The following is a 46,864-nucleotide window of genomic DNA, read 5'->3' as shown; positions in this document are numbered from 1 at the left end:
ACATAGAAAAAAACATGGAATTAGATATGGGATTTGCAAGAGAAAAAGAGAATCCCTTTGAGGTGGGTTATTATTCATCAGTTGCTATAGCTATATAGATGAAGAAAAAGAAATGATTGAATTTCACGATATTCCAATTTAGAAATGTGAAAGAATCTTTTTAGGAATGCCAATTCAATTAAACATTTTGGGTAGTAAGAAAGTAGGGGAACTCGCTGATGAATCTTGTTATGAGATTGAGGAAGAGTTAAAAGAGCAATTAAAAGAATACTTGGAGTGATAATTCTCAAGATAAGATCTATAAAGAGGGAACGGAATAAAAAAGACGCTAACAATTGTATGTTAGCGTCTTTCTTTCATTATGAAGCAATTTCACCAGTTTTTGTATCGTCTTGATTGTACGTATCTTGATCTAATTCACCAAGCCATTTACTTGAAATAAGACCTGCTGTCATAGAACCACTTACGTTAAGAGCTGTACGACCCATATCGATTAATGGCTCAACTGAGATAACTAGAGCAACAATACCGATTGGTAAGTTCATTGTAGATAGTACGATTAAAGCTGCGAATGTTGCACCGCCACCAACTCCGGCAACACCGAATGAGCTAATAGCAACAACAGCGATTAAAGTTAAAATAAATTGTGGTTGTAATGGATCAATTCCTACAGTTGGAGCGACCATCATTGCAAGCATTGCTGGATAAATACCTGCGCAACCGTTTTGTCCGATAGATACCCCAAATGAAGCTGCGAAGTTTGCAATTCCTTCGGAGATACCAAGCTTTTCTTTTTGAGCTTCAATATTTAATGGCATCGCACCAGCACTAGAGCGAGATGTGAATGCAAAAGTTAGTACAGGGAACACTTTTTTCAAATATTGAATTGGATTTAAACCAGACAATGCAATTAATAATAAGTGAATGATAAACATTACGATAAGTGCTACATAAGAGGCTAACACGAAGTTACCAAGCTTTAAAATAGCATTTATATCGCTACCAGCAACTGTTTTTGCCATAAGAGCTAATACGCCGTATGGAGTAAGGCGTAAAATTAATGTTACCATACGCATTACGATTGCATATACAGCATCAAGCATTTTCTTAAATAGCTCTGCTTGTTCTGGATATTTTCGTTTTACACCTATAAAGGCAATGCCGATAAAGGCTGCAAATATTACGACAGAAATTGTTGATGTTGGACGAGCGCCTGTTAAATCAAGAAACGGATTTGTAGGCAATAGCTCTAATAATTTATCTGGAATTGTTGTCTTTTCAATAGAAGTAAATCTTTCTTCAACTAGTTTCAGACGAGCAGATTCTGCATCACCTTGTTGCAAGCCTGTTGCAGATACATCAAATCCTGCACTTGCAGCGATACCGACAGCTGCAGCGATTCCTGTAGTAAGAATTAAAATTCCGATAATAAGACCACTAATTTTACCAAGGTTTTTCGTTAACTGTAATTTTGTAAATGCTGAAATAATAGATACTAAAATAAGTGGCATAACGATCATTTGAAGTAATTTCACATAACCGTTACCAATTAAGCCAAACCAAGTATTTGATTCAATAATTACTTTAGAAGTTGGCTCATAAATGAATTGTAATATAAGACCGAATAAAATTCCGACTCCTAAAGCGGTAAATACACGTTTATTAAAAGATACATGCTTACGTTGCATATAATATAATACGCCAACTAAGATGAGCATGACTGCAACGTTAATTCCGACAAGCAGTGTATTCATGTTGATTCCCCCTAATTCCAATCTGTTATATAGAATATAAGGTAATAAAACCTATAAGTCAACTAGGAAATTCCGGGATTAAAAAAAAGATGGCAAAATGCCATCTTTTAATGTCCAGCCCCAGGGACAAGTAAAAATGTCGTGTAGTATGTAAATCCTATGAAGAAAACAGTTAAATATGCCCCGAATACGTATATATACATACGCTCTGTTAATTTTAAATAGCTTAAAAGTACGAAGAAACCTGTTTGTCCTAAAAATAGTAGTGCAGCCTGTTGCATATCTCCTACGTAAAACATAACCGAGAAAATTCCAGTCCAAAAGCCGAGAACGCGAAACATGCGATCCATGCTATTTCCCTCCTTTTCTAGAAAAAGTAAAACCTCTTTTCATTATAGTTTATTTTTCTTACTATTGTAAATATTCATTCATATAAAAAGAAGCCAATTATTATTGGCTTCTTTTTATATGAGAAATTAAATTGTTAGTTTATAATTACAAGATTTACATCCATCTAATAGACTATCATTTCGAGTTAATTCCATGTTAGGGAATAGGATTTCAAAAATTCCTTTCATCATATCTCCGTGCATGTTACAAATTTCAGTTGGATGATGAACAGCCACTTCTTTAAATGGACAATTGTGTACATCATAGAAAATTTTTGTTCCATCTGCACTTAATTCAAATGCAGGTGATAAGCCGGCTGTTGAGAAAGCTTCTTTTGCAATTTGAACTTTTTGTTCTACTGTTAAAGCACCTTCACTCACATTTAAACGTTGCATATGTTGTTGCATTAATTCGGCCCCGAATTGTTTTCCTGTTTCGTATAGCGCTTTCTCACCAGCAGCGCCAAGGCTAAGTAAAGAATTAAATGCTATTCTTGCTAACAATTGATAATCACGGAATGGAAATTGCAATTGAATAACATCTTCAGATAAGACATATAATCTGCTTGGTCTTCCGCCTTTTCCAGTTTTCTTTGTTTCCGATTTAAGCATATGAACATCTTCTAATTTAGATAAATGTAAACGTGCTACGTTTGGATGAATATCGAATTCATCTGCAATTTCTTGTACAGTTACGTAACTATGTTTTTGCGAAATATATTTATAAATGTAATAACGAGTTGGGTCAGCTAAAACACCTGTAATTTTTAAAGCTTGTTCCATGAGGATCTCCACCTTTATCACTTTATCCAAGATAATAACATTATAATACAGATAAACATGAGTATAGGTAATTTCAGACAATAATTCGGAAATTGTTCATAATTTCACAAACATATTTTTCCTTTTTCCTCTATTGAAAATACAAAAATCCAAATTTTTATTGTGCATGTTTTCATGCTATATACATAGTGAGGAGGGAAAAGTGATGAATGGGATTGAAATTTTTGCGAATACAATTTTAAAAGAAGCGTGTAGGGTACAAGCGTCAGATTTACATATTGTGCCCCGGCAGAAGGATGTAGCGGTGCAACTACGTATAGGAAAAGATTTAATGACGAGACAATGTATTGAAAAGGAGTTTGGAGAAAAACTTGTCTCACATTTTAAATTTTTAGCATCTATGGATATAGGAGAGAAACGGAAGCCACAGAATGGTTCGTTGTATTTGCAAATTGATGGACAAGAAGTGTATTTACGCCTTTCAACACTTCCAACAGTATATCAAGAAAGTCTCGTTATTCGCCTTCATTTACAAGCATCTGTTCAGCCCTTATCACATCTTTCGTTATTTCCAAGTACGGCAGCAAAACTACTCTCGTTTTTACGCTATTCACAGGGGCTACTCGTGTTTACTGGACCGACTGGTTCTGGGAAGACAACGACAATGTATGCATTATTAGAGGTAATTAGAAAAAAGAAAACACGTCGTATCATTACACTTGAAGATCCGGTTGAAAAAAGAAGTGACGATGTATTACAAATTCAAATAAATGAAAAAGCGGGTCTTACATATGAAACAGGATTAAAGGCTATTTTACGTCATGATCCAGATATTATTTTAGTCGGTGAAATCCGTGATGAAGAAACAGCAAAAATAGCTATAAGAGCAAGTTTGACAGGACATTTAGTAATGACAACGCTGCATACGAATGATGCGAAAGGAGCAATCATTCGTTTCATGGATTATGGTATAACGAGGCAAGAGATTGAACAGTCTTTATTGGCTGTAGCTGCACAGCGACTTGTCGAATTGAAATGTCCGTTTTGCAGAGGGAAGTGCTCAACTTTATGTAAATCAATGAGGCAAGTAAGGCAAGCAAGCATTTATGAGCTGCTATATGGGTATGAGTTAAAACAAGCGCTTAAAGAAGCGAATGGAGAATGTGTTACTTACAAACATGAGACTTTAGAATCGTCAATACGAAAAGGATATGCTTTAGGGTTTTTAGAAGATGATGTTTATGTTTAAGAAAACTTGGAGTTTAAGTAATCAAGTAGTATTGTTGAAACGTTTAGGAGAATTATTAGAAAAAGGCTACTCTCTTTTACAAGCATTAGAATTTTTACAGTTTCAATTACCTGTAGAAAAGAAAGTACAATTGCAACGCATGGTTGAGGGATTAAAAGATGGGAAAAGTCTACACGATTCTTTTCATCAGTTAAGGTTTCATCAGGACATGTTAAGTTATTTATTTTATGCCGAGCAACATGGTGATATTTCTTTCGCTTTGCAACAAGGAAGTGCACTTCTTTATAAGAAAGATAAGTATAGGAGAGACATGATGAAAATAATGCAGTATCCTATGTTTTTGGTGTTTTTTCTACTAATCATGCTTTTTATTTTCAACCTCATCTTATTACCTCAGGTTGAAATGGTTTATAGTTCGTTCGGTTCTAATACACCACTACTTACAGAACAAATTTTAAGTGCAATAAAAATGCTACCTTACATTATTTTAACCGCTATTGTAACTGTTATTATTGGATGTAGTTTATATATGTTGTATTTTAGGAAACTTCCACATATTAGACAGGTAAAAATCATGCATCGTATTCCCTTCATCAAAACATTTCTTATTTTAAAGCATTCACATTATTTTGCTACTCAGTTGAGTGGTTTATTAAATGGTGGACTATCAGTATGCGAAGCTTTAACAATAATGATGGAGCAAAGATATCATCCGTTCTTTCAATATGAAGCGAGCCGAATTGAAAGACAATTAATTGGAGGAGAACAGTTACAATCTATCATTGCTAAAAGTGGGTATTACGAGAAAGAACTTTCTTATGTTATTACGCATGGACAAGCAAACGGTAATTTAGCGATTGAATTAGGTGACTATAGCGATCTTATTATGGAAAAGATGGAACGGAAAATTAAACATATGGTAGTTATCATTCAGCCTATTTTATTTACATATATTGGAGGAATCGTTGTCCTTATGTATTTAGCGATGATTATGCCGATGTTTCAAATGATGAATTCTATTTAGGAGGCATTTGTATGCAGAATGAGGAAGGATTTACTCTGTTAGAGATGCTATTAGTAATGGTTGTCATAACTATATTATTACTATTAATTATTCCGAATGTAGTTACACAGCGCTCATCGATCCAAGGAAAAGGGTGTGCAGCTTACGTGAAATCTATAGAAGCGCAAATACAAGTATATCAATTACAACATAATAAAATTCCATCGTTAAAAGAACTGATAGATGAAAAGTATATTACAATTGATAAGTGTCCGAATGGCGAATCTATTCATATTTCAGATGATGGCACAGTATCAATTAGGACATTGTGAAACAACAGGGGTTTACTTTTTTAGAGATGTTACTCGTTTTATTTGCTATTTCTGTATTGAGTATAGTTACGTATTTTAGTGTTCATTCCTTATACGAGCGACAAAAAGTTGAACAATTTTTGAGACAGTTTTCAAATGATGTTTTGTATATGCAGCAATTAGCGATAAACCGTCAAAAGCACTATACATTACGTTGGTATAAAGATAGAAATTTGTATGCTATAAAAGAGTTAGGTACAAAGTATTATATCGTCAAGCGGGAGTATGAAGAAGATATACAAATTGATTTGCATACGTTTCCAAACCCGATGACATATAATCCAAGTGGAAATATTAATAGAGGTGGTACGATTATAATTTCGTATCGAAATTATAAATATGAAATTGTATTTCAGCTTGGAAGAGGGAGATTTACGTATCGTGAAATGTCAAAAAGGGTCCATAATGGCTGAAATGATTGTGTCGTTAAGTGTTTTAATGATGGCTGTATCGTTACTACTACCGCAAACAGTATTAGTTATGCAAGAAAGAAAAAATATACAAATTCGTTATAAGGCATCTGGGTTATTAAAAAAAGAAGCAGCTATATATATGTATGGAAATGAAGAAAAGCGAATAATAGAAAAGAATATGAATGGAATTGTGTATTACACATATTGGGGAGGCAATGAAGTTTGTACCATGTGGAGAGATGTGAAAGAAAGAATGGTGGAACAATGCTTTTATGTAGGAGAAAAAGTAAATTAGAATTTGGTTTTTCATTAATAGAAATGATTGTATGTCTGTTTCTATTATCAATATTTTTTTTGCTCTTTCCCCGCCTACATTTCATTGAAATGGAAAATAAACAGTCAAAAGGATTAAATGATTGGGAGTGGGATGTGTTTTTAGGTCAAACGCAATTGGAGTTTCGTGAAGTATCATCTGGAGAACAGCTAGCATTTGAAAATGGAGAAAGTATTTTAAGATTCCGATCGCGTAATGGGAGTGAAGTATCATATGAAAAAGAGAATAGTCGTCTTATAAGAAAGGTAAATAGGCGTGGGAGAGAAGTTGTTTTACAAAATATTGGAACGGTTTCTTACAAACTAACACCTCATGTACTCATTATAAATGTGAAAGATACTAGTGGGAAAATATATGAAGGGGTAGTTATGCGATATAGTGAAATGGAAATGAATGTATGAGAGGGCAAAATGGGTTTACAATGCCTGGAACGATCATCTTTCTTATTTTATTAACTTCTTTTTTTATATACGAAACCAATATGCTGCTTACAGATAAAAATTTTTATATGGAAATAGAACAAAAGTTTTTACTGGATGAACTACTTAACCGATCTATTACAGATATAAAAAAAGACTTACAGCAAAAAGAAAAAGAAGGTGCATTTTTCTTTCAGTATGAAAAGGGAGAAGCGAGTGGGAATTATGTTTTTGAAAATGATTCAATTTTCGTTGCGTTGCAGTGCAAACTCAAACAGGAAGCTTTCTATACGGTGAGCTTTCGGTATAGAAAAAAGGATGGAAAAATAGTCGATTGGATAGAAGGATAATATGTGAAATATATGGAGATAAACCAGGGGTTTCTATTATAAATTGAATTGACTTTTTAGAAGAAATGGATAAATATAATGATTAAAAGTTTAAATTTTCTCAAAAAAGAGAAAGGTAGAAAGAATATGATATATTCATGCTATCCAATCATTATTTTTAGGGAGAATAGGGAAATGACAAATAACAATCAAATAGGTGAAAATAAGGAACAAACTATTTTTGATCATAAAGGAAATACGATTATGACAGAAGATAGAGAAATACACATTATTTCAAAATTCGAAGAACCTCTTATTGTCGTATTAGCAAATGTACTAAGTGATGAAGAGTGTGATGAATTGATTGAAATGTCTAAAAATAAAATGAAGCGTTCTAAAGTTGGTTCATCACGTGATGTAAATAATATTCGAACAAGTAGCGGTGCATTTTTGGAAGACAATGAACTTACTTCAAAGATTGAAAAACGAATTTCATCTATCATGAATGTTCCTGCGTCGCATGGAGAAGGGTTGCACATTTTAAATTATGAAGTGGATCAACAATATAAAGCACACTATGATTATTTTGCGGAACATAGTAGATCAGCTGTTAACAATCGTATTAGTACGCTTGTAATGTATTTAAATGATGTAGAAGAAGGCGGGGAAACGTACTTCCCGAAATTAAATCTTTCTGTACATCCTAGAAAGGGAATGGCAGTATACTTTGAGTATTTTTATCAAGATCAATCACTAAATGAGCTTACGTTACATGGAGGGGCACCTGTAACGAAAGGCGAGAAATGGATTGCAACGCAGTGGGTGAGAAGAGGTACTTATAAGTAAAAGCGAGTGTTACGTTTTGTTCTTCATAGTATAAGAACAAAACGTTTTTTTATTAAACAAAGTAGCATCTTTCGTTATAATAACAATTAATAAATGACGATTGAGAGGACAGAAAATGAAATCTATATACATAACCGGCTATATGGGAGCAGGGAAAACAACAATTGGAAAAGCATTAAGTCAAGAACTTCAAATGGATGTTGTAGATACTGATCAAAAAATCGAAGAGAAGCAAAAGAAGGCAATTCGTGATATTTTTGCCGAAGAAGGCGAAATGACTTTTCGGGAATATGAAAGCGAAATGTTACGTTCGCTACCAGTCCATAATGTCATTATTACAACTGGTGGGGGAATTATTGAACGAGCGGAAAATCGCAAGTGGATGAAAGAGAACGGAACTGTCGTGTATTTATATTGTGATCCAAATGTAATTGCAGAAAGGCTTCGTGAAGATACGACACGTCCACTATTTCAAAAGAAAGATATAGATGCATTCGTAAAGAAATTTGAATCACGCCGAGCTTATTATGAAGAGGCTCATATTCATATCGATACGACAAATAAGTCTGTAAAGCAAATTATGAATGAATTAAAGGAAAAGATTAATGTATAAAAAAGTGGACATACTAATCAAGTAGAGGTGATGATAATATGTCTACTAATGATTATGTTCGCTTTGTGACGCAGCAGTTTGTGTCGTATATGGATGCTCCAAAAGAAGATCGAAAACAAAAGAAAGAACAACGCCGTGCTGAAAAAGAGCCATTTATGAATAAGTGGTTTGGTGTTATGCCGCTGAGTGCTGCTTTGTTTTATCGAAATGTAAAAAGTAAAAGAAAAAAATCAAGTTAAATTTTAGTCATATGTCTAGCAAAACAAAGATCCCCTAGTGTCGTAATACACTAGGGGATCTTTGTTTACTGCACGGATTCTTGTTCTTCCGTAACGGCATGTATTTTATTGTTCACCCATACGAACCCTATTCCGATACAAATAGAAATGCCCCAGCCGACAGCGGTCATAATCGCTCTCATTTCACCGTAGCCATCTACACCAAAAACAGAGATGAAATAAATTTTTAAAAAGCTTTTTAATATAAATTGTAGCCCGAAAAATAACGTTAAATATTGCAGTGCTGGATATATACGACTATCACGATAAAGCTCACGACTTTTATCGCGGTCATGGCCTTGCAGCGCTGCAATATCTGCTGCGAAATATAACATAAGTGGTTTTTTTATAAAAATTGTACATATGACGATAATACCGAGTACGATGTGATAATACGCATCGTTCCATAACATTCGTTCAGCTGACCCAGATAATAGATCTACCGTTGTATTAGAAATGAGTGTAATTAAAATAAAGAATCCTGTCACGTTAAACTGTTTTTCTTTTTTAAAGGTATACAGTGTATAAATAATCCCCGGAACAGAGGAAAGTAACATCGCGTAATAAGGATCGATATAAGGTTTTGCAAATTTCCAAATGAGGAATGGGATTACGAGATAAAAGACAAGATCTAATATAGCTTTTTTATTTTGATTCATACAAAGCCTCCTTAAGTCATACATATATTTTATAATATAATTTCTGAAAATTGTATAAGGTTTAATGGGAAAAGAAAAAATATATCAATTTTTGAGGGATTAGTAGATTGAAAAAAATTGCCCCTAGCGTAGTAAGTTTTTTTAGTATATAATAAAGGAAACGCTTTCATTTTTAGTTTGTTCACAAAATGGACGGAAAATCACATATTTACTATCGATATGTTGCTTTATAATGAAACTAATTAAATATACATGCATACAATATTGTGAAATAAATAACATAAATAATCTATATAAATGTAAACGTTATCAAAAGAGAGAGGTGGAGACAATGAGTAAATTTTTCTTCAATCATAATCCAGCAACAGTAGAGGATGGAAGGCTTGTTAAATATGCTGAAATTATTTATGGAGAAGGTGGCCGTTCTGTATTAGAAAATTTAATGGTGAAGGCATCTATCAGATTGCGTGATCGTTATCCGAATAAATCTGACGAGCAGATCTCGAACCTAGTAAATAAAGGCATCCATGATATGTTTCAAAAATATGTGAGCGAGTAAGAGTAGCCAATGGCTGCTCTTATTTTTTTGTATAAGGATTGAAACTCTAGCTGAAAATAAACATGTATTTTGAAAAACGCAAAAAGGAGTGGGAAAGATGAGCAATGGAATTGGACGTTCGAAAGAAAATCTTCCAACTGATGCAAATCATGTGAGCGCAAAGGATCGTGCACAGCAGAAACGTATGGCACAGAAAAAACAGCAAGAGCGTAGTGGCGATAGCGAGTAGGGTAGAAAATAGCTCAAAAGAGGCTCCTTCTAAAGCAGAAGGAGCTTCTTCAAGATAGAAAATGATTCGCGGTAACATAAAAAAGGCCACCGTTAATAATTTGCACTGTAATACGTGGTTCATACTGTTCTTGCAGAGCTTGTTTTTCAATTTCATAGCTCTCAGGAAGTTCGTCACTTTCTTCATAAAAACGGTTTAAAAGGTCTAGATCATGATTCCAACGCACTCTTGCTTCTTTTGCCCACGTATGGTCATCTTCTGCAATTATATTTTTTAAAGCGTCTTCTATGCGTTGTAAACCACTTTGAGGTTTAATGATGGGCGAGAGCGTAAAACAAAAATCAGGTATTTTTGGTGTAAGTTTAATGTTTGTTAATGTTTCATGAAAGTTTGCCATCATTGTTCCAGAAATGAGATGAATGCCAATCGAGTGAAGGATGTCTTTTTTTCGATCACATTGATAGGAAACTTTTATATTAATACCGAGCCAAGGGTGGAGCGGTGTATGTGTTGCCCCATTATGTCTTACATCCTCATATAAACGTATGTAAGAGCCTAATTCTTTTGTCGTTTGGAAAATTTGATGTAGACGTGGTGAACCGTAGTGAATAAGCTCACCATCATTTTCTTCATTTTCTTCATTTTCTGGATTTGTAATAAGAGTAAGGCGCATCGGATTCGGTACGCCTCCTGTTTTCTCAAGATAGTGCCAATAAAAAGGGCGATTCATTAATAATTTATCCATCTCAATTGTTAACTGTACATCTAATAAATGAGGAGAACGTTCTAAAATTTCACAGTTATTCGCCTCAAAGAAATTGTATAAGTAATTATGAATTTCATGTTGCTGCATAGCCTTGCACCTCAGCTTCATTTCGTTTCGCAAAGTCGATAATAGATGTTAAGTTTTCCATCTTAATTCTAATTTCACCTTCGCTTTTTGATTGCGCGAAAATTTCTTGAATGTGCGCGTCGATGTTTTTCATATTAATTCTCGTTAAAATTTCATCGAGTTCACCGATAACACGCTCGAATAAGTTGATTTTTTCATATAACAGTTTCAAAATATGTTCTTCAACAGTATGCTTTGTAGCTAAGTTATAAATATGAACATCATTCTTTTGACCGAGACGGTGAATACGTCCGATTCTTTGCTCAAGACGCATTGGATTCCATGGCAAATCATAATTGATCATATGGCTACAAAACTGTAAGTTAATGCCTTCTCCGCCAGCTTCCGTTGCAATTAACACTTGGGCACGATTTTGGAAAAGTTCCTTCATCCAATCTTTCTTCCCGCGTTTAAATCCGCCGCGGAATGGGACAGAAGAAATACCGTGTTGTTGTAAAAACCATTGTAAGTACATCTGTGATGCTCGGTATTCCGTGAAAATGACGACTTTATCGTCAATTTCTTTTATAAGCTCTAGAGCTTTAGTTGCTTTCGAGTTGAAAGGAATATGATTAATTTTGTCCATTAGCACATCGATATGTGGATCTTTTATATAATGTTCATTTTCTTTCTGTCTTTTTTCTACATGCTTTTTCAATGAATAGTAAACAGCCTCACGACTACTACACGCTTCCCGTTTTAAAGTTAACGATGAGAAAGCAGATGTGAAGGCGTCTTGTCCTCGCCAATTTTCGATATCATTATATAGAGCTTGTTCTTGTTCATTAAACTCAACAAAAATTGTACGTACATGTCTCTTCGGCCAATCGATACCGGTATTATGTCGTCTATTTCGCACCATTACTTTGTTAATGAGAGCTTTTAAGTCTTCATCTGATTCGGCTGAGCGATTTTTGGAAGCGTAATATTCTTCAAAGTTGGATTGATTGCCTAAATGTCCTGGCTTTAATAAAGAAACAAGGTTAAAAATTTCATCAATCTTATTTTGAACAGGAGTAGCGGTTAGTAATAAACAAAACTTCTTTTTTAATCGTTGTGCAAATTCATAGTTTTTTGTTTTATTATTTTTCAGTTTATGTGCTTCATCGATAATAATAAGGTCATATTCTAAGTTCAACACGATATCGCGATGTGGTGAACGTTTCGCAGTATCAATTGATGATACGATTACGTCAGCTTGTTCCCACGAGTAGCTTTTCTTTTGTGCTACAGCGGGAATGAAAAACTTTGTATTCAGCTCGTATGCCCATTGTGATACGAGAGAGGCTGGGACAAGTATAAGTACCTTTTTCACAAGCCCGCGGACCATGTATTCTTTCAAAATAAGTCCAGCTTCGATTGTTTTTCCAAGACCTACTTCATCTGCTAGAATCGCTTTACCATTCATTTGTTCAATCACATTTTGAGCGACTTCTAATTGATGCGGAAGCGGCGTGAAATGGGATAAATGTTTCGGTGCTTGTAGTCCATCAAAAGTAGGAACAAGTAACGATTTTTCTGTTTCATAAGCTAAGTGATATAAATCCCAGTTTGTCCAAGGACCATCTTCATCAATTCTATTTAAAAAATTGTTTTGCCACGTCCGATCTACGGAAATATCGACATTCATTACGACTCTCCCACCTTTTATAAACTAAAGTAATTATTTTTTAATGTATGATGATTTGCCTCAAAAGAAGGCATAATTATCGTTATTAAAGGCTATATGATAGACAATAATAAAGTATTAAATCTCAAAAGCTGTATTTATTGTGTTTTAACATAAAAAATTCTAAATTATTTTTTATGCTAGAATATTGATGAAATATAGCGAATGATGTTAGGATAATGGTGTGAAATGTGTGGAATCTTTCGTATTTTATCCAAGAAAGTGATTTTTTATTTACGCTTTCATAAAAAAATATAATGAGATTCCGTATATCCTATCTTTTCAGAATGAAAATGTTTAGAAAAAGGAAGCAACTTTTATTGATTTGTCAAAGCATAAGGGGGAGAGAGCATGATTACATTACAACGTACACCGTTATTTGATGTATACGCGAAGTATGGTGGGAAAACAATCGACTTCGGTGGTTGGGAATTACCAGTTCAATTTTCAAGCATTAAAGAAGAACACGAAGCTGTACGTACAGCTGCAGGTTTGTTCGACGTGTCTCATATGGGAGAAGTTGAAGTAAAAGGTGTAGATAGTTTAGCATTTTTACAACGTGTTGTTACAAATGACGTATCTACCTTAAAGGTAGGGGGCGCACAATATACAGCTATGTGCTACGAAAATGGTGGTACAGTAGATGATTTATTAATCTACAAACGTGGTGAAGAAGACTATTTATTAGTAATCAATGCATCAAATATAGAGAAAGATTACGAATGGTTAGCAAGTCATGTAATTGGCGATGCGACAGTAGTCAATGTTTCTAGTGAAGTTGCACAGCTTGCAATTCAAGGACCAAAAGCAGAAGGCATTTTACAAAAAGTTGTGTCAGAAGATTTGAAAGAAATTAAGTTCTTTAAATTTAAAAACAATATTCTTGTAGATGGAATTCCAGCACTTGTATCTCGTACAGGTTACACAGGTGAAGATGGATTCGAAATTTACTGTAAGAGTGAAGATGCTGCAAAACTTTGGGAGAAACTTCTTGAAGTTGGAGCAGAAGAGGGCTTAAAAGCATGTGGTTTAGGTGCTCGTGATACACTGCGATTCGAAGCAACATTACCACTTTATGGACAAGAATTATCAAAAGATATTACACCGATTGAGGCTGGAATTGGCTTTGCGGTAAAAACAAATAAAGAAGCAGACTTCTTTGGAAAAGCAACGTTAAAAGAGCAAAAAGAAAACGGTGCGCCTCGTAAATTAGTCGGCATCGAAGTAATCGAACGTGGAATTCCTCGTACGCATTACCCTGTATTTATTGGTGAAGAAAAAATTGGGGAAGTAACGAGTGGTACACAATCTCCAACGTTAAAGAAAAGCATTGGTTTAGCACTAATTGATGTAAAATACGCAGCAGTTGATACAGAAGTAGAAATTGAAATTCGTAATAAACGCGTCAAAGCAGTAGTTGTTCCAACACCATTTTACAAACGTTCAAAGTAACGGGGAGAGGGGTAGATTTCATGTTGCATCGTTATCTTCCAATGACAGAAGAAGACAAAAAAGAAATGTTACAAACGATCGGCGTTCAAACGATCGATGAATTATTCTCTGATATTCCAGAGAGTGTTCGTTTTAAAGGGGATTTAAAAATTAAAGAAGCAAAATCAGAGCCAGAGCTTTTAAAAGAGCTATCTCAAATGGCTAGTAAAAATGCTAACTTAAAAGAATACGCTTCTTTCTTAGGAGCAGGCGTATACGATCATTATGCTCCAGTAATTGTAGATCATGTTATTTCTCGCTCAGAATTTTATACAGCTTACACACCATACCAACCGGAAATTTCACAAGGGGAATTACAAGCAATCTTTGAATTCCAAACAATGATTTGTGAATTAACAGGAATGGATGTAGCAAACTCTTCTATGTATGACGGGGGTACAGCTTTAGCTGAAGCGGCAATGTTAGCAGCTGGCCATACTCGCAAAAAGAAAATTCTTGTATCTAGCGCGGTTCATCCAGAATCAAGAGCAGTACTTGAAACGTATGCAAAAGGTCAAAATCTTGAAGTTGTTGAAATTAATCATAAAGATGGTGTAACAGATTTAGACGTATTAAAAAGTGAAGTAGATGATACAGTTGCTTGTGTAATCGTTCAATATCCAAACTTCTTTGGACAAGTTGAAAAATTAGCTGATATTGAAAAAATCGTTCATCAACAAAAATCATTATTTATCGTTTCTTCAAATCCATTATCATTAGGCGCATTAACACCACCAGGGAAATTTGGTGCTGATATTGTAATCGGTGATGCACAACCATTTGGTATCCCAACGCAGTTTGGTGGACCGCATTGTGGTTACTTTGCAACAACGAAAGCATTTATGCGTAAAATTCCAGGACGTCTTGTTGGACAAACTGTAGATTCAGATGGTAAACGTGGATTTGTATTAACGTTACAAGCACGTGAACAGCATATTCGCCGTGATAAAGCGACATCTAACATTTGTTCAAACCAAGCGTTAAATGCATTAGCAGCTTCTGTTGCAATGACGGCACTTGGCAAACAAGGTGTGAAAGAAATGGCACGTCAAAACATTTCTAAAGCACAATATGCAAAACGTCAATTTGAAGCGAAAGGCTTTACTGTAACATTTGCTGGACCATTCTTCAATGAGTTTGTTGTAGATTGCAAACGTCCAGTGAAAGAAGTAAACGATGCATTATTACAAAAGAATATTATCGGCGGTTACGATCTAGGCCGTGATTATAAAGAGCATGAAAACCATATGCTTGTAGCGGTAACTGAGCTTCGTACGAAAGAGGAAATTGACACACTTGTAAACGAAATGGGGGCTATCCAATGAAGAACCAAGACCAAGCACTTATCTTTGAAGTGACTAAAGAAGGACGCGTAGGATATAGCTTACCCAAATTAGATGTAGAAGAAGTGAAACTAGAAGATGTGTTTGAGAGCGATTATATTCGAGTAGAAGATGCAGAGCTACCAGAAGTATCTGAACTTGATATTATGCGCCACTATACAGCACTTTCAAACCGTAACCACGGTGTTGATTCTGGATTCTATCCACTTGGATCTTGTACGATGAAATATAATCCGAAAATTAATGAGAGTGTAGCTCGTTTCGCAGGATTTGCAAATATTCATCCACTGCAAGATGAAAAGACAGTACAAGGTGCAATGGAATTAATGTACGACTTACAAGAGCATTTAATCGAAATTACAGGTATGGATACTGTTACTTTACAACCAGCAGCTGGTGCACACGGAGAATGGACAGGTTTAATGTTAATTCGTGCATACCATGAAGCAAATGGTGATTTTAACCGTACGAAAGTAATTGTGCCTGACTCTGCTCACGGAACGAATCCAGCATCTGCAACTGTAGCTGGTTTTGAAACAATTACAGTAAAATCAAATGAAAATGGCCTTGTTGATTTAGAAGACTTAAAACGTGTTGTCAATGAAGAAACAGCAGCACTTATGTTAACAAATCCTAATACATTAGGTCTATTTGAAGAAAATATTTTAGAAATGGCAGAAATTGTCCATAATGCAGGCGGTAAATTATACTATGATGGTGCAAACTTAAATGCGGTATTAAGCCAAGCGCGCCCAGGAGATATGGGATTTGACGTTGTGCATTTAAACCTTCATAAAACATTTACAGGTCCTCACGGCGGTGGTGGCCCAGGTTCTGGTCCAGTAGGTGTGAAAGCTGATTTAATTCCGTACTTACCAAAACCGATTTTAGAAAAAACGGAAAATGGTTATCACTTCAACTACGACCGTCCAGAAGCAATTGGTCGTGTGAAGCCATTCTATGGTAACTTCGGAATTAACGTTCGTGCATACACGTATATTCGCTCTATGGGTCCAGATGGCTTGCGTGCAGTAACTGAGTATGCTGTATTAAATGCGAACTATATGATGAGAAGATTAGCGCCATTCTACGATCTTCCATTCGATAGACATTGTAAGCATGAATTTGTATTATCAGGTCGTCGTCAAAAGAAACTTGGCGTACGTACATTAGATATTGCAAAACGTCTGCTTGATTTCGGTTACCATCCACCAACAATTTACTTCCCATTAAATGTGGAAGAATGTATTATGATTGAGCCGACAGAAACAGAATCAAAAGAAACATTAGATGGTTTCATTGATAAGATGATTCAAATCGCTAAAGAAGTAGAAGAAAATCCAGAAGTTGTACAAGAAGCACCGCATACGACAGTCATTAAACGTTTAGACGAAACGATGGCTGCACGTAAACCAGTTTTACGTTATGCAAAGCCAGCTCCTGTACAAGTTTGATTAGAATAACAAAAAAAGAACTCGCTGCGGCGGGTTCTTTTTTTGTATGGAGAATTTGTGCAGAAATAGTGAAGAAAATGTTAAAAAATTATATTTTTTGTTTCCTAATGGTGTAAAGGTGTAGTTTTATAGGTAGTTTTGTTGAAAAAGTCGGTTTGATAAAAGTATTTATTTTTGTTAGAATTTTATTGAAATTAAGAAGATGTGATGAGGCAAAAATTACTCATTTTTATGTATATGTGAAAAAACGAGCAAGACGGGGGTGAAAGTGTGGGATATCGATGTTATAGAATGGTATACCATTTAGAAAATGGAGAAACAATTAAAGATGTAAAAGAATTTTGCTATCGAGACCAAGGGAAAGTGTTAGAAAGAGTAGCAAATCGTGTAATGGATAATAGAGAAGTGACGGCAATTGATAAACAAGGAACAATCATTTCAATAGCATGTGAGGACATTGTAAAGGTGGAACTTGATTACATAACAGAAAGTTAACCTTGAGTCATATCGAATTATTCGATAAAATAAACTGTTGAATGGTGAAGTGAGAAGAGAGGAGTTTATCATGGGTAGTACAAGACACTTTTATATGTTTATCTTAGCGTTTGTTCTTGTTGTGGCATTAACGATTTACTTAATCGTTGACAGCAGCTGGTACAACACAGTTCATCCGGCATTTCTTCTGTTTATGTATATAGGAATTGCAGTAGTAAGTTTCGGAATGAGAGACGAGATGTTAGATCGCTTTGAAAAGTGATACATATACGAAAGACCAACAGGGAAATGTTGGTCTTTTTTTCTTGCCAAAAATAGGATGGTGTGTATATACTGTGTATATAAGATATATACAGTATATACACAAACTGGAGGAAAACATGAATATTATTATTTCGAATTCTTCCCAAGACCCTATTTATGTGCAAATAAGAAAACAATTAAGCCAGCTTATTTTAAATGGTGGTTTAAAGGGTGGAGACCAATTACCGTCTATTCGTAGCTTAGCGAAGGAATTGCAAATTAGTGTAATTACAACGAAGCGTGCGTACGAGGAGCTTGAAAAAGAAGGATATATAGAAACTGTTGCTGGGAAGGGGACTTATGTTTCATGTAAAAATAATGAACTACTAAAAGAACAGCGGCTACGTCTATTGGAAAGTAAGGCTGAAGAAATCGTAAAAGAAAGTAAAGTGTTGCAGCTTTCACTTGAAGAACTGCAGCAGATGATTGCGTGTTTATATAAGGGGGAATAAGAGATGTTAGAGCTAAAAAATGTTTGTAAAAGTTATGAAGATTTCGCAGTGAAAAATATAAGTTTTACATTACCACGAGGATATATTATGGGGTTTGTCGGACCGAATGGTGCTGGGAAAAGTACAACGATCAAAATGATTATGAATTTAATTAGAAAAGATAGCGGCAATATAAAAATTTTTGGCAAAGACAATAAGAAAGCCGAAAAGGACATAAAACAAAATATTGGTTTTGTATATGATGAAAACTATTACTACGAAGATTTAACGTGTGAACAAATGAAACGTATTATTGCACCGTTATATAAAAAGTGGGACGAAAATCAATACCAATCGTATATGCACAGATTGCAAGTTCCAAAGTATAAAAAAATTAAAGAGCTATCTAAAGGGATGAAAATGAAGTTTGCGATTGCAATCGCACTTTCACATCATGCCGAATTCATTATTATGGATGAACCGACAGCAGGATTAGATCCAGTTGTTCGGAGCGAATTACTTGATATGTTGCAAGAAATTGTAATGGAAGATGAAGTATCTGTATTATTCTCAACCCACATTACAACGGATTTAGAACGTATTGCAGATTATATTACGTTTATCAATGACGGAGAAATTATATTTACTGGTGAGAAAGATGAATTGATGGAGAACTACGTAAGCGTAAAGGGAAGTAATGATTTATTGGATCGAGAAGGAAAAGAGCTATTTGTTGGATTACGAAAAAACAAATTTGGTTTTGAAGGTTTAGCGAAGGATAAACAAGCAATTATCGATTGGTTTGGAAATGAGGTTGTAATAGAAAAGCCTACATTAGACGATATCATCGTTTACACTGCGAAAGGGAGAGGTGCTTATGCGTCAGCTCATCTATAAAGATTTGTTCTTTTTTCGGGTTACGTGGTTAGTCTATTTTATTATGCCCCTTGTTTTCTTTGGATTAGAGCCAGATGGTGAATTGTTATTTCCGATGAGTTGCTTACTCATAACGATATCATCTTCTATGATACTAATAGCGATGGATGAAAAAAATAAAAGTGATGTTATTATAAATAGTTTACCTGTTGGACGAAAGGATATCATTATTGCTAGATATATTTCGGGTGTAATATTCATTGTAGGTGGCATGATTTCTACTATGCTAGTTGTTTTTCTTATAAGAGGTATCGCTGTCATTGGTGATATTGGAGCTTATCATCCTAATTTGTATATTGAAATTCCTTGGTATGTAGTAGTCAGAGGTGCTGTATATTCTTTAGTTTATATTACAGCATTATTCCCGAGTTATTATGGAACAAAATCAAAAATAGTACGTGGAATATTTACAGGTGGAGCCGCTGGAATAGGTGTTATTGTTGGAATGTTTATTGGTGACGGAGAAAGCGCTACGGCATCATTCATTGATTGGATTGTGAATCCATTACATCTTGGTGTATTTATAGTTGGATTCATTACATTATTTAGTATTTATATCGCTTCTATGTTTCTTACAATTAAAATTTATGAAACGCGTGATTTATAGAGAGGAGAATTTATATGCAGCAATTGATTTTGAAGGAGTTTTTCTTGCAGAAGAAGATGTTTCCTTTATATTTTTTAATACCTATTTTCTCTGTTTTTAGGAATCTAGTCCAACCAATGGGGATTGCAATAGGGTTATTTATAACATGTAGTACGATTATATCTATTTCTTTTTATTATGAAGAGAAAAGTAAAACAGAAAAAATATTAGTGAGTTTGCCTATAACGAGAACAGAGATAGTTATAGCTAAATATATTGCAAGTTCATTATTTATTATGGCTGGTTTGAGTACAACTTTTATAGTCATAATATTAGGGAATATTCTATTGAACAGAGATATAGTTATGCCTGGATATGCAGTATTTTCAGCAATAGTAGCAACTTTGATTTATTGTGCAGTAACGATACCGACTAATTACATTGGGGGATATAAAGTTATTACTGTCTTGAATTTGATTATGCTTTTTCCTTTAATGGGTATGATTGGTCTTATGTGCAATATTTTTGGTGATAAAACAATTATGTTAAAAGTACTTCACTCTCAAGAGGCTACACAAGCAATGGGTGTTCTTGGTATCGGAGTATTAGTGAGTATATTCGTATCAATGTTCCTCTCAATGAAAATGTTTCAGGAGGCAGAGTTATAGAAGGGACATTTTCATATTAGGAGGTATAATACATGATCAAGCAACTAATTTTAAAAGATTTCATCATTCAATGGAAATTTTTAATTTGGTACATACTGTATCCTGTTTTCTTTTATATAGCCTTAACAGATACGGAAAATCTGTTCATCATTATGTCAGTAATTATTACAATTGGGGCAACAGTAAAAACATTTGAAGCAGATAGTAAAAATGAGAGTGAAGTTATAGTAAATAGTTTACCAATATTGAGAAAACAAATTGTGTATGCGAAATATATAGTAGCAATTATTATTCTTTTTATAAGTGTAACGGTCGGTTGTTTCACGATGGGAATGAAGAGAGGGGTTAACTTATTTGAATTTATTGAAACGACAATAGTTGCTAGTATTAGCTTTATTTTAGTGTATTTAAGCTTTGTATTACCAATATCCTTTTGGCTAGGGTATAAGAAAACTATTTTTATTACGATAGTAATATTCATGGCACCGATAGTTGTTTTAGAAGTTTTGTTTCAAATCAACTTGGAACAAATTCAATTATATAATACCTTGTTATTCATTGGTTCAATATGCATGTTCATAGCATCTATCTTTGTTTCAGTAAAAATATATGAAAAAAAGAGAATTTTAAAAGGTGCCTTAAAAAAGGCACCTTCTTCAATAACGACAATACGAGAGCAGTAGTTTATAAAAAGAAACGCTATTTGGCACATCTTTTGGAGTATGTAATATAAAGCTGAAAACGATGATGAGAATAAGAAATAGGAAAAATAAAAATAGGATTTGTTTATGTATAGAATTTGGCATATTATTCACTCCTTTTTTAGGTAGTCTGTCCAAAAGAAAGGAGTGTATGAAAAATTTTAGGAGGGGAGAATGATGAACAAAAGAAAATGGTTATATAGAATAGGGGTACTTTTCGTTTCAATCGGTCTCATATTAGCAAATTTTTATTCAGACATACCATCACCGTTTCCTAATTTGCATAAAGGGATTGGTATAAGTATTGTCATAGTTGGTCTGTTTTGTCTTATTGCATCTAACTTTTATAGAAAATCTGAATGAATACAAAAAAGGACAGTTACTCTTTTTTAGAAGTACTGTCCTTTTTAAATAACTTATTCCATAGCTTGGCGATACTCCATATAATGACGATTGCAATGGAGGCGATAATGGACCAAACAATCGATATAATTTCAAGTGTCATGTTAGGAAGGAATGTGAGAATGGATAATACTTTATGAAACAATGATTCTATTATATGAAAACTTATTTGTAATAGAATGACAATCCCGAGTGTAATCCATGCTAACAGTTGATTCCCTTTTTCTTTCCACATGACATTCACCTCACGTTAGCTTAATAGTTTTAAGCCAACAGCGCCGCATAAAATGCAGCTTAAGAAAGCAAGACGACGCCAATCCGCTGATTCTCGGAAAATGAGAATGCCTAGAAGTGCACTTCCAGCAGTTCCGATTCCAGTCCAAATCGCGTAAGCAGTTCCCATCGGTAACGTGTTCATCGCAAGAGATAAGAAGAAGAAGCTTACGCCGAAGTTAGCGATTAAAATAACTTTTGGTGCCCAGCCTTTCTTTTCAGTGGCTACTTTCATAAAGAGTACACCAATAATTTCACAAATACCAGCTAGAATTAAAAATACCCAAGCCATTTTATGCAGCCTCCTGCGTTTCTTTTTCTTCTGTTACTCGTTTTAGACCAATTACTCCGAAGAAGATTAAACCGATTAATAAAACTTTTACAATAGAGAAAGGTTCTCCGAAGATGAAAATCTCTGTAAGAACGATTCCGCCAGCTCCGATTCCTGTGAAGACTGCATATACAGTGCCGACAGGTAAATCTTTATAAGCTCTAAATAATAAGACGAAACTAATTGTAATTAATAGAGCAACACCAGCCCACTCAAGTGGTGCCTCCGCTTTTTTTAGTCCAATCACCCAAAAGATTTCAATAATACCAGCGATGATTACATAAATCCATGCCATATGTCATTTCTCCTTCCTACCAGTCGTTAGGTAAAGTGCTTAAAAACGACGCATTGCAAAGGAGCAATCCGTCAGTTTGAAAGTCCACGCCAAAATACTTTCCAAGAAGCGTCTAAACGTGTCTCAAAACGATTTAAACCTGCGTATAATAGTTCAACCATAAGACCATCGAGTAAGCATAGAAAAGCCTCTAAGGCGTCTTTTACTTCAATGTTATGCAGCTCATCTTGTTCGCTTGCTCTTTTAAATACAGGGAATAAAAGTTTTCCGACGTTTTCAATGTGTACATTTGCTTTATCAATAATTTGTTCGCGAAATGCATCAGGCGGAAAATAAGAAGTTCGTAACCAAAACATTGATTCTTCACTTTCACCAAATCGTTTTGCATAGCCTTTTAATAATTTTAAAAGCAATTCTTCAGTGGACGAATTGGAAAAGCTTTCGATATCGCCTGTGAAGCTCTGCAAATCTTTTTGAAGAGCAGATTCTAAGCATATGAAATATAGCTCTTCTTTTCCTTTAAAGTGTGCGTAAATCGATGGTTTTTTAATCCCAACTTCTTGAGCAATATTTGCCAATGAAGTTCCTTCATAGCCGTAGCGTGCAAAATGAGAAAGTGCTACAGCTTTAATGCGGTTTGCTGTCATTTTCATCCCCTACCTACCGTTCGTTAGGTTAATTATATGAGATGAAAAATATAATGTCAATAGGTGAAGAGCTGAAAAAGAGCATTATAGGTAACGCTCTTTTTAGACAGTCTCTCGCTTAATTAAATGGAATGAAAGCTCTTTTGCACTGCCGACAATTTGCTCGCTTTGAATCTGCTTATGGAATAAAGAAAAAGCATGTGAGCCCATTGCGAGACCGGGATGTTCAATTGTGGAAATTTCTAATGCCTTTGAAATTTCATGATTATCAAATCCAAGGATAGCAAGGTCTTCAGGTACTCGGATGCCATGTTTTCGAGCCTCTGTTAATAAACCAGCTGCAACTTGATCGTTCGCTGTGAAAATAGCAGTTGGACGATTTTTCATATTTAAAATACGATGGAGTATTTGTGCTCCGTCCTGCATTGTATAGCATTGGTGGAAAATCCATTCAGGATGCAACGTCTTCCCTTCGTTACAAAGTGTATCGGCGAACGCCTTTTCACGCTCCATGGAATTTACACTTGTTTTTCTCGCTAAACAAATTCCGATCTTTTCATGGCCTTTACTTAGTAAATAGGTAGTACCGAGACGAAAGCCTTCATAATGATCTACGTAGATGGATGAAATGAGGGGATGGTTCATTTTTTCACATGAAATAATAGGGGCAAATTTTGCGAAAGGTTCGATTTGTTCCCAAGAGCTCGTCCGGGAGCAAATAATCATCCCATCAAATTGTTTCATTTTCATCATTTCAAGAACACGAATTTCTTCAAGGCTATCGTAATTTGTTTGGCATAAATTAATGTGATACCCAGCTAATAATGCTTCGTTACCAATTCCTTCAATAATGGTACTGAAGTAGGGGAGGTTAATGAAAGGGAGCATAACGCCAATTGTATATGTTTTCCCTCTTATTAAATGGACAGCATTTATATTTTTTGCGTAGTTTAATTCTTCAACAGCATCTAGAACACGCTTACGCTTTTCTTCTTTTACGTAAGGGTGATTATTCAGGACACGAGAAACAGTTGATATCGATACACCAGCAGTTTTAGCAATTTGTTTTATATTGGCCATATGTATCACCTCTTTCTCTTATTATAAAGGGAAAATAATAAGAAAGAAAAAATCTTGACCTGAAAAGCTTTTCACAAACTATGGTATTAATAAGACTTCTTTTTATTCGCGTAACCTTTTCACTTGGGCGTAAGAATGATAGGGGTCTTTTTTGTTTGCAAAAAGTGTTGTCAAAATGTGTGAGAATAACGTGGAAAGTTTTCAAAGGTGTAGTTTGGTGACAAAGCGAATATGAAGAGCATATAAAGTGAAACTTTAATCAGTGGGCGCCATCCCCCACTGATTATTAGCCGGCACTAATCGGGCCGTTAGTGCGGGATCAACGCTTCGTTCGTTAAGAGAGCGGTATGAAAGGGCGGAAACAAATTGAAAAAAAGAATCATTTGTTTCGTGTTTTCTAGTTTTGTACTTAGTTCGTGTTCGTTTCAGCAAACGATACAAGAAGAAAAACACTTTGTGGGAACAACAGGAGGAGCTATGGATCGTGTTACGGATCCTATTCCGCTAAAGGAAATTCCAAAATATTTTCCGGTGAAGTTTAAAGTTCCAACGTTTTTACCGTACGACATTATAAGTGATGTAAAGGGTGAAGTAAGAACGCTTGGGAAAAAGAAGGCTGTCTTAACGATTAAATATAAACAGCAGGAGCAAGGTAGAAATGAGTATATTGAGTTAAATGTCGCGAACTTTCCTTATAGTTTTCCGGATTTCGTGGAAGAGAAGCGATTTCAAGAACAAATGAAACTAAATAATGGAAGGTCTGCTTATTTTAAAAATAAAGATGATTATGAACGTGGTGACGAATTTGCTACGCTTCTATGGAAAGAGAAAGGAATTGAATATCAGCTATTGTATCGGAATGTAGAAGAGAGCGATAAAGACACGATTAAGCAAAATTTATTATACATTGCGAATAAGATGAAATGAAAAAACTAGCTGATTTATTCAGCTAGTTTTTTGTATGTTATTATTTCTTTTTAATTTTGCCTGTCCAAGATTTAAATCCACCTTGTAATTGGTAGAAATCTTTGTAGCCTTGTTTTTTTAAGTATTGCGCTGCACGACCTGTACGGAATCCGCTTTGGCAATATAAGTAAACAGGTTGATCTTGACGAAGTTCTTTATGGCGAAGGCGAATTTGTGATAACGGAATGTTACGTGCACCTAAAATGTGCCCTGCGTTATATTCATCTGTTTCACGAATATCGATAAGCTGTGCTTTACGGTAGCCAGCGCGAAATTCTTCTTCTGTAAGAGTTTTAATTAATTTTTTCTGATAGAAGTACATCCATACAGTGTAGCCGATGAATGCTACGATTACGGCTAATAAAATAATCCAAGTTGTTGACACGATGCTATCGCTCCCTTTTTTCTTATCCTACTTTCAATATTATAATGCCCATATGTATTTATGCAACAGAATCATTTGCATATAAGAAGAAATTTCGTATTCTTTCACAAATTTTGTCGAATTTGGTAGACTAGAGAATGTGAAAAATACTTGGTTATATGAGGTGCAGGATGGGAAAAGAAAAATGGTGTTATATTAACTCTGGTCAATGTTCACCGGCATTTAATATGGCGTTAGATGAATGTTTATTAAATTGGCAAAGTGAAAAGAAAATGCCACCAACAATTCGTTTTTATGAATGGGAAGTACCAACATTAACAGTTGGATATTTTCAACGTGTTGAAAAAGATATTAATATGGATGTAGTTAACGAAAAGAAATATGGATTCGTTCGTCGTCAAACAGGCGGCAGGGGTGTACTACATGACAAAGAGTTAACGTATAGTGTTATTGTGTCTGAAGATCATCCGAATATGCCGAAAACAGTTACAGAAGCGTATCGTGTTATTTCGCAAGGCTTATTAGATGGTTTTAAGGCATTAGGGCTAGAAGCATATTATGCAGTTCCAAAAACAGAAGCAGATCGTGAAAATTTAAAAAATCCACGTTCAGGCGTATGTTTTGATGCACCATCTTGGTATGAAATTGTAGTGGAAGGAAGAAAAATTGCTGGTAGTGCTCAAACACGTCAAAAAGGTGTTATTTTACAGCATGGATCGATTCCATTAGAAATTGATTTAGATAAACTATATGATCTATTTTTATTCCCAAATGAACGTGTGAAGGAACGTATGAAAAGTATGTTTTCTTCTAAAGCGGTAGCAATTAATGAATTAACAGACCGTACATTTACGATAGAACAGTTAATTAAAGCGTTTGAAATTGGGTTTGAAAAAGGATTGGATGTAGAACTTGTTCCATATGAATTAACAGAAGAACAGTTACATGAAGTTCAAACGTTAGCGAAAGAGAAGTATGAAAGTAATGAGTGGAATTATAAAAAATAAGAGATGGCAATTGCCACCTCTTATTTTTTTATAGTAAATTAAGTACTTTTTCTACTTTGATTCCTTTATCTTGTAAAGAACGAAGGCGACTTACAACGTCCATAATTTCTTTGTCAAATGTAACGCTAATACCTTGGCTTTGTAGTTCTTCTTTTAAGCTTTCAATAGAATCATCTATGTCGATGCCAAGCTCGTAATCTTGACAAACTTCAATTGTCTTTTTCACGAGTTTAACATAATTTTCTTGTAGTTTTGAATTTGTTTCAGTCAAAGCAGGCTGCTTCGGTTTTGCAGGAGCAACCGGTGCTGTTTCTTGCTTTGTAACTGGAGTAGGGACTACTTTTTTCACAGGTGCTGGAGTAGTTAGTTCTACAGCCGCTTCTACACTTACTGGCTTCGGTGTCGGTACCGGAGTAGGCTTAGGTGCCATAGCAGGTGTTTCCACACGCGTAACAGGCTTAGGAGCGGGTGGAATTGCTTTTGGAGCTTCTACAACTACTTCTTTTTTCGGCGCTGCTTCTACCTGTGTTTCTTCTTGCTCGGCAGCGTCTTTATTTTCTTTACTCCACATAACGCGTTCAATTTCTAGAGAAACATTGTTTTTGTTCATCGCTGTTAATGTAACTTTACCAACTTCAGCGTTTCCAGTGAAATCAACAATTTTATAAATAACACTCTTGTTCCAATCCACGTTTCCGCTCAAAAATAATTCTTCGTTACATTTCGGCGTTAAGCCCTCGATTTTAATTTCTGCGTTTACACCGTTTTCACTATATACCATAATTAGCGAAGCATTTACATCTTCGTCTGCTAACATTAGTTCACGTACCATTTTGCCGGTGCGTACTTGCGTTTTCTTCTTAACTGACATCTAATTTCTCCTCTCAAAAATTCAGTAATAATAAAAAAATCGTATAACGAAAAATAATTGCTCACGAAGATTTATGATACCGATAATAAAAGCATCACGTCAACAATTAACTTTAATTATTTTGCATTTTTCTTATTTTCTTTATGAAATTTTTCAATTTGTAAAATTAGACAGAAGAAAAACAGCCTTTTGAAGGGCTGTTAAAAATTTGATTTTTTGTATAGTAATTTATATAAAATAAAAAATAAGATAGCAATTAAGGCACTTTGCCAAAAGTTTAGATGGTAAATGAGATAAGGTTGCTTTTGGAAATAAATATTTAAGAATACAGCGGAACAAAATGGAGTAGCAAATGCGAATCCAAATAGAATTCTTCTTTTCCAATTCATTTTCTGATCAAAGGAGTAACGCTTTAATAAATATAAAATAAATAGTATACCTAGTATAATTATTGAAACAGACAAAGTAGTTCCAAGGATGCTAAAAGGCGGACTTGATAATGTATTGTTTTTTTCAAAGAGAAACATAAAAAATGAAATAATTGCATTTATGCCAAACTGTATAGCAAGAAGTAAGCTAATAGAAAATCCAATTAAAGAAGTTTTTTCTAACTTTGTTTGAGTTGGTAAAGCTGATATAAGTTCATCGCAATAAGATTGTAAATTATCTCCAAAGATGTCATAAGCGTTTTTATTTTCTGCTTGTGCTTCGATGAGGTGATCTAATATTTCTAGTAACAGTTCCTCCATTTGTTGCTCGGGTACGTTTGATATTCGAAGATATACTAACATATCACCATAAGCAGCCTCGTTTTCGGAAGTTAGAAGCTCACGTTTTTTATTATTCAATTCAATCATGTCTTGTGCATTCATCCCTATCACTCCCCCTGTAATAAGTTATTTACCGTAGTAGAAACCATTCCCCAGCTTTGTTTAAATTCTTCAAGTTGTTCTAACCCTTTATCGGTTACGTGATAATATTTTCGCTTTGGACCGAGTGAGGAAGCTTTTAATGTTCCTTCAATCAATTTTTCTTTTTGCATACGTAACAATAACGGATATATGCTTCCTTCGCTTACGAATGTAAAGCCGTGCTTATTTAATTTTGTACTCAGTTCATATCCGTACACTTCTTCTTGTGAAATAATGTATAGGATGCAACCTTCGAGCACACCTTTTAACATTTGGCTGTGCATGATTTCACCACCTTTTATTTAGGTAACTTGCGTTGCAAGGTAGCTGTTATCCAAATTATAACATTCAGTAACTTGCAAAGCAAGTTACTGAAGTGGAAAACTTTAATGCGTGTTAATTTTTCAATGCTTCCCATACTAACGAGAGGAGGGAAGCATATGAAACCATTTATGCCAAAACTCGTTTACTTTGAACCAAAGGCACTTGAATATCCACTTGGAAAAGAGCTTTATGAGAAGTTTACGAAGATGGGATTAGAAATTCGTGAAACGACATCACATAATCAAATTAGAAATTTGCCAGGAGAAAATGATTTGCAAAAGTATCGTAATGCAAAGGCTACACTTGTCGTTGGAGTGAGGAAGACGCTAAAGTTTGATACGTCAAAACCGTCAGCTGAATATGCAATTCCGCTCGCAACAGGGTGTATGGGACATTGTCATTATTGCTATTTGCAAACGACACTTGGGAGTAAGCCTTACGTTCGTGTGTATGTCAATCTTGATGAAATATTTGAGAAGGCAAAGCAATATATGGATGAAAGGGCACCTGAAATAACAAGATTTGAAGCAGCGTGTACATCAGACATTGTTGGAATTGATCATTTAACACATGCATTAAAGCGGGCGATTGAATTCATTGGAGAAAGTGAATATGGGCGCTTACGTTTCGTCACGAAATATTCGCACGTTGATCATTTATTAGATGCAAAGCATAATGGGAAAACTCGTTTTCGATTTAGTATAAATTCACGATATGTAATTAAAAATTTTGAACCAGGGACATCGCCGTTTGAGGAGCGAATAGAGGCTGCACGTAAAGTAGCAGGTGCGGGTTATCCACTTGGATTTATAGTTGCGCCGCTTTATATGCATGAAGGGTGGGAAGAAGGATACCGTGAACTATTTGAGCGACTGTACAATGCACTAAAAGATTTATCGATACCAAATTTAACATTTGAATTAATTCAACATCGCTTTACAAAACCGGCAAAAAAGGTCATTCAAGAGCGTTATCCGAAGACGAAACTTGAAATGGATGAAGAGAAGCGTAAATATAAATGGGGACGATACGGCATCGGAAAATACGTATATAAAAAAGATGAAGCAGCAGTATTGGAAGAAACGATAAGAGGTTATATAAATGAGTTTTTTCCTAATGCAGAAATACAATACTTTACTTAAGGGGAGTCTGTATGCAAATACAGATTCTTTTTTGTTTTATATATTTAGGCTCGTTTCCACCTTGTCACGTTATTCTTTCTGGTGTATCATTTTATTGATTGCTTCGTACGGAATAAGCAAAATGAACTTGGATGGAGGAAACCGATGCCTACCCCTAGTATGGAAGATTATATTGAACAAATTTATTTGTTGATTGATGAAAAGGGTTATGCCCGCGTATCTGATATTGCTGAAGCGCTTAGTGTACATCCATCCTCTGTAACAAAAATGGTGCAAAAATTAGACAAAGATGAATATCTAATTTATGAAAAATATAGAGGGCTTGTATTAACAACAAAAGGTAAAAAAATCGGAGAACGTCTCGTATATCGTCATGACTTGCTAGAGCAATTTATGCGTATTATCGGTGTGGATGAAGGTAAAATTTACAATGATGTAGAAGGAATTGAGCATCATTTAAGTTGGGAAGCGATTGATCGCATTGGTGATTTAGTGGAATACTTTGAACAAGATGCAGTCCGAGTGGAAACACTTCGCGGTGTTCAAAGAGCAAATGAAGAGAAAAGTAATTAAGGGGAACGTATGGCGTTTCCTTTTTTATTTCAATTCGAAAAGGATGGGAGAATTATGAAAGCAATTATTTTTGATTTTGATGGATTAATTGTGGACACAGAAACGATATGGTTTCACTCTTTCAGAGATGCTGTTCGTGAATACGGCGAAGAACTACCTTTAGAGGAATTTGCGAAATGCATTGGAACAACAGATGAGGTACTTTATGCATATTTAAATGATCAATTAAAAGAGAAGTTTAACAAAAGTGCATTAAAAGAAAAAGTGGCAACTTTACATAAAGAGAAAATGAAAATACCAAAAGCTCGTGACGGGGTAAAAGAATATTTAGAAGAAGCGAAAGAAATGGGATTAAAAATCGCACTAGCTTCTAGTTCGTCTAGAGAATGGGTTATTCATTTTTTAGAAGAGCTACAGATTCGAGATTATTTTGAAGTTATTAAAACGAGAGAAGATGTTGAGAAGGTAAAACCAGATCCAGCTCTTTATCGAATTGCAATAGAAGAATTAGGAATTAAGCCGTCTGAAGCTGTTGTGTTTGAAGATTCATTAAATGGATTGAGAGCAGCAATTGCAGCGGGATTAACGTGCGTTGTGGTACCTAATGATGTGACACGGAATTTACCATTTGAAAATCATCATCTTCGAATTGAAAGTATGAGAGAGAAAAGTTTAAAAGAAGTGCTTCAAAGTATAAAAAAAGACCGTATTTCCTAAAAGGAAGCACGGTCTTTCTTTTTGCTTTTTTTGCCTTCAATGACAGTTAAATGAGACTGTTTTCTTTTTCGTTTCAAAGTGGAAGAATTCCCTTTTTTACTTTTGTCATTAGAAGTATTTGACTTAAAGAAAGAATTGCCTAGGGGTGCTACATTTTGTTTCCCATGTTTGCGGTTCGATTGTTTTGCCGCACGCTTATATGAGCTTTGCGAATTTGCAGAACCACTGGAATTTGTAAACATCTTGTATAGCAAGTAAAAGATACCGACAACAAGTAACATGTACCCGATATTTCTTAATACACCCATGGGATTTGTAATAACAGATGAAACAAGGCCGAATATTGCCAATCCGATAATAAGCACAAATATAGCGAAAGTAAACGAACGACCGTTCATAAGGGACACCTCCTAAAAACGTATATTAAAATTAGTATATTAACGATGAGGAAAGGAGTTGAACACCATTTTTAAATAATTATTGTTTGTTCTCTAAACGTAATAATTCTTCAAACGATGCAATTGCTACTTCCACTTGATCATCTGTTGGTTCTTTCGTTGTTAATAGTTGTAGCCATAATCCAGGATATCCAAGTACGCGTAATACGGGAATATCTCGTAATCGATTTGTAAATTGCAATACTTCAAAAGAAATACCAAGTACAACTGGAATTAATAAAATTCTGTTTATAACTCGTGCCCAAAGAGGATCTGTAGGGACTAGGAAATAAACGAACATTCCAATAATGACTGTAAATATAATAAAGCTACTGCCGCATCTATAATGGAGACGAGTTTGCTTTTGAACGTTTTCTACAGTCAGAGGAAGGTCATTCTCATAAGCATTGATTACCTTATGCTCTGCACCGTGATACTGAAATACCCGCTTAATAAGTGGGGTTAAAGAAATAAAGTATATATAGCTCAATAATAGCATGAGCTTAATGACACTTTCGACAATGATTTGCCCAGTATGAGATGGGAAAATCGGTCTTGTTAATTCAGCTAATAGTGCAGGAACTGCTGTGAAAATGACTTTACCGAATATGAAAGATAAAACGCCAACAGCTGCAACTCCTAATACCATCGTTAATTTTGATTGTTCTTCTTTTTTATTAGCAATTTGTTCATCATCTTCTGGGTGGACGTCAAATCGTTCAGAAGCGAAGTTTAAATGCTTTGCTCCATTCGCACTTGCATCCACAATAGCGGCAATCCCTCGTAAAAATGGAATTTTTTTTAGGATAGATAATACTTTATTACGAACGCGTGGTAATCGATAAAATTCAATCGATTTATCTTTACGACGAACCGCTGTAACAGTATATTCTCTACCGCCAAACATAACTCCTTCTATGACCGCTTGCCCGCCATATATTTGTTTTGACTCTTCTGCCATGTTAACACCAACCTGTATTTGTTTCTCTCTTATGTAGAAAAAGAGGCAATTGTCATACTGGGTTCTGTCGTTTTGAAATAAGACAATCACCGAGTTTCCTTTATTTTATCGGCAAATACAAGTAGATGACAAGGGAAAATATTATGAGAGTCGGACATTTCTTATTCTTTTTATAGACAAATTTCGCAGGATTTAAACATGCTTCAAAATAGTTTCGGGCATACTATTGAGCGGAGGTGTCGATGTGAGTCAAGAACAATTAGGAACAAGGAATTTTGTGCAGATCGGTTTGTTTGGTGGAATCTTTTGGGGCGGGATATGGTATTTCCTTCATATATTTTCATTCACGGAGGCGGGACCGAATTATTTCCTTTTACCATTTGCGTTTGGAAGTTGGAAAGAGGGGGTATGGGGCAATGTGTCCGGAATAGTGTGTATGGGACTTCTTTCAATTTTGATTGCCTTTTTATATAAAGCATTTTTTGCAAAGTTTGAAGGGATTATTGCGGGAATTATTTATGGGCTATTTTGGTGGGCATTACTGTTTTTGGGGATGGGTTTAATGGCTCCTGTTATTAAAAGTGCGCTCCATTTGCCAAAAGAGACAATTGTAACGACAATATGTATTTTTATATTATATGGTGTGTTTATAGCATATTCTGTTTCTTATGCAGTAAATAGCAATAAAGTAGAACAAGAAGGGCAAGAGAAGACGAACTATTCAAATAAGTAACTCCTATGTTAAAATATTGTATAGATATTAATATTAAGGAGTTTTAAGAATATGAAAAAGTTACTCCTCGTAAACGGTCCTAACCTAAATCGCCTCGGTGTTCGTGAGGTAAATGTATATGGAAAGGGCACGCTAGCGACACTTGAAGCAGATATGAAGCAAGAAGCAGAAACAATGGGAGTGGAGTTAGAATGTTTCCAATCGAATCATGAAGGTGCCATTATCGACATTATTCATGAAGCGGAAGATATATATGAAGGGATCATTTTAAATCCGGGAGCATTTACGCATTATAGCTATGCGATTCGTGATGCCATTGCGAGCATTTCGATTCCTGTTATTGAAGTACATATTTCTAACATTCATCAGCGTGAATCATTCCGTCATGAATCTGTGACGGCAGCTGTTTGTGCAGGTCAAATTGTAGGATTTGGTTTTTATGGCTATAAGTTAGCGTTATTTGCATTAATGGAGAAATTGAGGGGGGCATAGAGTAATGGAGAAAATTGAAGGATTACGAAGTGCATTTGATGAGGCTGGCATTGACGGTATTTTGTTAACAAATGAACATAGTCGTAGATATATGGCTAACTTCACAGGAACAGCAGGCGTTGTTCTTATTTCAAAAGATCGTGCTCAATTTATTACAGATTTCCGTTACGTCGAGCAGGCAAGTAAACAAGCGGTTGGATATGAGGTTGTACAGCACGCAGGATTGATCATTGATGAAGTGGCAAAGCAAGTGAAAGAGCTTGGAATTCAAAAACTTGGTTTTGAGCAAGATACTCTTACATATAGTTCTTATTCAGTGCATAAGGAAGCGATTGATGCTGAATTTATCCCGACTTCTGGACTTGTAGAAAAGTTACGCTTGATAAAGACTGATTCAGAGATTAAGATATTAAAGGAAGCTGCACAGATTGCAGATGCTGCCTTTGAGCATATTCTATCATTCATTCGCCCGGGAGTATCTGAAATTGAAGTGTCAAATGAACTTGAATTTTTCATGAGAAAACAAGGAGCAACATCTTCTTCGTTTGATATTATCGTTGCTTCAGGTCTTCGTTCGGCATTACCGCACGGCGTGGCATCTGAAAAAGTGATAGAAACAGGAGATTTCGTTACATTAGACTTCGGCGCTTATTACAAAGGATATTGCTCTGATATTACTCGTACGATTGCAGTCGGTGAACCATCTGATAAATTAAAAGAAATTTATAATATCGTTTTAGAAGCACAACTACGTGGTGTGAACGGTATTAAAGCTGGTTTAACAGGTCGCGAGGCTGATGCGCTAACGCGTGACTACATAACGGAAAAAGGATATGGTGAATACTTTGGACACACTACTGGTCATGGAATAGGTCTTGAACTCCATGAAGCACCAGGTTTAGCGTTCCGTTCTGATACAGTACTTGAACCAGGTATGGCTGTAACAGTAGAGCCAGGTATTTATATTCCAGGTATTGGCGGCGTACGTATTGAAGATGATATCATTGTGACAAGTGAAGGTAATGAAGTAATTACGAAATCACCAAAAGAACTTATTATTTTGTAATACACAGGAGGATTTTTTTACATGATTTCAGTAAACGATTTTCGTACAGGTTTAACAATTTCAGTGGACAATGCCCTTTGGCAAGTACTTGATTTCCAACACGTAAAGCCAGGTAAAGGTGCTGCATTCGTTCGTTCTAAACTACGTAACATTCGCACAGGTTCTGTTCAAGAGAAAACATTCCGTGCAGGTGAGAAAGTAGAAAAAGCACACATCGAAAACCGTCGTATGCAATACTTATACGCAAGCGGTGAGGCTCACGTATTTATGGATAACGGAACTTATGAGCAAATCGAACTTGGTGAAAAACAAATCGAGCGCGAGCTTAAATTCCTAAAAGAAAACATGGAAGTAGCAATTATGACTTACCAAGGCGAAGTACTTGGTGTTGAACTTCCAAACACAGTTGAATTACAAGTTACAGAAACAGAGCCTGGTATTAAAGGTGATACTGCTTCTAACGTAACAAAACCAGCTACATTAGAAACTGGTCTTGTTGTACAAGTACCAATCTTCATTAACGAAGGCGAAATGCTTATCATCAACACTGGTGAAGGTAAATACGTTTCTCGTGCATAGTAAAAAAGCACTCGTGATAATTCACGAGTGCTTTTTTTATAGGAAATAGGGTAGATAGTAAATAACTGTTATTATAAAACTGACTAAAACAAGTGAAAGAGTACCCATAATAGATGGAGTCAAAACAATTTGAAATGGTTTTATTTCGCCAGTCTCAACGCCAGTTAATGTTTTACTTATTGCGTGATCTGTAATGTTATTTCTATGGTTACTCATAATAATTAACCACATAATTGCAAATATTGCTAAACTACCAAGGAAAAAGGTCTCTATAAATGACCAACCGACCAATAATGAAAAAAGATAAATAAGAGCTAATTCTACTACAACGGTTAAACTAACTTTCAATACCTTCATATTTTGCCTCCTCATTCTGTAATTTCAACCAATTTAAAAAATTTTCACGTGACACGACATGCAGAGAGCAAGGTGACTTTACTTCTTTCTCTAGTGCAGCGTGTTCGTCTGGAAACTTGTTTTCCACATGCAATGAAATATAAGGTAGTTTTTCTTGTGCTTTTAAAGAGCGGATATTATTCGTTTTAGCACCAGCAAATACGTAGGAAAGTTGTAAGTCTAAAAAGGCGATTTTAAAGATTTCTTTTTTAGCAGCCTCGTTATAGCCTTTTCCCCAGTACGGATAGCCGAGCCAACTACCAATGTGAGATTGCTTTTTCTCATTATTAATATGTTTAAGTGTGGTGAGGCCAATTATTTCATTTTCTTCATTCACAATCATTCTCGATAAGGATTTCTTTTGACGCTCTTCTTCTATTGCGAAAAGAAGAAATGTTTTCGTGTCTTCGATGTTTTCTACCGTTATCCCCAATGCATTTTTTATATGTGGATCACTTGATAGCTCGAAAATCACATTTGTATAGCATAAATCTAGTGGTAATAAAGTGACGTGCTGCATGGTTTAAACCCCTTTTAAACTAAATATACCATAATATACCATGAAATAATATGAATATTCAGATTGTAATTCAGACTTTAGAGAAAAATTATGTTTTTACTTCTGAAATAGACAACCTCTGCATATGGTTGTACAAATATATTCTTTTTTAGAATACGAAGTTAGTAACTGTTACGGGAGAAGGTGGAAGAATGAAACAGTGGCTAGCGGCAATGGAAACATCCGTGCTTGTTATGGGGGCACTTCGATTATTTTCAGGTAGTGCGGAGATATTTGCTGCTTTGCTTATGCTTTATGTGAATGATGCGAAGAAAGCGTTGTTTATAAATGGTATGTTGGCGTTTGTTGGACCTACCGTATTAATTTTAACAATGACAATTGGGATAGCGAGTGTAGCAAGTGAAATTTCTTTCTTGAAGCTCTTTTTTCTAGCGCTTGGAATTTGCTGTATTTTTATCGCATTACTGAAATAGTAAGTCGAGTATAGTGGGGAGAAGCCGATGAAAGAGGTATTAGAAGTTTTACCAAAAACGATGAAGTACTTAATTGAAGAATGTGAGCAATACGATGCTTTAGAGGAAATTCGTGTTCGAATTGGAAGACCGCTAGAGTGTATTGCACACGGAAAGGTGTTTTTTTATGACTATATCACTACTGCAGAGGATGCTATTTACTTATTGAATAAGTTAAGTCAATTCTCAATTTATACGATGGAAGAGGAATTAAAACGTGGGTATGTGACGCTTCGCGGGGGGCATAGAATCGGGTTAGCGGGAAAAGTCATTACAGAAAAAAGCGCAGTGAAAATGATTCGTGATGTCTCTTCCTTTAATATTCGTATTGCTCGTCAAAAAATAGGGATTGCTGAACCGCTTTTGCCATATTTGTATGAAAAAAGATGGTTAAACACGATGGTAATTGGCCCTCCGCAAACGGGAAAAACGACGCTTTTAAGAGATGTAGCACGTTGCATGAGTCAAGGGGTAAGTGCTTCGGAAATTCCTTCCTGTAAAGTGGGGATCGTTGATGAACGGTCAGAAATTGCCGGCTGTGTGAAAGGGATCCCGCAATATGATTTTGGTACCCGAGTCGATGTGTTAGACGCATGTCCAAAGGCAGAAGGAATGATGATGATGATTCGTTCTATGAGTCCTGATATTTTGATCGTAGATGAAATTGGTCGTAAAGAAGATAGTGAAGCAATTATGGAGGCAGTGCATGCAGGTGTTCAGCTTTTTATAAGCGCACACGGATTTTCCTATGAGGATGTTGTGAGACGTCCATCGCTCAAGGCAGTGCTAGAGCTTCGTATATTTGATAGGTTTGTGGAGTTGTCAAAAGCGAGGGGTCCAGGAACGGTTATGCAGGTGAAAGATAAATATGGAAAACCAGTGTTATCAAATAGAAAGGCTGAGGGCGTATGGTGAAAATATTTGGTGCAGTGTTAATCGTTGCGGTCAGCACCTTTTTCGGGTTTTCATACGCTAAAAGATACAGTGAAAGGCCGAGGCAACTTAGATTATTAAAATCAGCACTTCAATCATTAGAGGCAGAAATTATGTATGGACACACACCTTTATCTGAGGCTGCCGAGCGATTAGTTAAACAAATGCCGAAGCCATTAAATTGGATCTTTCAAAGTTTCGCTAAAAAACTAGAAAGTGGAGAACAAACAGTAAGGGAAGCTTGGATAGATAGTTTGAAAGAGAATTGGAAGTTGACGGCGTTTCAACAAACCGAGTATGAAATACTGCAGCAATTTGGTGAAACGCTCGGGCAACATGATCGTGAATCACAACAAAAACATATTCGCTTATGTATTACACATTTGGAGAGAGAAGAAGAGGAAGCAAAAGCTTTACAACTGCAATACGAGAAAATGATCAAGAGCTTAGGGGTACTAGCAGGGCTACTTATTGTAATTTTACTGCTATAGGGGGGAGAAAGGCGATGTCCATTGATGTTGGATTAATATTTCAAATCGCCGGAATCGGCATTGTTTTAGCTTTCATTCATACTGTACTAAAAGAATTGAAGCGTGAGGATATTGCAAATTGGGTTATCCTTGTCGGTTTTGTCGTCATTTTATTTCATGTCGCATTTTTAATTAATACGCTATTCGACAAGATTAAAAGTGTCTTTCTCTTCCAGTAAAGGAGGCGGTTCGAATCGAAATTATACAAATTGTCGGATTAGGCCTCGTTGCTACGTTTTTAGCTGCTGTTTTGAACCAGCATAAATCTAGCATTACATCTTTATTTATTGTGTTCGTAGGTAGCGTGATGTTTCTTATTTTAATTGATCAAATTCATGCTATTTTACAAATGATTGAGAGAGTAGCGAGTGAAGCGAAAGTTAGTAACGTCTATGTGGAAACGTTACTAAAGATTATTGGAATTGCTTATATTGCTGAGTTTGGAGCCCAAATTACAAAAGATGCTGGTCAAGGTGCCATCGCTTCGAAAATTGAACTTGCTGGGAAAATCCTCATTCTCGTTATGGCAATTCCTATTTTGACGGTTGTAATTGAAACTATTCTCGGATTTTTACCGACGGGATAAGGGGGAGTGAATGTTGAGGAGGTTTGGAGCTAAGCTGCTATTTGCTTGCTTCCTTTTCTTTTCTTTACCGGTTGTTGTACAAGCTTCTCCTGTAGAAACAAACGTCGTTGATCAACAATTGGATAAGCTCGGAATTGAAGATGTGAAGCAATTTTGGGACGGGCTTGTTACAAAATATGGAGGCTATTTGCCAGAGAGTCAAAAAGGGAGTTTTATGGAGTTTGTAAAGGGAGAAAAAGAATTCTCTCTAAAAGAGTGGATGATAGGGTTATTAAAATATTTATTTCATGAGCTTGCAGCTAATGGAAAACTGCTTGGCACACTTATTATGCTCACAATCTTTAGTGCATTGTTGCAATCACTGCAATCCGCTTTTTCAAAAAGTAGCGTAAGTAAAATTGCTGATGCTGTTGTATATATGGTACTTATTATTTTTGCTTTAAATAGTTTTTATGTCGTTATGACATATGCAAGAGAAACGATACAAACAATGGTAGATTTTATATTAGCATTATTGCCAATTTTGCTGGCGCTTATAGCAACTGGCGGGGGGGTTGTATCTGTATCGTTTTTTCATCCGGTTATCATTTTCTTAATGAATACGAGTGGGCTTCTTATGAATTATATCGTTCTACCACTTTTATTACTGGCAACGATATTAAGTATTGTAAGTACAATGAGTGATCAATATAAAGTGACGAAATTGTCCAAGCTTCTGCAAAATGTTAGCGTTGGGATTATCGGTATTTTTTTAACGATTTTTTTAGGAGTATTATCTGTACAAGGAACAGCAACAGCTGTTGCTGATGGAATAGCTGTGAAAACTGCTAAATTTGTAACAGGAAACTTCATTCCAGTAGTTGGAAGGATGTTTACAGAAGCGGCAGATACTGTTATTAGCGCATCAGGATTATTGAAAAACACAGTCGGAATTATTGGGCTCGTCATTTTATGCTTAATTGTTGCCTTTCCAGCGATTCAAATTTTCTGTATCGCATTTATTTATAAATTCGCAGCAGCAGTATTGCAACCGGTTGGCAGCGGAGCAATTATTCAATGCTTAGACATTATTGGACGAAGCATCATTTACGTATTTGCTTGCTTAGCTATCGTATCATTTATGTTCTTTTTAAGTATTACAATTATTATTGCTGCGGGGAATATTACACTTATGATGCGGTAGGAGGTGAAGAGTATGCAATTTGTTACAGAGTGGATTAGAAATATTATCGTTTTTTTGCTCTTAGCGACAATGCTTCATCTTATTCTTCCAAATTCGAATTTGCAAAAATACGTTAAATTTGTTGTAAGTCTTTTGTTAGTTGTATTAATTTTAACGCCTCTTTTTAAATTATTGCAGACAGATGTAAATGAAGTAATTGCAAATTTTAATGAAGAAAAGTACGTAGCAGAAGGATCTGTAAAAAATTCAATAGATTCGAAGAAAAAAGAAATACAAGCTCTAACACGTGCATATAGTTTAGAAGAGATGGCTACCAAAATGAAAAAAGAAGTAGGAAAAGAGTTTGAGAAAAAGTATGGTATGACTGTCTCTGAAATACAAATAGTCGCAGCAGAAAATACAGAAGAAGTAAAGTCGGCGAAAGATATTCAATCTGTTGTTGTGACGTTGAAAGAAAAAGAACGCAGTAAAAATGATGCAATCGAAACAGTAAAGCCAATTGAAATTAATACGAAAGAGCCTCCAAAAAAAGTGGAAGAAACGAATGTGGAAATGAAAGATTTCTTTTCAAGCAGGTGGCAACTAGAGGGTAAACAAATCCAAGTTCAAATGGAAGGGAGGACAGGTAGAGTAAATGGACAATAAAGATAAAAATTCGAAGTTCTCATTTTTTCGAAACTTATTGAATGGGGATCAAAAAGAAAGCAACGAGAAGGGTAAAAAGGTAACACCTAAGTTTTTACTTGTCCTACTCATACTTGGAATTTTGCTTATGTTTTCTAGTAGTCTATTTTCAAGTAAAAAAGAAGAAGTACCTGTATTTAAAGAACAAAAAACTCAAAACCAAGAAAAAGACTTACCAACTTTCGGACAAAAAAATAATGATAGTATGTCAAATGTAGAAAAATATGAAAAAGCGTATGAACAAGAATTAAAAGCTGCTTTAGAAGAAATAGCAGGAGTAAAAGACGTAACGATTAAAGTGAATTTAGATTCATCTGAAGAAAAAATTTTAGAAAAAAATACAGTGAAACGCTCACAAACAACAGGTGAAACAGATAAAACAGGCGGTAAGAGAGAAGTAGAGGACGAGTCTCTTGATGAAAAGACTGTCATTATACGTGAAGGGGATAAAGAAACTCCTGTTGTTTTACGAACAGAGAAGCCGAAAGTACGTGGTGTTCTTGTCGTAGCAAAGGGAGTGGATAATATACAAGTTAAAGCAATGGTAAAAGAAGCTGTGATAAGGCTGCTAGATGTACCAGCCCATCGCGTTTCAGTTTCACCGAAAAATTGATAGGGAGGAAATAAAGTGTTAAAAAAACAAACAGTTTGGCTATTAACGATGTTAAGTTTAGTTGTTGTACTATCTGTGTATTACGTGACAACTCCTGACAAAATGAATACAGCATCGCCGGCAACAGGTGAAAAGATTGGACAAGAAAAACAAGGTACTGATAAAGCAGTAACAAACGAAGCACCTAAAGAAACCCCGAAAAAAGAAAATACAAGCAAGGAAACAACAAATAAAGAAACAGACAAAAAAGAAAATACTAAAAAAGAAACAAGTAAAAAAGAGGGTAATGTATCAGTTCAATCAAGTGATGAGAATTTCACAGCCTTACGTATGCAAATGGAAGATCAACGTAGTGAAGCGAAAGCAAAATTACAAGAAGTGATGAATTCTTCGAAATCTTCAGCAACAGAAAAGAGTAAAGCGAAAGATAACTTTGATGCAATCACTACAATGGAAACGAAGCAAGAATTACTTGAGACAGTAATTAAATCTCAAGGAGGATATCCAGATGCTCTTGTAAGAGCTGATGGTACAGATATTAGAGTAACGGTTAAAGCGGCAAAACATTCACAGAAAGAAGCAAATAAAATTATTCAACTTGTAAGAAGTGAAGGCGGATCAAAAGATGTAGGTGTGAAATTTGATCCACCAGCGAAATAAGTGAAACTTTAATCCGTAGGGGGTTTCCCTGCGGATTATTACCTTTTACTAAGCAAAGGGTATGCAAATAGTGGAATAGAGTATGTAAGTACGTGTGAATAGAAAAAAGCTATCATTTTCGATAGCTTTTTTCTATTTTGTCTTTGTAGTTATTTTTACTATGTTCAACTCGGAATGGAGAAACACGTTGTGAGTAAAAGATTAATGGTTCATGGTACTGATGATTACTTTTTCCGGATTTGACGTGGATGCAAAGAACACATGCCCAAACGATTACGGCAGGTAAAAAGAGGATGAGCCATATCATATTTCCACACCTCAGCACAATATATTTTCTACACTTTGAACATACTATTCTTATATGAAGGAATGATGAACGGCGTGTAAACAAAAATTAATATTTGGTAAAAATATGTTATTGACTATAGATGTGGTGAAGAGTGGAGAGGGAATGGCGTGTTTGCTATGTAACGTTTTGCAAAAGTAGTGAATGTTTTTTTTTGAAGTGGTCTTGCCAATTTCGTGTGAAACTTGGTATTATTACTAGGTAATAATTTTTTATTGGAATAATATTTTTTACAGGAGTTTCGATTTATTATAAAGAAATATAAATTGGAATGTTTAAAAAATTTATCGTAAGATGGAAATAGTAAATATTTCTATTAGTTAATGAAATATATTTTCTAATAGAATACATCGTATTTTTACAGTCAATCTAGTTTTGTGACGAGAATCTGTAAAAACGGGACAAACAAGAGTATGGGAGTGGATTTTACATGTTTAAAATTCAAGAAGTTCGTGAATTAATTAAATTAATTGATAGCTCTAATATTGATGAATTTGAATACAAAAAAGACGGTACAACAATCAAAATGAAAAAGCGTGGTAATGAAGTTGTTGCTGTGCAAGCACCTGCAGCAAAACAAGCTATGCAACCAGTAGCGCCTGTTGAAGTTGAAACGACAGTAGCAGCAGCGCAAGCAGAAGCACCGAAGCAAGAAGAGAAGAAAACTGTTCAAGATGAAAACCTACATAAGATTACCTCACCAATGGTAGGTACATTCTATTCTTCATCTTCACCTGATACACCTCCATATGTAAGTATTGGGGATAGAGTATCGAAAGATTCTATCGTATGTATTGTCGAGGCTATGAAGTTATTTAACGAAATTGATGCTGATGTAGAGGGCGAAATTGTTGAAATTCTTGTTAATAACGGACAGCTTGTTGAGTATGGACAACCGCTATTTCTTGTAAAAGCGTAATAAGGGAGTCTTTGTGATGATAAAAAAAGTATTAATAGCCAATCGTGGGGAAATTGCTGTACGAATTATTCGTGCTTGTAAAGAAATGGACATTGAAACAGTTGCAATTTATTCAGAAGCAGATAAAGAGTCACTTCACGTACAGATTGCAGATGAGGCGTATTGTGTAGGACCAACGATTTCGAAAGAAAGCTATTTAAATTTGACGAATATTATTAGCGTTGCGAAGTTAACAGGCTGCGATGCTATTCATCCGGGATACGGATTTTTAGCAGAGAATGCAGATTTCGCAGAGTTATGCCGTGAATGTAACTTGATTTTTATCGGTCCAAGTCCAGAAGCTATTTCAAAGATGGGCACAAAAGACGTTGCTCGTGATACAATGAAAGAAGCAGGGGTTCCGATTGTACCAGGTTCACAAGGGATTATTAAAAATACCGAAGAAGCGATCGAGCTTGCTAATCAAATTGGATATCCAGTCATTATTAAAGCGACTGCAGGTGGCGGCGGAAAAGGTATTCGTGTTGCACGCCATGAAGAAGAGCTTATAAAAGGAATTCAAATTACACAGCAAGAAGCTAGTACCGCTTTTGGGAACCCTGGTGTATACTTAGAAAAGTACGTTGAAGATTTCCGCCATGTTGAGATTCAAATAATGGCAGATACACACGGAAATGCCATTCATTTAGGAGAGCGTGATTGTACAATTCAGCGCCGTTTGCAAAAACTATTAGAAGAAAGTCCATCACCTGCACTTGATGAAGATATTCGCAAGCAGATGGGTGAAGCGGCAGTTAAAGCGGCGGTAGCGGTTGATTATACAGGTGCTGGTACGGTTGAGTTTATTTATGAATATAAAACGAAAACCTTTTATTTCATGGAGATGAATACGAGAATTCAGGTTGAGCATCCAGTTACTGAAATGGTAACGGGAATGGACTTAATTAAAGAACAAATTCTTGTTGCTTCAGGAGAAAAGTTATCGTTACAGCAAGAAGAAGTACAATTTAATGGTTGGGCAATTGAATGTCGAATTAATGCGGAAAACCCTGCCAAAAAATTCATGCCATCTCCAGGTAAAGTAGAAATGTACTTACCACCAGGAGGATTTGGTATTCGCGTCGATTCAGCTGTATATCCGGGATATTCAATCCCACCTTTCTATGATTCGATGGTTGCTAAATTAATTGTTCACGGAAAAACACGTGAAGAGGCAATTGCAAAAATGAAGCGCGCACTTAGTGAATTTGTCATTGAAGGCGTACATACAACAATCCCGTTCCATTTGCAATTGCTAGATCATCCTGATTTTGTAAAAGGTGAGTTTAATACGAAATTTTTGGAAGAGCATGAACTTGTGACGCAGTGATACATTAAAGGAGGTTTTTTTCATGGCTGAACATATGTTAGATATGGGTCAAGATACAACTCTTGGTAAAGTAGAAATTGCACCAGAAGTAATTGAAGTAATTGCAGGTATTGCAGCTGCTGAAGTAGAAGGTGTAGCGGCAATGCGCGGTAATTTTGCTACAGATGTTGTTGAGAAGTTAGGTAAGAAAAATCATGGTAAAGGTGTAAAGGTTGAATTAGCAAACGAAGATATTATCGTTGACCTTTATGTTGTAATGTATTTTGGTGTAGCAATTCCAGTTGTTGCTCAAAAGATTCAAGACAATATTCGCCAAGCGCTCTTTACAATGACAGGACTTGAGCCAAAAGAAGTGAATGTTCACATCGTTGGCGTAACATTCGAAACACAAAAAACAGAAATCGAACCAGTGTAAGAATGAAAAGGTGCCTAGTAACATAGGCATCTTTTTTATCGTTTCATTTCTTCACAAATTACAATCCTCTAATTATTATACTATTTCAAAAAATAAGAAATAAAAAAGAAAATGTGTCGTTTTTCCAAAAAACGTACATTGTGATAAGATATGGAACTTGAAGTTAATCTTTTTATTATTTTTCAGCCTTGTAACCCGTGTGTGAAACGATAAATTGTGTTATTATCATTGTATTATAAGGTTGGAAAATCAATGAAAACTGTAAGAGTAAGTGAATTGACGGCTTATAAATTATAATAATATAACAAAGTATAAGGAAAGACTTGAAGCATAAAGGAGAGTTACAATGAAACGTAGGACGGCTAGAGAAAGAGCAATGCAAGCATTATACCAAATGGATATTACAGGTGAATTAGAACCGAAAGTAGCAGTGGAAAACACGCTAGATGAAGGCGAAGAAACAAATGAGTTTCTAGAGTCACTTGTAGTAGGTTTTGTAGAAAATAAAGAAGCAATCGATGAAGCGATTCGTCAAAACTTAAAAAAGTGGAAGCTTGAGCGTATTAGTATTGTTGATCGCAGTATTTTACGTGTAGCTGTGTATGAAATGAAATACATGGAAGAAATTCCACACAACGTAACAATTAACGAAGCAATTGAAATTGCTAAAACATTTGGGGATGAGGAATCTCGTCGTTTTATTAACGGCGTTTTATCTAATATAAAAGATACACTGTAAATTCTTTAAGGGGGAATCTTAAAATGGTAGCAGTAATCATCAAAGGAAATGAAGTTGCGGAGAAAAAACGAGCACAATTAACAGAAGAAGTTGTGAAGTTGAAAGAGCAAGGGATTGTACCAGGATTAGCAGTTATTTTAGTTGGAGAAGATCCAGCATCTCGTTCTTATGTAAAAGGAAAAGAAAAAGGCTGTGAACAAGTAGGGATTTACTCAGAGCTAATTGAACTTCCTGAAACAATTACTGAGGAACGCTTGCTTGCTGAAATCGATCGCTTAAATGGCGATGACCGTATTAATGGCATATTAGTGCAATTACCTTTACCGAAACATATTGAAGAAAAAGCTATCATTGAAAGAATTTCACCAGAAAAGGATGTAGATGGATTTCACCCAATTAGCGTGGGACGTATGATGACGGGACAAGATACATTCCTTCCATGTACACCGCACGGTATTGTAGAATTAGTAAAAGAAACGAATCTTGATATTTCTGGAAAACATGTAGTAGTAATTGGAAGAAGTAATATTGTCGGTAAACCAGTGGGACAATTGTTCTTAAATGAAAATGCAACTGTCACATATTGTCATTCTAAGACGCAAAATATGAAAGAGTTATCGAAGTTAGCGGATATTTTAATCGTAGCTGTTGGACGACCTAAAATGATAACAGCGGATTATATTAAAGAAGGAGCGGTTGTAATTGACGTTGGTGTAAACCGTTTAGAAACAGGGAAACTTTGTGGTGATGTTGATTTTGACAACGTGTTAAATGTTGCGGGTTACATTACACCTGTGCCAAAGGGTGTTGGTCCAATGACAATCACAATGCTTCTTCATAATACTGTTGAATCTGCCAAACGTGCAGGTGTCGTTTGTAAATAATTTGAGTCGGCTATGAGGAGAGAGAAATGGAGAAGCAATATTTAACCGTTACAGCGTTAACACGCTATATAAAAACAAAAATAGAATATGATCCGCATTTGCAGTCTGTTTGGTTAAAAGGTGAAATTTCCAACTTTAAAAATCATAGCCGTGGCCACATGTATTTTACATTGAAAGATGAAAATG

68 protein-coding genes and 1 pseudogene are annotated in these 46,864 nt (G+C 35.4%); 48 read left to right on the top strand and 21 right to left on the bottom strand.

Annotated elements, in window-relative coordinates; genetic code table 11:
• Positions 1 to 280, top strand: a pseudogene (locus tag MR167_RS15810) (hypothetical protein); the annotation flags it as partial.
• 79 nt (positions 281 to 359) lie between these two features.
• Here MR167_RS15810 and MR167_RS15805 read toward each other — a convergent pair.
• From MR167_RS15805 to MR167_RS15795, 3 genes are all read right to left on the bottom strand, one after another.
• On the bottom strand, positions 360 to 1,754 hold the full coding sequence (locus tag MR167_RS15805) for an L-cystine transporter (protein ID WP_001094344.1): 1,395 nt from the start codon (positions 1,752 to 1,754) through the stop codon (positions 360 to 362).
• Between the two features lie 107 nt (positions 1,755 to 1,861).
• On the bottom strand, positions 1,862 to 2,104 hold the full coding sequence (locus MR167_RS15800; protein WP_000375619.1) for a DUF2626 domain-containing protein: 243 nt from the start codon (positions 2,102 to 2,104) through the stop codon (positions 1,862 to 1,864).
• Positions 2,105 to 2,230: 126 nt separating this feature from the next.
• A complete protein-coding gene (locus tag MR167_RS15795) occupies positions 2,231 to 2,926 on the bottom strand; it encodes a helix-turn-helix transcriptional regulator (protein WP_000434110.1) in 696 nt (231 codons plus the stop codon).
• Positions 2,927 to 3,131: 205 nt separating this feature from the next.
• Between MR167_RS15795 and comGA the strand changes: the two genes are divergently transcribed.
• The 10 genes from comGA to MR167_RS15745 all read left to right on the top strand — a co-directional run bounded on the left by comGA (position 3,132) and on the right by MR167_RS15745 (position 8,742).
• On the top strand, positions 3,132 to 4,175 hold the full coding sequence (comGA, locus tag MR167_RS15790) for a competence type IV pilus ATPase ComGA (protein ID WP_001013181.1): 1,044 nt from the start codon (positions 3,132 to 3,134) through the stop codon (positions 4,173 to 4,175).
• A complete protein-coding gene (gene comGB, locus MR167_RS15785) occupies positions 4,162 to 5,199 on the top strand; it encodes a competence type IV pilus assembly protein ComGB (protein ID WP_276575830.1) in 1,038 nt (345 codons plus the stop codon). Before comGA ends, comGB begins: the two co-directional genes overlap by 14 nt.
• A gap of 11 nt (positions 5,200 to 5,210) precedes the next feature.
• Entirely contained in the window at positions 5,211 to 5,510 is a 300-nt protein-coding gene (gene comGC, locus MR167_RS15780) for a competence type IV pilus major pilin ComGC (RefSeq protein ID WP_001178680.1), read from the top strand.
• Positions 5,507 to 5,962: a competence type IV pilus minor pilin ComGD gene (comGD, locus tag MR167_RS15775; protein WP_002082168.1), complete on the top strand. Its 456-nt coding sequence runs from the start codon at positions 5,507 to 5,509 to the stop codon at positions 5,960 to 5,962. The genes comGC and comGD overlap by 4 nt, the downstream gene beginning before the upstream one ends.
• The gene (locus MR167_RS15770; protein ID WP_000829465.1) at positions 5,955 to 6,257 is read left to right on the top strand and encodes a hypothetical protein; all 303 of its coding nucleotides are present in this window, start codon (positions 5,955 to 5,957) and stop codon (positions 6,255 to 6,257) included. Before comGD ends, MR167_RS15770 begins: the two co-directional genes overlap by 8 nt.
• Positions 6,227 to 6,697 carry a competence type IV pilus minor pilin ComGF gene (gene comGF / locus MR167_RS15765; RefSeq protein WP_000923110.1) on the top strand — a complete coding sequence of 157 codons (471 nt, stop codon included), beginning with the start codon at positions 6,227 to 6,229 and terminating at the stop codon, positions 6,695 to 6,697. Before MR167_RS15770 ends, comGF begins: the two co-directional genes overlap by 31 nt.
• Positions 6,694 to 7,065 carry a competence type IV pilus minor pilin ComGG gene (gene comGG, locus MR167_RS15760; RefSeq protein ID WP_001214886.1) on the top strand — a complete coding sequence of 124 codons (372 nt, stop codon included), beginning with the start codon at positions 6,694 to 6,696 and terminating at the stop codon, positions 7,063 to 7,065. The genes comGF and comGG overlap by 4 nt, the downstream gene beginning before the upstream one ends.
• A 174-nt stretch (positions 7,066 to 7,239) precedes the next feature.
• On the top strand, positions 7,240 to 7,890 hold the full coding sequence (locus MR167_RS15755; RefSeq protein WP_242314963.1) for a 2OG-Fe(II) oxygenase: 651 nt from the start codon (positions 7,240 to 7,242) through the stop codon (positions 7,888 to 7,890).
• A 115-nt stretch (positions 7,891 to 8,005) separates the two neighbouring features.
• Complete coding sequence (locus tag MR167_RS15750) at positions 8,006 to 8,503, top strand: shikimate kinase (RefSeq protein WP_000836666.1); 498 nt, start codon at positions 8,006 to 8,008, stop codon at positions 8,501 to 8,503.
• A gap of 38 nt (positions 8,504 to 8,541) precedes the next feature.
• Positions 8,542 to 8,742, top strand: coding sequence for a YqzE family protein (locus MR167_RS15745; RefSeq protein WP_000106083.1), 201 nt, complete (start codon positions 8,542 to 8,544; stop codon positions 8,740 to 8,742).
• Positions 8,743 to 8,807: 65 nt separating this feature from the next.
• On the opposite strand, the gene MR167_RS15740 is transcribed toward MR167_RS15745, so the two are convergent.
• Positions 8,808 to 9,440: a VC0807 family protein gene (locus MR167_RS15740; protein ID WP_001073111.1), complete on the bottom strand. Its 633-nt coding sequence runs from the start codon at positions 9,438 to 9,440 to the stop codon at positions 8,808 to 8,810.
• A gap of 141 nt (positions 9,441 to 9,581) precedes the next feature.
• Positions 9,582 to 9,698, bottom strand: coding sequence for a hypothetical protein (locus tag MR167_RS15735; protein WP_003279814.1), 117 nt, complete (start codon positions 9,696 to 9,698; stop codon positions 9,582 to 9,584).
• A gap of 73 nt (positions 9,699 to 9,771) precedes the next feature.
• On the opposite strand from MR167_RS15735, the gene MR167_RS15730 reads away from it, so the two are divergent.
• The gene (locus MR167_RS15730) at positions 9,772 to 9,999 is read left to right on the top strand and encodes a hypothetical protein (RefSeq protein ID WP_000032702.1); all 228 of its coding nucleotides are present in this window, start codon (positions 9,772 to 9,774) and stop codon (positions 9,997 to 9,999) included.
• Between the two features lie 97 nt (positions 10,000 to 10,096).
• A complete protein-coding gene (locus MR167_RS32965; protein ID WP_000064665.1) occupies positions 10,097 to 10,228 on the top strand; it encodes a hypothetical protein in 132 nt (43 codons plus the stop codon).
• 49 nt (positions 10,229 to 10,277) lie between these two features.
• On the opposite strand, the gene MR167_RS15725 is transcribed toward MR167_RS32965, so the two are convergent.
• Positions 10,278 to 11,081 (bottom strand): YqhG family protein, encoded by an 804-nt coding sequence (locus MR167_RS15725; RefSeq protein WP_001183974.1) that lies wholly within the window; start codon positions 11,079 to 11,081, stop codon positions 10,278 to 10,280.
• The gene (locus tag MR167_RS15720) at positions 11,068 to 12,750 is read right to left on the bottom strand and encodes a DEAD/DEAH box helicase (RefSeq protein ID WP_001100040.1); all 1,683 of its coding nucleotides are present in this window, start codon (positions 12,748 to 12,750) and stop codon (positions 11,068 to 11,070) included. Before MR167_RS15720 ends, MR167_RS15725 begins: the two co-directional genes overlap by 14 nt.
• Positions 12,751 to 13,140: 390 nt before the next feature.
• Here MR167_RS15720 and gcvT point away from each other — a divergent pair, with 390 nt between their 5' ends.
• The 11 genes from gcvT (at position 13,141) to MR167_RS15665 (ending at position 21,560) form a co-directional block, all read left to right on the top strand.
• Positions 13,141 to 14,241 (top strand): glycine cleavage system aminomethyltransferase GcvT, encoded by a 1,101-nt coding sequence (gene gcvT / locus MR167_RS15715; protein ID WP_000631776.1) that lies wholly within the window; start codon positions 13,141 to 13,143, stop codon positions 14,239 to 14,241.
• 20 nt (positions 14,242 to 14,261) lie between these two features.
• Entirely contained in the window at positions 14,262 to 15,605 is a 1,344-nt protein-coding gene (gcvPA, locus tag MR167_RS15710) for an aminomethyl-transferring glycine dehydrogenase subunit 1 (protein ID WP_242314962.1), read from the top strand.
• The gene (gene gcvPB, locus MR167_RS15705) at positions 15,602 to 17,077 is read left to right on the top strand and encodes an aminomethyl-transferring glycine dehydrogenase subunit 2 (protein ID WP_000795712.1); all 1,476 of its coding nucleotides are present in this window, start codon (positions 15,602 to 15,604) and stop codon (positions 17,075 to 17,077) included. Before gcvPA ends, gcvPB begins: the two co-directional genes overlap by 4 nt.
• 291 nt (positions 17,078 to 17,368) lie before the next feature.
• Positions 17,369 to 17,572, top strand: a complete 204-nt coding sequence (locus tag MR167_RS15700) for a DUF3929 family protein (RefSeq protein WP_000262496.1) — start codon at positions 17,369 to 17,371, stop codon at positions 17,570 to 17,572.
• A gap of 70 nt (positions 17,573 to 17,642) precedes the next feature.
• A complete protein-coding gene (locus tag MR167_RS15695; RefSeq protein WP_000535933.1) occupies positions 17,643 to 17,834 on the top strand; it encodes a hypothetical protein in 192 nt (63 codons plus the stop codon).
• A 118-nt stretch (positions 17,835 to 17,952) separates the two neighbouring features.
• Positions 17,953 to 18,327 (top strand): GntR family transcriptional regulator, encoded by a 375-nt coding sequence (locus MR167_RS15690; RefSeq protein ID WP_001021345.1) that lies wholly within the window; start codon positions 17,953 to 17,955, stop codon positions 18,325 to 18,327.
• Positions 18,328 to 18,330: 3 nt separating this feature from the next.
• Positions 18,331 to 19,203 (top strand): ABC transporter ATP-binding protein, encoded by an 873-nt coding sequence (locus MR167_RS15685; RefSeq protein WP_000891299.1) that lies wholly within the window; start codon positions 18,331 to 18,333, stop codon positions 19,201 to 19,203.
• Positions 19,184 to 19,849 (top strand): ABC-2 transporter permease, encoded by a 666-nt coding sequence (locus MR167_RS15680; protein WP_001249441.1) that lies wholly within the window; start codon positions 19,184 to 19,186, stop codon positions 19,847 to 19,849. The genes MR167_RS15685 and MR167_RS15680 overlap by 20 nt, the downstream gene beginning before the upstream one ends.
• 14 nt (positions 19,850 to 19,863) lie before the next feature.
• The gene (locus MR167_RS15675; protein WP_001186571.1) at positions 19,864 to 20,496 is read left to right on the top strand and encodes an ABC-2 transporter permease; all 633 of its coding nucleotides are present in this window, start codon (positions 19,864 to 19,866) and stop codon (positions 20,494 to 20,496) included.
• A 32-nt stretch (positions 20,497 to 20,528) separates the two neighbouring features.
• Entirely contained in the window at positions 20,529 to 21,179 is a 651-nt protein-coding gene (locus MR167_RS15670; protein WP_242314960.1) for an ABC-2 transporter permease, read from the top strand.
• A 192-nt stretch (positions 21,180 to 21,371) separates the two neighbouring features.
• Complete coding sequence (locus tag MR167_RS15665; RefSeq protein WP_002082175.1) at positions 21,372 to 21,560, top strand: hypothetical protein; 189 nt, start codon at positions 21,372 to 21,374, stop codon at positions 21,558 to 21,560.
• Between the two features lie 16 nt (positions 21,561 to 21,576).
• Here the strand turns inward: MR167_RS15665 and MR167_RS15660 are convergent, their stop codons facing one another.
• From MR167_RS15660 to MR167_RS15640, 5 genes are all read right to left on the bottom strand, one after another.
• The gene (locus MR167_RS15660; protein ID WP_000265402.1) at positions 21,577 to 21,834 is read right to left on the bottom strand and encodes a DUF3975 family protein; all 258 of its coding nucleotides are present in this window, start codon (positions 21,832 to 21,834) and stop codon (positions 21,577 to 21,579) included.
• A 15-nt stretch (positions 21,835 to 21,849) separates the two neighbouring features.
• Positions 21,850 to 22,164 carry a DMT family transporter gene (locus MR167_RS15655; RefSeq protein WP_000312623.1) on the bottom strand — a complete coding sequence of 105 codons (315 nt, stop codon included), beginning with the start codon at positions 22,162 to 22,164 and terminating at the stop codon, positions 21,850 to 21,852.
• 1 nt (position 22,165) lies between these two features.
• Positions 22,166 to 22,498: a DMT family transporter gene (locus tag MR167_RS15650; RefSeq protein WP_242314958.1), complete on the bottom strand. Its 333-nt coding sequence runs from the start codon at positions 22,496 to 22,498 to the stop codon at positions 22,166 to 22,168.
• Between the two features lie 71 nt (positions 22,499 to 22,569).
• Positions 22,570 to 23,151, bottom strand: a complete 582-nt coding sequence (locus MR167_RS15645; protein ID WP_002082177.1) for a TetR/AcrR family transcriptional regulator — start codon at positions 23,149 to 23,151, stop codon at positions 22,570 to 22,572.
• Positions 23,152 to 23,247: 96 nt separating this feature from the next.
• Entirely contained in the window at positions 23,248 to 24,225 is a 978-nt protein-coding gene (locus MR167_RS15640) for a LacI family DNA-binding transcriptional regulator (RefSeq protein ID WP_001273990.1), read from the bottom strand.
• 390 nt (positions 24,226 to 24,615) lie between these two features.
• On the opposite strand from MR167_RS15640, the gene MR167_RS15635 reads away from it, so the two are divergent.
• Positions 24,616 to 25,152 carry a DNA polymerase III subunit delta gene (locus MR167_RS15635; RefSeq protein ID WP_242314969.1) on the top strand — a complete coding sequence of 179 codons (537 nt, stop codon included), beginning with the start codon at positions 24,616 to 24,618 and terminating at the stop codon, positions 25,150 to 25,152.
• Between the two features lie 40 nt (positions 25,153 to 25,192).
• On the opposite strand, the gene MR167_RS15630 is transcribed toward MR167_RS15635, so the two are convergent.
• Complete coding sequence (locus tag MR167_RS15630) at positions 25,193 to 25,576, bottom strand: rhodanese-like domain-containing protein (protein ID WP_000108654.1); 384 nt, start codon at positions 25,574 to 25,576, stop codon at positions 25,193 to 25,195.
• 170 nt (positions 25,577 to 25,746) lie between these two features.
• Here MR167_RS15630 and MR167_RS15625 point away from each other — a divergent pair, with 170 nt between their 5' ends.
• Positions 25,747 to 26,583, top strand: coding sequence for a lipoate--protein ligase family protein (locus tag MR167_RS15625; protein WP_242314957.1), 837 nt, complete (start codon positions 25,747 to 25,749; stop codon positions 26,581 to 26,583).
• A gap of 28 nt (positions 26,584 to 26,611) precedes the next feature.
• On the opposite strand, the gene MR167_RS15620 is transcribed toward MR167_RS15625, so the two are convergent.
• The 3 genes from MR167_RS15620 to MR167_RS15610 form a co-directional block, all read right to left on the bottom strand.
• Positions 26,612 to 27,454 carry a hypothetical protein gene (locus tag MR167_RS15620; RefSeq protein ID WP_000111891.1) on the bottom strand — a complete coding sequence of 281 codons (843 nt, stop codon included), beginning with the start codon at positions 27,452 to 27,454 and terminating at the stop codon, positions 26,612 to 26,614.
• A gap of 200 nt (positions 27,455 to 27,654) precedes the next feature.
• Positions 27,655 to 28,326 (bottom strand): DUF1129 family protein, encoded by a 672-nt coding sequence (locus MR167_RS15615; RefSeq protein WP_000993585.1) that lies wholly within the window; start codon positions 28,324 to 28,326, stop codon positions 27,655 to 27,657.
• 5 nt (positions 28,327 to 28,331) lie between these two features.
• Positions 28,332 to 28,649: a PadR family transcriptional regulator gene (locus tag MR167_RS15610; RefSeq protein WP_000556083.1), complete on the bottom strand. Its 318-nt coding sequence runs from the start codon at positions 28,647 to 28,649 to the stop codon at positions 28,332 to 28,334.
• A gap of 156 nt (positions 28,650 to 28,805) precedes the next feature.
• Here MR167_RS15610 and splB point away from each other — a divergent pair, with 156 nt between their 5' ends.
• The 3 genes from splB to MR167_RS15595 all read left to right on the top strand — a co-directional run bounded on the left by splB (position 28,806) and on the right by MR167_RS15595 (position 31,121).
• Entirely contained in the window at positions 28,806 to 29,831 is a 1,026-nt protein-coding gene (gene splB, locus MR167_RS15605) for a spore photoproduct lyase (RefSeq protein WP_000802106.1), read from the top strand.
• A gap of 144 nt (positions 29,832 to 29,975) precedes the next feature.
• On the top strand, positions 29,976 to 30,404 hold the full coding sequence (mntR, locus tag MR167_RS15600) for a transcriptional regulator MntR (protein WP_001143081.1): 429 nt from the start codon (positions 29,976 to 29,978) through the stop codon (positions 30,402 to 30,404).
• 54 nt (positions 30,405 to 30,458) lie between these two features.
• Complete coding sequence (locus tag MR167_RS15595) at positions 30,459 to 31,121, top strand: HAD family hydrolase (RefSeq protein ID WP_014894887.1); 663 nt, start codon at positions 30,459 to 30,461, stop codon at positions 31,119 to 31,121.
• Here MR167_RS15595 and MR167_RS15590 read toward each other — a convergent pair.
• Together MR167_RS15590 and MR167_RS15585 are read right to left on the bottom strand one after the other, a co-directional pair.
• Entirely contained in the window at positions 31,118 to 31,519 is a 402-nt protein-coding gene (locus tag MR167_RS15590) for an SA1362 family protein (RefSeq protein ID WP_001014463.1), read from the bottom strand. The two genes, MR167_RS15595 and MR167_RS15590, sit on opposite strands and share 4 nt — an antisense overlap.
• Positions 31,520 to 31,598: 79 nt before the next feature.
• Positions 31,599 to 32,519, bottom strand: coding sequence for a DUF1385 domain-containing protein (locus MR167_RS15585; protein ID WP_000807119.1), 921 nt, complete (start codon positions 32,517 to 32,519; stop codon positions 31,599 to 31,601).
• Positions 32,520 to 32,763: 244 nt separating this feature from the next.
• Here MR167_RS15585 and MR167_RS15580 point away from each other — a divergent pair, with 244 nt between their 5' ends.
• From MR167_RS15580 to efp, 4 genes are read left to right on the top strand one after another with little or no spacing between them, the layout of a single operon-like run.
• Positions 32,764 to 33,252 carry a YqhR family membrane protein gene (locus tag MR167_RS15580; protein WP_000076885.1) on the top strand — a complete coding sequence of 163 codons (489 nt, stop codon included), beginning with the start codon at positions 32,764 to 32,766 and terminating at the stop codon, positions 33,250 to 33,252.
• A gap of 51 nt (positions 33,253 to 33,303) precedes the next feature.
• Complete coding sequence (gene aroQ, locus MR167_RS15575; RefSeq protein WP_000735141.1) at positions 33,304 to 33,744, top strand: type II 3-dehydroquinate dehydratase; 441 nt, start codon at positions 33,304 to 33,306, stop codon at positions 33,742 to 33,744.
• Positions 33,745 to 33,748: 4 nt separating this feature from the next.
• On the top strand, positions 33,749 to 34,810 hold the full coding sequence (pepQ, locus tag MR167_RS15570; RefSeq protein ID WP_000411021.1) for a Xaa-Pro dipeptidase: 1,062 nt from the start codon (positions 33,749 to 33,751) through the stop codon (positions 34,808 to 34,810).
• A gap of 21 nt (positions 34,811 to 34,831) precedes the next feature.
• Positions 34,832 to 35,389: an elongation factor P gene (gene efp / locus MR167_RS15565; protein WP_000626513.1), complete on the top strand. Its 558-nt coding sequence runs from the start codon at positions 34,832 to 34,834 to the stop codon at positions 35,387 to 35,389.
• A gap of 36 nt (positions 35,390 to 35,425) precedes the next feature.
• Here the strand turns inward: efp and MR167_RS15560 are convergent, their stop codons facing one another.
• Positions 35,426 to 35,746, bottom strand: a complete 321-nt coding sequence (locus MR167_RS15560) for a hypothetical protein (protein ID WP_000866225.1) — start codon at positions 35,744 to 35,746, stop codon at positions 35,426 to 35,428.
• Positions 35,727 to 36,305: a GNAT family N-acetyltransferase gene (locus MR167_RS15555; protein WP_001164990.1), complete on the bottom strand. Its 579-nt coding sequence runs from the start codon at positions 36,303 to 36,305 to the stop codon at positions 35,727 to 35,729. The genes MR167_RS15560 and MR167_RS15555 overlap by 20 nt, the downstream gene beginning before the upstream one ends.
• Before the next feature lie 191 nt (positions 36,306 to 36,496).
• Here MR167_RS15555 and MR167_RS15550 point away from each other — a divergent pair, with 191 nt between their 5' ends.
• From MR167_RS15550 to MR167_RS15510, 9 genes are read left to right on the top strand one after another with little or no spacing between them, the layout of a single operon-like run.
• Positions 36,497 to 36,778: a YqhV family protein gene (locus MR167_RS15550; RefSeq protein ID WP_000816050.1), complete on the top strand. Its 282-nt coding sequence runs from the start codon at positions 36,497 to 36,499 to the stop codon at positions 36,776 to 36,778.
• 27 nt (positions 36,779 to 36,805) lie between these two features.
• Positions 36,806 to 37,732, top strand: a complete 927-nt coding sequence (gene spoIIIAA / locus MR167_RS15545) for a stage III sporulation protein AA (RefSeq protein WP_000665903.1) — start codon at positions 36,806 to 36,808, stop codon at positions 37,730 to 37,732.
• The gene (gene spoIIIAB, locus MR167_RS15540) at positions 37,726 to 38,241 is read left to right on the top strand and encodes a stage III sporulation protein SpoIIIAB (protein WP_000238702.1); all 516 of its coding nucleotides are present in this window, start codon (positions 37,726 to 37,728) and stop codon (positions 38,239 to 38,241) included. The genes spoIIIAA and spoIIIAB overlap by 7 nt, the downstream gene beginning before the upstream one ends.
• Before the next feature lie 14 nt (positions 38,242 to 38,255).
• Entirely contained in the window at positions 38,256 to 38,459 is a 204-nt protein-coding gene (spoIIIAC, locus tag MR167_RS15535; protein WP_000020914.1) for a stage III sporulation protein AC, read from the top strand.
• A gap of 23 nt (positions 38,460 to 38,482) precedes the next feature.
• Complete coding sequence (gene spoIIIAD, locus MR167_RS15530) at positions 38,483 to 38,866, top strand: stage III sporulation protein AD (protein WP_079245909.1); 384 nt, start codon at positions 38,483 to 38,485, stop codon at positions 38,864 to 38,866.
• Positions 38,867 to 38,876: 10 nt separating this feature from the next.
• On the top strand, positions 38,877 to 40,049 hold the full coding sequence (spoIIIAE, locus tag MR167_RS15525; RefSeq protein WP_000946111.1) for a stage III sporulation protein AE: 1,173 nt from the start codon (positions 38,877 to 38,879) through the stop codon (positions 40,047 to 40,049).
• A gap of 12 nt (positions 40,050 to 40,061) precedes the next feature.
• On the top strand, positions 40,062 to 40,694 hold the full coding sequence (gene spoIIIAF / locus MR167_RS15520) for a stage III sporulation protein AF (protein WP_001161037.1): 633 nt from the start codon (positions 40,062 to 40,064) through the stop codon (positions 40,692 to 40,694).
• A complete protein-coding gene (gene spoIIIAG / locus MR167_RS15515; RefSeq protein ID WP_000368886.1) occupies positions 40,684 to 41,346 on the top strand; it encodes a stage III sporulation protein AG in 663 nt (220 codons plus the stop codon). The genes spoIIIAF and spoIIIAG overlap by 11 nt, the downstream gene beginning before the upstream one ends.
• 15 nt (positions 41,347 to 41,361) lie before the next feature.
• Complete coding sequence (locus tag MR167_RS15510; RefSeq protein ID WP_000914711.1) at positions 41,362 to 42,006, top strand: SpoIIIAH-like family protein; 645 nt, start codon at positions 41,362 to 41,364, stop codon at positions 42,004 to 42,006.
• A gap of 112 nt (positions 42,007 to 42,118) precedes the next feature.
• Here the strand turns inward: MR167_RS15510 and MR167_RS15505 are convergent, their stop codons facing one another.
• On the bottom strand, positions 42,119 to 42,313 hold the full coding sequence (locus MR167_RS15505; RefSeq protein ID WP_003309905.1) for a hypothetical protein: 195 nt from the start codon (positions 42,311 to 42,313) through the stop codon (positions 42,119 to 42,121).
• Positions 42,314 to 42,782: 469 nt separating this feature from the next.
• Between MR167_RS15505 and accB the strand changes: the two genes are divergently transcribed.
• The 6 genes from accB to MR167_RS15475 form a co-directional block, all read left to right on the top strand.
• A complete protein-coding gene (accB, locus tag MR167_RS15500; protein WP_000472862.1) occupies positions 42,783 to 43,271 on the top strand; it encodes an acetyl-CoA carboxylase biotin carboxyl carrier protein in 489 nt (162 codons plus the stop codon).
• Positions 43,272 to 43,287: 16 nt separating this feature from the next.
• On the top strand, positions 43,288 to 44,640 hold the full coding sequence (gene accC / locus MR167_RS15495; protein ID WP_000592870.1) for an acetyl-CoA carboxylase biotin carboxylase subunit: 1,353 nt from the start codon (positions 43,288 to 43,290) through the stop codon (positions 44,638 to 44,640).
• A 22-nt stretch (positions 44,641 to 44,662) separates the two neighbouring features.
• Positions 44,663 to 45,055: an Asp23/Gls24 family envelope stress response protein gene (locus MR167_RS15490; RefSeq protein WP_000807630.1), complete on the top strand. Its 393-nt coding sequence runs from the start codon at positions 44,663 to 44,665 to the stop codon at positions 45,053 to 45,055.
• A 346-nt stretch (positions 45,056 to 45,401) separates the two neighbouring features.
• The gene (gene nusB, locus MR167_RS15485) at positions 45,402 to 45,794 is read left to right on the top strand and encodes a N utilization substance protein NusB (protein ID WP_000830247.1); all 393 of its coding nucleotides are present in this window, start codon (positions 45,402 to 45,404) and stop codon (positions 45,792 to 45,794) included.
• Positions 45,795 to 45,817: 23 nt separating this feature from the next.
• A complete protein-coding gene (gene folD / locus MR167_RS15480) occupies positions 45,818 to 46,678 on the top strand; it encodes a bifunctional methylenetetrahydrofolate dehydrogenase/methenyltetrahydrofolate cyclohydrolase FolD (protein WP_000226733.1) in 861 nt (286 codons plus the stop codon).
• A gap of 26 nt (positions 46,679 to 46,704) precedes the next feature.
• A partial coding sequence (locus MR167_RS15475; protein WP_242314967.1) for an exodeoxyribonuclease VII large subunit occupies positions 46,705 to 46,864 on the top strand: 160 nt, incomplete at its 3' end.

It is taken from the genome of Bacillus cereus group sp. BfR-BA-01355, assembly GCF_022663675.1.
Lineage (GTDB): Bacteria > Bacillota > Bacilli > Bacillales > Bacillaceae_G > Bacillus_A > Bacillus_A thuringiensis_S.
Note: the sequence above shows the minus strand (reverse complement) of the source record. Positions and strands in the feature narration are given on the sequence as shown.

Coding starts and splice junctions, on each gene's coding strand:
- MR167_RS15805 (WP_001094344.1), bottom strand. CDS start 1,754: ATGAATACACTGCTTGTCGGAATTAACGTTGCAGTCATGCTCATCTTA.
- MR167_RS15800 (WP_000375619.1), bottom strand. CDS start 2,104: ATGGATCGCATGTTTCGCGTTCTCGGCTTTTGGACTGGAATTTTCTCG.
- MR167_RS15795 (WP_000434110.1), bottom strand. CDS start 2,926: ATGGAACAAGCTTTAAAAATTACAGGTGTTTTAGCTGACCCAACTCGT.
- comGA (WP_001013181.1), top strand. CDS start 3,132: ATGAATGGGATTGAAATTTTTGCGAATACAATTTTAAAAGAAGCGTGT.
- comGB (WP_276575830.1), top strand. CDS start 4,162: ATGTTTATGTTTAAGAAAACTTGGAGTTTAAGTAATCAAGTAGTATTG.
- comGC (WP_001178680.1), top strand. CDS start 5,211: ATGCAGAATGAGGAAGGATTTACTCTGTTAGAGATGCTATTAGTAATG.
- MR167_RS15770 (WP_000829465.1), top strand. CDS start 5,955: ATGGCTGAAATGATTGTGTCGTTAAGTGTTTTAATGATGGCTGTATCG.
- comGF (WP_000923110.1), top strand. CDS start 6,227: ATGCTTTTATGTAGGAGAAAAAGTAAATTAGAATTTGGTTTTTCATTA.
- comGG (WP_001214886.1), top strand. CDS start 6,694: ATGAGAGGGCAAAATGGGTTTACAATGCCTGGAACGATCATCTTTCTT.
- MR167_RS15755 (WP_242314963.1), top strand. CDS start 7,240: ATGACAAATAACAATCAAATAGGTGAAAATAAGGAACAAACTATTTTT.
- MR167_RS15750 (WP_000836666.1), top strand. CDS start 8,006: ATGAAATCTATATACATAACCGGCTATATGGGAGCAGGGAAAACAACA.
- MR167_RS15745 (WP_000106083.1), top strand. CDS start 8,542: ATGTCTACTAATGATTATGTTCGCTTTGTGACGCAGCAGTTTGTGTCG.
- MR167_RS15740 (WP_001073111.1), bottom strand. CDS start 9,440: ATGAATCAAAATAAAAAAGCTATATTAGATCTTGTCTTTTATCTCGTA.
- MR167_RS15735 (WP_003279814.1), bottom strand. CDS start 9,698: ATGCATGTATATTTAATTAGTTTCATTATAAAGCAACATATCGATAGT.
- MR167_RS15730 (WP_000032702.1), top strand. CDS start 9,772: ATGAGTAAATTTTTCTTCAATCATAATCCAGCAACAGTAGAGGATGGA.
- MR167_RS32965 (WP_000064665.1), top strand. CDS start 10,097: ATGAGCAATGGAATTGGACGTTCGAAAGAAAATCTTCCAACTGATGCA.
- MR167_RS15725 (WP_001183974.1), bottom strand. CDS start 11,081: ATGCAGCAACATGAAATTCATAATTACTTATACAATTTCTTTGAGGCG.
- MR167_RS15720 (WP_001100040.1), bottom strand. CDS start 12,750: ATGAATGTCGATATTTCCGTAGATCGGACGTGGCAAAACAATTTTTTA.
- gcvT (WP_000631776.1), top strand. CDS start 13,141: ATGATTACATTACAACGTACACCGTTATTTGATGTATACGCGAAGTAT.
- gcvPA (WP_242314962.1), top strand. CDS start 14,262: ATGTTGCATCGTTATCTTCCAATGACAGAAGAAGACAAAAAAGAAATG.
- gcvPB (WP_000795712.1), top strand. CDS start 15,602: ATGAAGAACCAAGACCAAGCACTTATCTTTGAAGTGACTAAAGAAGGA.
- MR167_RS15700 (WP_000262496.1), top strand. CDS start 17,369: ATGGTATACCATTTAGAAAATGGAGAAACAATTAAAGATGTAAAAGAA.
- MR167_RS15695 (WP_000535933.1), top strand. CDS start 17,643: ATGGGTAGTACAAGACACTTTTATATGTTTATCTTAGCGTTTGTTCTT.
- MR167_RS15690 (WP_001021345.1), top strand. CDS start 17,953: ATGAATATTATTATTTCGAATTCTTCCCAAGACCCTATTTATGTGCAA.
- MR167_RS15685 (WP_000891299.1), top strand. CDS start 18,331: ATGTTAGAGCTAAAAAATGTTTGTAAAAGTTATGAAGATTTCGCAGTG.
- MR167_RS15680 (WP_001249441.1), top strand. CDS start 19,184: ATGCGTCAGCTCATCTATAAAGATTTGTTCTTTTTTCGGGTTACGTGG.
- MR167_RS15675 (WP_001186571.1), top strand. CDS start 19,864: ATGCAGCAATTGATTTTGAAGGAGTTTTTCTTGCAGAAGAAGATGTTT.
- MR167_RS15670 (WP_242314960.1), top strand. CDS start 20,529: ATGATCAAGCAACTAATTTTAAAAGATTTCATCATTCAATGGAAATTT.
- MR167_RS15665 (WP_002082175.1), top strand. CDS start 21,372: ATGATGAACAAAAGAAAATGGTTATATAGAATAGGGGTACTTTTCGTT.
- MR167_RS15660 (WP_000265402.1), bottom strand. CDS start 21,834: ATGTGGAAAGAAAAAGGGAATCAACTGTTAGCATGGATTACACTCGGG.
- MR167_RS15655 (WP_000312623.1), bottom strand. CDS start 22,164: ATGGCTTGGGTATTTTTAATTCTAGCTGGTATTTGTGAAATTATTGGT.
- MR167_RS15650 (WP_242314958.1), bottom strand. CDS start 22,498: ATGGCATGGATTTATGTAATCATCGCTGGTATTATTGAAATCTTTTGG.
- MR167_RS15645 (WP_002082177.1), bottom strand. CDS start 23,151: ATGAAAATGACAGCAAACCGCATTAAAGCTGTAGCACTTTCTCATTTT.
- MR167_RS15640 (WP_001273990.1), bottom strand. CDS start 24,225: ATGGCCAATATAAAACAAATTGCTAAAACTGCTGGTGTATCGATATCA.
- MR167_RS15625 (WP_242314957.1), top strand. CDS start 25,747: ATGGGAAAAGAAAAATGGTGTTATATTAACTCTGGTCAATGTTCACCG.
- MR167_RS15620 (WP_000111891.1), bottom strand. CDS start 27,454: ATGTCAGTTAAGAAGAAAACGCAAGTACGCACCGGCAAAATGGTACGT.
- MR167_RS15615 (WP_000993585.1), bottom strand. CDS start 28,326: ATGAATGCACAAGACATGATTGAATTGAATAATAAAAAACGTGAGCTT.
- MR167_RS15610 (WP_000556083.1), bottom strand. CDS start 28,649: ATGCACAGCCAAATGTTAAAAGGTGTGCTCGAAGGTTGCATCCTATAC.
- splB (WP_000802106.1), top strand. CDS start 28,806: ATGAAACCATTTATGCCAAAACTCGTTTACTTTGAACCAAAGGCACTT.
- mntR (WP_001143081.1), top strand. CDS start 29,976: ATGCCTACCCCTAGTATGGAAGATTATATTGAACAAATTTATTTGTTG.
- MR167_RS15595 (WP_014894887.1), top strand. CDS start 30,459: ATGAAAGCAATTATTTTTGATTTTGATGGATTAATTGTGGACACAGAA.
- MR167_RS15590 (WP_001014463.1), bottom strand. CDS start 31,519: ATGAACGGTCGTTCGTTTACTTTCGCTATATTTGTGCTTATTATCGGA.
- MR167_RS15585 (WP_000807119.1), bottom strand. CDS start 32,519: ATGGCAGAAGAGTCAAAACAAATATATGGCGGGCAAGCGGTCATAGAA.
- aroQ (WP_000735141.1), top strand. CDS start 33,304: ATGAAAAAGTTACTCCTCGTAAACGGTCCTAACCTAAATCGCCTCGGT.
- pepQ (WP_000411021.1), top strand. CDS start 33,749: ATGGAGAAAATTGAAGGATTACGAAGTGCATTTGATGAGGCTGGCATT.
- efp (WP_000626513.1), top strand. CDS start 34,832: ATGATTTCAGTAAACGATTTTCGTACAGGTTTAACAATTTCAGTGGAC.
- MR167_RS15560 (WP_000866225.1), bottom strand. CDS start 35,746: ATGAAGGTATTGAAAGTTAGTTTAACCGTTGTAGTAGAATTAGCTCTT.
- MR167_RS15555 (WP_001164990.1), bottom strand. CDS start 36,305: ATGCAGCACGTCACTTTATTACCACTAGATTTATGCTATACAAATGTG.
- MR167_RS15550 (WP_000816050.1), top strand. CDS start 36,497: ATGAAACAGTGGCTAGCGGCAATGGAAACATCCGTGCTTGTTATGGGG.
- spoIIIAA (WP_000665903.1), top strand. CDS start 36,806: ATGAAAGAGGTATTAGAAGTTTTACCAAAAACGATGAAGTACTTAATT.
- spoIIIAB (WP_000238702.1), top strand. CDS start 37,726: ATGGTGAAAATATTTGGTGCAGTGTTAATCGTTGCGGTCAGCACCTTT.
- spoIIIAC (WP_000020914.1), top strand. CDS start 38,256: ATGTCCATTGATGTTGGATTAATATTTCAAATCGCCGGAATCGGCATT.
- spoIIIAE (WP_000946111.1), top strand. CDS start 38,877: ATGTTGAGGAGGTTTGGAGCTAAGCTGCTATTTGCTTGCTTCCTTTTC.
- spoIIIAF (WP_001161037.1), top strand. CDS start 40,062: ATGCAATTTGTTACAGAGTGGATTAGAAATATTATCGTTTTTTTGCTC.
- spoIIIAG (WP_000368886.1), top strand. CDS start 40,684: ATGGACAATAAAGATAAAAATTCGAAGTTCTCATTTTTTCGAAACTTA.
- MR167_RS15505 (WP_003309905.1), bottom strand. CDS start 42,313: ATGATATGGCTCATCCTCTTTTTACCTGCCGTAATCGTTTGGGCATGT.
- accB (WP_000472862.1), top strand. CDS start 42,783: ATGTTTAAAATTCAAGAAGTTCGTGAATTAATTAAATTAATTGATAGC.
- accC (WP_000592870.1), top strand. CDS start 43,288: ATGATAAAAAAAGTATTAATAGCCAATCGTGGGGAAATTGCTGTACGA.
- MR167_RS15490 (WP_000807630.1), top strand. CDS start 44,663: ATGGCTGAACATATGTTAGATATGGGTCAAGATACAACTCTTGGTAAA.
- nusB (WP_000830247.1), top strand. CDS start 45,402: ATGAAACGTAGGACGGCTAGAGAAAGAGCAATGCAAGCATTATACCAA.
- folD (WP_000226733.1), top strand. CDS start 45,818: ATGGTAGCAGTAATCATCAAAGGAAATGAAGTTGCGGAGAAAAAACGA.